The sequence below is a fragment of the Winogradskya consettensis genome (genome assembly GCF_018332715.1).
GTDB classification, from domain to species: domain Bacteria; phylum Actinomycetota; class Actinomycetes; order Mycobacteriales; family Micromonosporaceae; genus Actinoplanes; species Actinoplanes consettensis.
This window is the reverse complement of the sequence record NZ_BOQP01000004.1, coordinates 1-57,671: the sequence shown is the minus strand read 5'-3', so window position 1 is coordinate 57,671 and position 57,671 is coordinate 1. Positions and strand designations below refer to the sequence as shown.

Annotated in this window: 40 protein-coding genes (1 of these 40 running past the window's edge); 19 read left to right on the top strand and 21 right to left on the bottom strand. The window is 70.9% G+C overall.

Going from position 1 to position 57,671, the window contains the following annotated elements:
• The 8 genes from Aco04nite_RS04000 to Aco04nite_RS03965 form a co-directional block, all read left to right on the top strand.
• On the top strand, positions 1-609 hold the 3' portion of the coding sequence (locus Aco04nite_RS04000) for a BtrH N-terminal domain-containing protein (protein ID WP_212995797.1). It extends 402 nt beyond the left edge of the window; 609 of the gene's 1,011 nt are visible here — the last part of the coding sequence; its start codon lies off the left edge, out of view; the stop codon is at positions 607-609.
• A gap of 96 nt (positions 610-705) precedes the next feature.
• Positions 706-876 carry a lysine biosynthesis protein LysW gene (gene lysW / locus Aco04nite_RS03995; RefSeq protein WP_203841984.1) on the top strand — a complete coding sequence of 57 codons (171 nt, stop codon included), beginning with the start codon at positions 706-708 and terminating at the stop codon, positions 874-876.
• Between the two features lie 30 nt (positions 877-906).
• Positions 907-1,932: an N-acetyl-gamma-glutamyl-phosphate reductase gene (argC, locus tag Aco04nite_RS03990; RefSeq protein ID WP_212995796.1), complete on the top strand. Its 1,026-nt coding sequence runs from the start codon at positions 907-909 to the stop codon at positions 1,930-1,932.
• 15 nt (positions 1,933-1,947) lie between these two features.
• Positions 1,948-2,790 carry a [LysW]-aminoadipate kinase gene (locus Aco04nite_RS03985; RefSeq protein WP_212995795.1) on the top strand — a complete coding sequence of 281 codons (843 nt, stop codon included), beginning with the start codon at positions 1,948-1,950 and terminating at the stop codon, positions 2,788-2,790.
• Entirely contained in the window at positions 2,787-6,062 is a 3,276-nt protein-coding gene (locus Aco04nite_RS03980; RefSeq protein ID WP_212995794.1) for a non-ribosomal peptide synthetase, read from the top strand. The genes Aco04nite_RS03985 and Aco04nite_RS03980 overlap by 4 nt, the downstream gene beginning before the upstream one ends.
• On the top strand, positions 6,059-7,192 hold the full coding sequence (locus Aco04nite_RS03975) for an acyl-CoA dehydrogenase family protein (RefSeq protein ID WP_212995793.1): 1,134 nt from the start codon (positions 6,059-6,061) through the stop codon (positions 7,190-7,192). The genes Aco04nite_RS03980 and Aco04nite_RS03975 overlap by 4 nt, the downstream gene beginning before the upstream one ends.
• Positions 7,189-8,298: an acyl-CoA dehydrogenase family protein gene (locus Aco04nite_RS03970; protein WP_212995792.1), complete on the top strand. Its 1,110-nt coding sequence runs from the start codon at positions 7,189-7,191 to the stop codon at positions 8,296-8,298. Before Aco04nite_RS03975 ends, Aco04nite_RS03970 begins: the two co-directional genes overlap by 4 nt.
• A gap of 22 nt (positions 8,299-8,320) precedes the next feature.
• Entirely contained in the window at positions 8,321-9,697 is a 1,377-nt protein-coding gene (locus Aco04nite_RS03965; protein WP_212995791.1) for a M20/M25/M40 family metallo-hydrolase, read from the top strand.
• A 122-nt stretch (positions 9,698-9,819) separates the two neighbouring features.
• On the opposite strand, the gene Aco04nite_RS03960 is transcribed toward Aco04nite_RS03965, so the two are convergent.
• From Aco04nite_RS03960 to Aco04nite_RS03935, 6 genes are all read right to left on the bottom strand, one after another.
• A complete protein-coding gene (locus tag Aco04nite_RS03960) occupies positions 9,820-13,023 on the bottom strand; it encodes a non-ribosomal peptide synthetase (protein ID WP_212995790.1) in 3,204 nt (1,067 codons plus the stop codon).
• A 20-nt stretch (positions 13,024-13,043) separates the two neighbouring features.
• Positions 13,044-18,188 carry a non-ribosomal peptide synthetase gene (locus Aco04nite_RS03955; protein ID WP_212995789.1) on the bottom strand — a complete coding sequence of 1,715 codons (5,145 nt, stop codon included), beginning with the start codon at positions 18,186-18,188 and terminating at the stop codon, positions 13,044-13,046.
• A complete protein-coding gene (locus Aco04nite_RS03950) occupies positions 18,188-19,858 on the bottom strand; it encodes a condensation domain-containing protein (RefSeq protein WP_212995788.1) in 1,671 nt (556 codons plus the stop codon). The genes Aco04nite_RS03955 and Aco04nite_RS03950 overlap by 1 nt, the downstream gene beginning before the upstream one ends.
• Positions 19,855-23,166 carry a non-ribosomal peptide synthetase gene (locus Aco04nite_RS03945; protein WP_212995787.1) on the bottom strand — a complete coding sequence of 1,104 codons (3,312 nt, stop codon included), beginning with the start codon at positions 23,164-23,166 and terminating at the stop codon, positions 19,855-19,857. Before Aco04nite_RS03945 ends, Aco04nite_RS03950 begins: the two co-directional genes overlap by 4 nt.
• Before the next feature lie 39 nt (positions 23,167-23,205).
• The gene (locus Aco04nite_RS03940; protein WP_212995786.1) at positions 23,206-24,528 is read right to left on the bottom strand and encodes an aspartate/glutamate racemase family protein; all 1,323 of its coding nucleotides are present in this window, start codon (positions 24,526-24,528) and stop codon (positions 23,206-23,208) included.
• Between the two features lie 87 nt (positions 24,529-24,615).
• Positions 24,616-25,890: an MFS transporter gene (locus Aco04nite_RS03935; RefSeq protein ID WP_212995785.1), complete on the bottom strand. Its 1,275-nt coding sequence runs from the start codon at positions 25,888-25,890 to the stop codon at positions 24,616-24,618.
• 153 nt (positions 25,891-26,043) lie between these two features.
• Between Aco04nite_RS03935 and Aco04nite_RS03930 the strand changes: the two genes are divergently transcribed.
• Positions 26,044-27,756, top strand: coding sequence for a condensation domain-containing protein (locus Aco04nite_RS03930; protein ID WP_212995784.1), 1,713 nt, complete (start codon positions 26,044-26,046; stop codon positions 27,754-27,756).
• Positions 27,757-27,824: 68 nt separating this feature from the next.
• Here Aco04nite_RS03930 and Aco04nite_RS03925 read toward each other — a convergent pair whose 3' ends face one another.
• Positions 27,825-28,541 carry a sulfotransferase-like domain-containing protein gene (locus tag Aco04nite_RS03925; RefSeq protein ID WP_212995783.1) on the bottom strand — a complete coding sequence of 239 codons (717 nt, stop codon included), beginning with the start codon at positions 28,539-28,541 and terminating at the stop codon, positions 27,825-27,827.
• 122 nt (positions 28,542-28,663) lie between these two features.
• Between Aco04nite_RS03925 and Aco04nite_RS03920 the strand changes: the two genes are divergently transcribed.
• Positions 28,664-31,264, top strand: a complete 2,601-nt coding sequence (locus Aco04nite_RS03920) for a penicillin acylase family protein (RefSeq protein ID WP_212995782.1) — start codon at positions 28,664-28,666, stop codon at positions 31,262-31,264.
• A 55-nt stretch (positions 31,265-31,319) separates the two neighbouring features.
• Here the strand turns inward: Aco04nite_RS03920 and Aco04nite_RS03915 are convergent, their stop codons facing one another.
• The 4 genes from Aco04nite_RS03915 to Aco04nite_RS03900 all read right to left on the bottom strand — a co-directional run bounded on the left by Aco04nite_RS03915 (position 31,320) and on the right by Aco04nite_RS03900 (position 34,749).
• Positions 31,320-31,997 (bottom strand): response regulator transcription factor, encoded by a 678-nt coding sequence (locus Aco04nite_RS03915; RefSeq protein ID WP_212995781.1) that lies wholly within the window; start codon positions 31,995-31,997, stop codon positions 31,320-31,322.
• A gap of 109 nt (positions 31,998-32,106) precedes the next feature.
• Positions 32,107-33,168, bottom strand: a complete 1,062-nt coding sequence (locus Aco04nite_RS03910; protein ID WP_212995780.1) for a hypothetical protein — start codon at positions 33,166-33,168, stop codon at positions 32,107-32,109.
• Complete coding sequence (locus tag Aco04nite_RS03905) at positions 33,161-33,715, bottom strand: SigE family RNA polymerase sigma factor (protein WP_244875729.1); 555 nt, start codon at positions 33,713-33,715, stop codon at positions 33,161-33,163. The genes Aco04nite_RS03910 and Aco04nite_RS03905 overlap by 8 nt, the downstream gene beginning before the upstream one ends.
• On the bottom strand, positions 33,712-34,749 hold the full coding sequence (locus Aco04nite_RS03900; protein ID WP_438874892.1) for an endo alpha-1,4 polygalactosaminidase: 1,038 nt from the start codon (positions 34,747-34,749) through the stop codon (positions 33,712-33,714). The genes Aco04nite_RS03905 and Aco04nite_RS03900 overlap by 4 nt, the downstream gene beginning before the upstream one ends.
• Positions 34,750-34,941: 192 nt before the next feature.
• Here Aco04nite_RS03900 and Aco04nite_RS03895 point away from each other — a divergent pair, with 192 nt between their 5' ends.
• The gene (locus Aco04nite_RS03895; protein WP_212995779.1) at positions 34,942-35,172 is read left to right on the top strand and encodes a hypothetical protein; all 231 of its coding nucleotides are present in this window, start codon (positions 34,942-34,944) and stop codon (positions 35,170-35,172) included.
• Positions 35,173-35,226: 54 nt separating this feature from the next.
• Here Aco04nite_RS03895 and Aco04nite_RS03890 read toward each other — a convergent pair whose 3' ends face one another.
• Entirely contained in the window at positions 35,227-35,985 is a 759-nt protein-coding gene (locus Aco04nite_RS03890) for a dihydrofolate reductase family protein (RefSeq protein WP_212995778.1), read from the bottom strand.
• Positions 35,986-36,379: 394 nt separating this feature from the next.
• On the opposite strand from Aco04nite_RS03890, the gene Aco04nite_RS03885 reads away from it, so the two are divergent.
• From Aco04nite_RS03885 to Aco04nite_RS03875, 3 genes are all read left to right on the top strand, one after another.
• On the top strand, positions 36,380-37,738 hold the full coding sequence (locus Aco04nite_RS03885) for a cation:proton antiporter (RefSeq protein WP_212995777.1): 1,359 nt from the start codon (positions 36,380-36,382) through the stop codon (positions 37,736-37,738).
• On the top strand, positions 37,735-38,796 hold the full coding sequence (locus Aco04nite_RS03880) for a glucose-1-phosphate thymidylyltransferase (RefSeq protein ID WP_212995776.1): 1,062 nt from the start codon (positions 37,735-37,737) through the stop codon (positions 38,794-38,796). The genes Aco04nite_RS03885 and Aco04nite_RS03880 overlap by 4 nt, the downstream gene beginning before the upstream one ends.
• 291 nt (positions 38,797-39,087) lie before the next feature.
• On the top strand, positions 39,088-40,389 hold the full coding sequence (locus Aco04nite_RS03875) for an NAD(P)/FAD-dependent oxidoreductase (RefSeq protein ID WP_212996013.1): 1,302 nt from the start codon (positions 39,088-39,090) through the stop codon (positions 40,387-40,389).
• Between the two features lie 153 nt (positions 40,390-40,542).
• Here Aco04nite_RS03875 and Aco04nite_RS03870 read toward each other — a convergent pair whose 3' ends face one another.
• Complete coding sequence (locus Aco04nite_RS03870; protein WP_212995775.1) at positions 40,543-41,766, bottom strand: cytochrome P450 family protein; 1,224 nt, start codon at positions 41,764-41,766, stop codon at positions 40,543-40,545.
• 218 nt (positions 41,767-41,984) lie between these two features.
• Between Aco04nite_RS03870 and Aco04nite_RS03865 the strand changes: the two genes are divergently transcribed.
• Both Aco04nite_RS03865 and Aco04nite_RS03860 read left to right on the top strand, forming a co-directional pair.
• Complete coding sequence (locus Aco04nite_RS03865) at positions 41,985-42,650, top strand: O-methyltransferase (RefSeq protein WP_212995774.1); 666 nt, start codon at positions 41,985-41,987, stop codon at positions 42,648-42,650.
• 43 nt (positions 42,651-42,693) lie between these two features.
• Positions 42,694-44,214: a 4-hydroxyphenylacetate 3-hydroxylase family protein gene (locus Aco04nite_RS03860; protein WP_244875727.1), complete on the top strand. Its 1,521-nt coding sequence runs from the start codon at positions 42,694-42,696 to the stop codon at positions 44,212-44,214.
• 50 nt (positions 44,215-44,264) lie between these two features.
• Here the strand turns inward: Aco04nite_RS03860 and Aco04nite_RS03855 are convergent, their stop codons facing one another.
• The 6 genes from Aco04nite_RS03855 to hppD form a co-directional block, all read right to left on the bottom strand.
• Positions 44,265-44,957, bottom strand: a complete 693-nt coding sequence (locus tag Aco04nite_RS03855; protein WP_212995773.1) for an aspartate/glutamate racemase family protein — start codon at positions 44,955-44,957, stop codon at positions 44,265-44,267.
• The gene (locus Aco04nite_RS03850) at positions 44,954-46,333 is read right to left on the bottom strand and encodes an FAD-binding oxidoreductase (RefSeq protein WP_212996011.1); all 1,380 of its coding nucleotides are present in this window, start codon (positions 46,331-46,333) and stop codon (positions 44,954-44,956) included. Before Aco04nite_RS03850 ends, Aco04nite_RS03855 begins: the two co-directional genes overlap by 4 nt.
• Before the next feature lie 86 nt (positions 46,334-46,419).
• A complete protein-coding gene (locus Aco04nite_RS03845) occupies positions 46,420-47,265 on the bottom strand; it encodes a class I SAM-dependent methyltransferase (protein WP_212995772.1) in 846 nt (281 codons plus the stop codon).
• A 259-nt stretch (positions 47,266-47,524) separates the two neighbouring features.
• The gene (locus Aco04nite_RS03840) at positions 47,525-48,307 is read right to left on the bottom strand and encodes an SDR family NAD(P)-dependent oxidoreductase (RefSeq protein WP_212995771.1); all 783 of its coding nucleotides are present in this window, start codon (positions 48,305-48,307) and stop codon (positions 47,525-47,527) included.
• 180 nt (positions 48,308-48,487) lie between these two features.
• Positions 48,488-49,618 (bottom strand): glycoside hydrolase family 113 protein, encoded by a 1,131-nt coding sequence (locus Aco04nite_RS03835; RefSeq protein ID WP_244875726.1) that lies wholly within the window; start codon positions 49,616-49,618, stop codon positions 48,488-48,490.
• A gap of 47 nt (positions 49,619-49,665) precedes the next feature.
• Positions 49,666-50,742 carry a 4-hydroxyphenylpyruvate dioxygenase gene (gene hppD, locus Aco04nite_RS03830; protein ID WP_212995770.1) on the bottom strand — a complete coding sequence of 359 codons (1,077 nt, stop codon included), beginning with the start codon at positions 50,740-50,742 and terminating at the stop codon, positions 49,666-49,668.
• Positions 50,743-50,898: 156 nt separating this feature from the next.
• On the opposite strand from hppD, the gene Aco04nite_RS03825 reads away from it, so the two are divergent.
• Both Aco04nite_RS03825 and Aco04nite_RS03820 read left to right on the top strand, forming a co-directional pair.
• Entirely contained in the window at positions 50,899-51,651 is a 753-nt protein-coding gene (locus Aco04nite_RS03825; protein ID WP_212995769.1) for an SDR family NAD(P)-dependent oxidoreductase, read from the top strand.
• A 6-nt stretch (positions 51,652-51,657) separates the two neighbouring features.
• A complete protein-coding gene (locus Aco04nite_RS03820; RefSeq protein WP_244875725.1) occupies positions 51,658-52,884 on the top strand; it encodes a class I SAM-dependent methyltransferase in 1,227 nt (408 codons plus the stop codon).
• A gap of 69 nt (positions 52,885-52,953) precedes the next feature.
• Here the strand turns inward: Aco04nite_RS03820 and Aco04nite_RS03815 are convergent, their stop codons facing one another.
• On the bottom strand, positions 52,954-54,018 hold the full coding sequence (locus Aco04nite_RS03815) for an RNA polymerase subunit sigma-70 (RefSeq protein WP_280519303.1): 1,065 nt from the start codon (positions 54,016-54,018) through the stop codon (positions 52,954-52,956).
• Between the two features lie 218 nt (positions 54,019-54,236).
• Positions 54,237-55,814 carry an MFS transporter gene (locus tag Aco04nite_RS03810; protein WP_212995768.1) on the bottom strand — a complete coding sequence of 526 codons (1,578 nt, stop codon included), beginning with the start codon at positions 55,812-55,814 and terminating at the stop codon, positions 54,237-54,239.
• Positions 55,815-56,046: 232 nt separating this feature from the next.
• Between Aco04nite_RS03810 and Aco04nite_RS03805 the strand changes: the two genes are divergently transcribed.
• Positions 56,047-57,561 carry a nucleotide disphospho-sugar-binding domain-containing protein gene (locus Aco04nite_RS03805; protein ID WP_212995767.1) on the top strand — a complete coding sequence of 505 codons (1,515 nt, stop codon included), beginning with the start codon at positions 56,047-56,049 and terminating at the stop codon, positions 57,559-57,561.
• The last annotated feature ends 110 nt before the right edge of the window (positions 57,562-57,671 follow it).

Sequence of the window (57,671 nt, the reverse complement as noted above, 5' to 3'; positions counted from 1 at the left end):
ACGGGCGAGGTGTTCGTCAACGACCCGGTGCCGCCGTCGTTCCGGGGCACGATTCCCCTGACCGCGCTGATGGCGGCCCGGGACTCCGGCAACCCGATCGCCCACGACCGCGACTTGTTCTTCACCGCCAACCCGATCGGCAACCGCTGGCTCGAGGTGACCATCGGCGCGGACGTGCCCGAGGTCGACGAGGCGTTCGTCGCGCGGGTCGTCGGGAGCAACGCAGCCGGCTGGCTGGACGGCACCACGGGCCCGGTGCTGACCGGGCTCGCGGGGCTGCGGCACTTCCTGGACGCGGCGGTCGAGGGGTTCGCCGAGCACCCGGAGAGCGTCGACGAGGTGTTCGTCGTCGGCGGCCCGATGCTCGCCGTCGCCGGGCTGCACGCCGACTTCCTCGACCGGGCCGGTGTCCGCTTCGGCGACGTCCGGCTGCGCGAGCTCGGCCGGGCCGTGGACCGCGTCGCCCACCACTGGTCGGCACTGCGGATCGCCGCCGCGACCGCCCGCGAGGACCGGGTGGCGGCCGTGCCGGGGCTGCGGCAGCGCACTGCCGCCCTGCTGGGCGACCAGGAGGCCGTCCTGGAGCGGATGAGCCTGGTCGCCGCGTAGGGGTTATCACCGACTCCGCACCACAGGCCTTACCGAACATCATCGTTAGCGACCGGGCCGCACGGCCCGGGGCACAACCCACGAAGGAGCATCGGCATGAGCGTTCAGGCGTGCCCGGAATGCGCGGCGGACGTGACGTTCGCGGCGGAGCCGGAGATGAACTCGATCCTCGAGTGCGGCGAATGCATGGGAGAGCTGGAGGTCGTCTCCGTCGAGCCGCTGATCATCGCAGTGGCCCCCGAGGTCGAGGAGGACTGGGGCGAATAGGCGGAACCGGCGGACCGCGGAGAGGTTGACATGATCAGCATCGCGATTATCGGCGGGGCGGGCTACATCGGTGGCGAGCTCCTGCGGCTCCTGCTCGGGCACCCCGAGGCCGAGGTGGTCGCCGTCAGCTCGACCCGGCTCGCCGGGCGGCGGGTCGACGGCGACCACCCCAACCTGCGGGGCCGTACGCCCCTGACCTACGTCGAGCCGGGCGCCGTGCCCGAGGTCGACGTCATGTTCTTCACCGGCTCGGGGCTCGACGACGTCGACGGCCGCGCCGAGCTGCGACAGCGGGCGAAGATCGTCTTCGACCTGAGCTCGGACCTGCGGCTCGGTGACCCGGAGCTGTTCCGGTTCCACTACGGCCGGGAACACCCGACGCCGGAGCTGCTCGGCACCGCGACGCCCGGCCTGCCGGAGCTGCACCGCGAGCAGCTGCGCGTCGCCGAGCTGGTCAGCGTGCCCGGCTGCATGGCCACGGCGGCGACGCTGGCGCTGATGCCGCTGGCTCGTGCCGGCCTGATCGAGCCCGCGGTCACCGTGGACGGCCGGGTCGGCTCCAGCGGCTCCGGCGCCTCGGCGGGCGAGATGAACCTGCACGCCGAGCGCAGCGGCGTCCTGCGGCTGTTCGCACCCCTGAACCACCGGCACCAGGCGGAGATCTCCGCCTTCACCGGGCTCGAGGTCAAGATGACCGCCACCGGGGTGGACGCCGTCCGCGGCGTGCAGGCCGTGGCGCGGACGACGGCGAAGCCCGGCACCACCGAGGCGGCGATCCGGGCGGCGTACCGCAAGGCGTACGCCGATGAGCCGTTCGTCCGGGTGGTGGCACAGAAACGCGGCAACTACCGGCTGCCCGAGCCGAAGATCCTGCTCGGCTCGAACTACTGCGAGGTCGGCTTCGCGTTCGACCCGGACAGCGGCCAGCTGCTCGCGGTCGGTGCCCTCGACAACCTCGTCAAGGGCGGCGCGGGCAACGCCGTGCAGAGCCTGAACATCCGCATGGGCTGGGCCGAGGACACCGGACTCACGTTCACCGGCCTGCACCCGATGTAGAAGGAGCGACACCCCATGACTTCCGAGATCACCGTCGTGAAGTGCGGCGGCAGCCCCCTGATCGACCGCGCGGCGCTCTGTGCCGACATCGCCGGCCTGACCCGCGCGGGCGGCCGGGTGGTGCTGGTGCACGGCGGTGCCGCCGAAGTCGACGGGCTCGCCGCGCAGCTCGGCGTGCCCCAGCGCCGGCTGACCACCCCCGGCGGGACGTCCAGCCGCTACACCGATCCGGCCACGCTCGACGTGCTGATGATGGCGCTGGCCGGCCGGATCAAACCGGAGCTCGTCGGCGCGCTCGCCGCCGGCGGGGTCCGGGCGGTCGGCCTGACCGGGCTCGACGGCTCGCTGATCACGGCCCGGCGCCCCGCCGCGCACCGGGCCGTGGTCGACGGGCGCAAGGTCGTGGTCCGTGACGACCGCAGCGGCCGGATCGAGCACGTCGACGCCGGTCTGCTGCGGATCCTGCTTGCTCACGACATGGTGCCGGTGGTGTCCCCGCCGGCGCTGGGCCTCGACGGCCTGGCGGTCAACGTCGACGCCGACCGGGCCGCCGCGGCGATCGCGGTCGCGCTCGGTGCCACCCGGCTCGTGCTGCTCACCGGCGCGCCCGGCGTGCTGACCGACCCCGCCGACGAGACCTCACTGCTGAGCGAGCTGGCCCTGGCGGCGGACGGCACCAGCGGGGTGCCCGGCGTCGGTGGCGGCATGACGGTGAAGCTCGCCGCCGCGCACGCCGCTCTGACCGGTGGCGTCCGCGAGGTGCGCATCGCCGACGGCCGGTCCGCTGCCCCGCTCACCGGGGCCCTGGCCGGTAAGGGAACTGCCGTTGTTGAGAACCAGTTGGTGGAGATCCGATGACCCAGCCCCCGAACACCCAGCCCCGTAGTCTTGCTGACACCCGTAAGGCGCTGCTGGCCCTGCGGGAGAGGCAGCGCACGGCCACGCGCGGCACCGGCGACACGATCGTGCCGGCCGACCGCGACCGGCCGCTGCCGCTGTCGTTCACCCAGCAGCGGCTCTGGTTCCTCGCCGAGTGGATGCGTGACCAGCCCGTCTACAACGCGCCGATCGTGCTGCGGCTCGACGGCGAGCTCGACCGGGCGGTGCTGCGCCACGCGGTGACCGATGTCGTCGCACGGCACGAGATCCTGCGCACCACGTTCCCGTCCGCCAACGGCGTCGCCCACCAGCTCGTCGCCCCCGCCGGCGATGTGGACCTGCCCGTCATCGACGTGTCCGGCGAGGCTGACCCCGAGAGCGCGGCCGGTGAGGCGGTCGCCGCCGCGGTCCGCCGGCCCTTCGACCTCGCCGCCGAACCGGGTCTGCGGCCGACCCTGGTGGCCCTCGGCCCGGCCGAGCACCTGCTCGTGCTCGCCATGCACCACATCGTCACCGACGGGTGGTCCGGCGCCATCCTGCTGCGCGAGCTGGTCGGCTCCTATCAGGCCCGATCCGCGGGTACGCCCGCCGCCCTGCCCGCCCTGCCGGTTCAGTACGCCGACTACGCCGTCTGGCAGCGAGGCCATCTCACCGGCGAGGTCCTCGACACCCAGCTCGCCTACTGGCGCGAGCGGCTGGCCGAGCTGCCCACGCTGGACCTGCCCGCCGACCGCTCCCGGCCCGCCGACCCGACCCGCGCCGGGGCCACCATCGAGCGCTCGCTCTCCCCGGAGCTGCAGCGTGCCGTGCACACGCTGGCGCGTGCCGAGCGGGTCACGCCGCTGGCGGTCGCGCTCGCCGCGTTCACCGTGCTCGTCTCGCGCTACACCGGGCAGGACGACATCGTGCTCGGCTCGGTGCTGTCCGGGCGGACCCGGCCCGAGACCGAGCCGCTGATCGGCTTCTTCGCCAACACCGTCGTGCTGCGGACCTCCACGGACGGCGACCCTGCGTTCCGGGAACTGCTGAATCGCGCGAAGGACACGGTGGTCGGCGCGCACTTCCACCAGGACCTGCCGTTCGGGCATCTCGTGGACGAGCTCAGCCCGGAGCGGGATCCCAGCCGCAACCCGCTGTTCCAGGTCTGCTTCACCTACCAGAACGGCGGTGCGACCTCGGGCACGGCCGGCGGCCTGAGCATCACGCCGTACTCCGTCGACGCCGGGACGGCCCGCTTCGACCTCGCCGTCGAGATCGTCGACGTGCCCGGTGAGGGGCTGCGGCTGTGGACCGAATACTCGACCGAGCTGTTCGACGCGGCCCGCATCGAGCGCCTGCTCGACCACTACCAGCGCCTGCTCGCTGCGGCCCTCGCGGACCCCGGGCTGCGGCTGAGTGAGCTGCCGCTGATCAGTGATGCCGAGCGTGAGCAGCTGCTGTACACCTGGAACGACACGACCCGTGACTTCGGCACCGCCGAGCTGACGCTGCACCAGCTCGTCGAGGCCGCCGCGGACCGCGACCCGGACGCCCCGGCGTTGCGGTTCGCCGGAAGCACGGTCACCTATGGCGAACTCGACACCCGCGCCAACCGCCTGGCCCACCGGCTGCGCGCGGCCGGCGTCGGCCCGGACAGCATCGTCGGCGTGCTCTTCGAGCGGGGACCCGCGCTGCCCGAGGCGTTCCTCGGCGTGCTCAAGGCCGGCGGCGCCTACCTCGCGCTCGACCCCGAGCACCCGCCGGCGCGTCGCGAGCTGGTGCTCGGCGAGGCCGCGGCCGACGTGGTCGTCACCACCGCCGAACTCGCCGCCGGTCTGCCCGTTCACCTCACTGTGATCCTGCTCGACGACGCCCCCGGTGACACGCCGTCGCACCGCCCCGAGCCGGTCTCCGGGCCGGGCGACCTGGCGTACATCGTCTTCACCTCCGGCACCACCGGGAAGCCCAAGGGCGTACCCGTCGAGCACCGCAGCATCGTGAACTTCGTCAGCGGCATCGTCGACGTCTTCGGGCTCGGCCCCGGCGACCGGGTGCTGCAGTACGCCAACCCGTGCTTCGACGTCAGCCTGTTCGACTTCTTCGCGAGCCTGGGCAGCGGTGCGACGCTCGTGCAGGCGCCGCGGCGGGTGCTGCTGGACCCCGACGAGCTGAAGGGCCTGCTGCGCGACGAGCGGGTCACCGTCACCGACCTGCCGCCGGCCGTCCTCGGCCTGCTCGACCCGCAGGAGCTGCCCGACCTGCGCGCGTTGTTCGTGGGGCTCGAGGCGTTCCCGGGGGAACTGGTCAACCGCTGGATGGCCGGGGGCCGCGAGTTCCACAACGGGTACGGCCCCACCGAGGCCACCGTCGCGTGCGTCGACCACCGCTGCGCCCCGGTGCACCACGACAGCATGCCGCCGATCGGGAAACCGCTCCCGAACTACCGGGCCCACGTGGTCGACCGGTTCGGCAACCTCGCCCCGGTCGGCGTACCCGGTGAGCTGCTCATCGGCGGGAACCTGGCCCGCGGCTACCTCAACGACCCGGACACCACCTCACGCAAGTTCATCCCCGACCACCTCGGCGACGACGGGCGGCTCTACCGCACCGGTGACCTCGTGCGCCGGCGCGAGAACGGCGACCTCGACTTCCTCGGCCGGGTCGACAACCAGCTCACGCTGCGCGGGCTGCGGATCGAACCGGGCGAGATCGAGCAGGCCCTGACGTCGTACGCCGGCATCACCGAAGCCGTCGTCGTGGCGCACGGACACGGCGTGCACGCCCGGCTGATCGGCTACGTGGTGGCCGCCGGTGAGGTCGACGTGGTCCGGCTGCGGTCGCATCTGGGGGAGCGGCTGCCCGCGTACCTCGTGCCCGCCGTCATCTCCGTCCTGCCCGAGCTGCCCCGCGCGGCGAGCGGCAAGCTCGACCGCAAGCGTCTCCCCGCGCCGGACAGCACCCCGGTCCTGGCCGCGCACGAGCCGCCGGCGACCGACACGCAGCGCCGGCTCGCCGCCATCTGGACCGAGTTGCTCGGCGTCGCGGACCCCGGGGTGCACGACAGCTTCTTCGCCGCGGGCGGTAACTCCCTCAAGATCACGCAGCTCGGCTCGCGGATCCGGGAGGGCTTCGGCGTGGAGCTGGAGCTGCGCGAGCTGTTCGTCAACACGACGATCGCGCAGCTCGCCGATGTGATCGAGACCCGCGAGCTGGCCGCCATCGACGATGACGAGCTGGCCGCCCTGCTCGCCGAGGAGGAGGACGCGCGATGACGACCGCCTTCCGCGACGACGTACGTACGCTGCTGGAAGAGGATTCCGTCCGCAGCACCGTCGCCGACATCGCGGCCTACCCACCGGGCACCGAGGTCGCCCTGCTCGACGTCTACCGCCGGCTCGGCGAACGCGGCTGGCTGGCCCCCGGCTGGCCCGTCGAGTACGGCGGCCTGGGCCTCGGCGCCGTCGAGAACGCCATCGTCACCGAGGAACTGACCCGCGCGGGGATCCCCGACGACGTCCACGTGCTCTGCGTCGACCTCGTCGGCATGTTCCTGCTGCACGCCGGCACCGCCGAGCAGAAGGCCCGGCACCTGCCCGCACTGGCCCGCGGCGAGCGGCTGGCCACCGTACTGTTCAGTGAGCCCGAAGCCGGCTCCGACCTGGCCGCGCTGCGCACCACCGCACGCCGGGACGGCACCGGCTGGCGGCTGCGCGGAAGCAAGATCTACAACCTGAAATCGCAGTACGGCGACTTCGCCCTCTGCGCCGCCCGCACGACCGACAGCCCGGTCGCCATGCACGGGATCACCCTGTTCCTGCTGCCGTTGCGTGCCCCGGGTGTCCACATCGAACCGGTGCCCGGCATGGCCAACGACCGGTTCAACCTCGTGGTCATCGACGACGTCCGGCTCGACGACGCCGACGTGGTGGGCGAACCGGACAACGGCTGGCAGCTGCTCAACGACATGCTGCAGCTCGAACGGACCGGCATCGACTTCCACGCCAAGGCGCGCCGGCTGCTCGACCAGACCATCGACCGCGCCGCCGAGCAGGGCCTGCTGGACGATCCCGAATGGGCCGGCCGCCTCGCGGAGCTCGACGCGACGCTGCGTGCCGGGCACGCCCTCGCCTGGGAGCAGGTCAACGCGCTGGCCGGCGGCCACCCGGACCCGGTCACCTCCGCGATGGCCAAGTGGTACACGTCCGAGCAGATCCGCCCGATCCTCAACGCCGGCACGGAGCTGGCCGGTCTCGGCGCGGCTCTGAGCGCGTGGGACGGCACCACGGACGACGACGGCACTTGGGAGGCCGCGCTGCGGATGGGTCCGTCGCACCGGCTCGCCTCGGGCACCTCCGAAGTCATGCTCTTCCTCATCGCGACCAACGGTTTGGGGCTGCTGTGACCACCACCTTCCCGGCCACGGGAACAGGCCTGCGCGACCGCTGCGCCGAGCTCTTCTGCGCCGATCTCGCGCCGATGCTGCGCCGTCTCGGTGCCCGCGACAAGGGCGCCGGCGCCAGGGCGGTGCTGCACCCCGACGACGCGGCTACCCGCGAGGGGGTGTGGGCCGCGCTCGCCGACCTGGGCGCGTTCGGCGACCAGCGCCAGCGGGACCTCGTCGACCTGGCCGAGCTCGCCGGGTGGGCGCTGTACCAGAGCCCGCTCACCGACTCGTGGTTCGCCGCCGAGTTGCTCACGGCGACCGGTGATCCCGCGTACGCCCCGATCCTGCGCGACCTCGCCGGAGGCGCCACCGCCCTGGCGGTCGCCATGCGCGAGCGGCCCGGGGACGAACCCACCGAACCGGGCCCGCTACACCGCCACGAGCACGGCACCGTCGACGCCATCCGCAGCGTCGTCGCGTTCGCCCCGGACGCCGGCCACCTGCTGCTCGTCGGCACGGACGGGGGCCGGACGCTACTGGCCGTAGTTCCCGCCACCGGCCCCGGCGTCACGCTGCGACGCCACGATGACATCGCGCGCGGTGACCTCTACACGGTCACCGTCACGCACGGCGAGGTCGTCGGCGCCGTCCACGACATCACCGATCAGTACGCTGCCGCGCTCGCCAGGGCCCGGCTCCGGCACGCCGCCTACCTCGCCGGCTCCGCCCGCGGCGCGATCGAGGTCGCCGCCCAGCGACTGCGGGAGCGCACCGCGTTCGGGCAGCCACTCGCCCGGATGCAGGCGCTCGCCTACCGGTTCGCCGCGCTGGCCGCCCGCACGGCGGCGGTGCTGAGCTCGGTCCGCGCCGGCGCGCTCGCCGCGGACGAGGGTGCCGACGTCCGGCTCACGGGCGCCCAGGTCCTGCTGCTCGCGGGGGTGCTGGCCCAGGAGGCCGCGGCCGAGTGCGTCCACGTGCACGGCGCCCACGGCATGACCGAGGCCGGCGACGCGCAGCTGTTCTATCGCCGAGCCGTGGTCGACGCCGCCTGGCTCGGCCGCACCCCGTCGCTGCGCCGCGAGGCCGGCCGCCTGCTCGCCCACTCCCGCATTCCCCCACGATGATCCCCAGAGAGGACGGCCCTGCATGGACCCGGTGGCCCTGGCCCAGGACCTGATCAGGTTCGACACCACCAACCCGCCCGGCAACGAGAAGGCCTGCGTCGAGTACGTGCGTGACCTGCTCGCCGCCGCGGGGGTGGAGAGCCGGCTGTTGGGCTCCGACCCGAACCGCCCCAACCTGGTAGCGCGTTTCCCCGGCCGGGGCGAGGCACCGCCGTTGCTGCTGCACGCGCACAGCGACGTCGTACCCGTCACGGGTCAGCAATGGACGCATCCGCCGTTCGAGGGCCGGATCGTCGACGGTCACCTCTGGGGCCGCGGTGCCATCGACATGAAGGGCGGCCTGGCGATGATGCTGGCCGCCCTGCTCGGTCTGCACGCGGCCGGGGAGCGGCCGGCCGGTGACGTGATCCTCGCCGTCGTCGCCGACGAGGAGGACGGCAGCAAGGCGGGCGCCGGATACCTGGTCCGTGAGCACCCCGAGCTGTTCGAGGGGGTCCGTTACGCGATCGGTGAGGAGGGCGGGGCCGGGATGGAGCTCGGCGGCGTCCGCATGCACCCGATCGTCGTGGGGGAGAAGCGGGCCGGCTGGCTGCGCGTGACCCTGCGCGGGCCCGGTGGCCACGGCTCGCGGCTCAGCCCGCCCGGCACCCCGATCGCCCAGCTCGCCCGGCTGCTCACCGCGCTCACCGAGGTACGCCTGCCCCGGCACCTGACGCCGGCCGTGGACCGGATGCTCACCGCGCTGGCGGCTGCCCTGCCCGAACCGCTGGCGCAGGACCTGTCCCGGATGCGGGTCGGCCGCGCGTACGACGTCATCCCCACCGCGCTGCCGCTCGAGGAGGGTCTCTACCTGGACTCGCTGCTGCGGCACACGGTGAACCCGACGATCGTGCGGACCACCGAGAAGATCAACGTGATCCCCGCCGAGGTCACCGTCGACCTCGACGGCCGGATCCTGCCGGGCGGCTTCACGGTCGACGACTTCGTCGCCGAGATCCGCGAGCTGATCGGCCCGGAGCCCGTCATCGAGCTGCTGCTCGAGGGCGCCCGCGTCGACCCCGCCACGATCGCCGAGCCCGAGTTCGGCGCGTTCTACGACACGATGGCGGCCATCCTGCTCAAGGCCGACCCCGACGCCGTCCCGGTGCCGATGGTCAGCCCCGCCTCGACGGACGCCCGGCTGTTCGCCCAGCTCGGCATCCGCTGCTACGGCTGGCTGCCGATGAAGGTGCCGGCGGGCAGCGGGTACCGCCGGCTGCTGCACTGCGCCGACGAGCGGATCCCCGTCGAGTCGCTGCACTTCGGCACCGAGTGCCTGACGGAGCTGCTGCGCACCTTCCCGGCGGGGACCGGGCCGCGGGCCGCGAAGGCCCCGGGCACCGGGTTCACCGGCTGCTGACGTTCCACCCTTCCCCCACAGCGATGGGCCGCTCGATATCGAGCGGCCCATCGTCGTATGTCCGGTACACACACAGCGATGCCGGGACCTCCCGCAGGAGATCCCGGCATTCCCGGTCGTGGTCAGCCGGCGAGCTGGGCGACCACCTCGTCGTCGGTGAGCTCGTCCAGCTCGGCCAGCAGCGTCAGCACCTCGTGGAGGTCGACGCCCTGCGCGCGACCCTGTTCGCGCAGCACCTGCGTCTGCGCGGCCACCGTCGGAGCGTCGAACACCGCGCGCAGCGGGATGTCCACCCCGAACACCTCACCGACCAGCGCGGCGATCCGGGTCGCGGCCAGCGAGTAGCCGCCGAGCTCGAAGAAGTCGTCGTGCACGCCGACCCGGTCCACCTTGAGCACCTCGGACCAGAGATCGGCCAGCGCGGATTCGACCGGGTCACGCGGCGCCACGAACTCGGCCGCCGCGGCCTCCCGGTTCTTCGCGCCCGGCGCCGGCAGCGCCCTGCGGTCCACCTTGCCCGCCGCTGACAGCGGCAGCGCGGGCAGCAGGGTGAAGCTGGCGGGGATCATGTATTCCGGGAGCGTCCGCTTGAGCTGCGTCCGCAGTTCGGTCACGGTCGGTGCGTCCCCGGCGGCCACGACGTACGCCGCCAGATGCTGATCGGTCCCGTCGCGGTGGACGGTCACCACGCCCTCGGCCACGCCCGGGCAGGCGCGCAGGGCGGTCTCGACCTCGCCGAGCTCGATCCGGAACCCGCGGACCTTGACCTGGTTGTCGGCCCGGCCGAGGATCTCGATCAGCCCGTCCGGCCCGCAGCGGCCGAGGTCGCCCGTGCGGTAGAGCCGGTCGCCGGGCGGGACACCGGGGGTGATCCCCGCGAACGGGTGCGGCACGAAGCTCGCCGCGGTCAGGCCGGGCCGGCGGTGATAGCCCCACGCGAGGCCGATGCCACCGAAGTGGATCTCACCGACCACGCCGGGTGGCACGACCCGGCCCAGCGGGTCCAGGATCAGGACCGTTTGGTTGTCCATCGGGCGCCCGTACGGGATGCTCGCCCACCCGGGGTCCACGTCACCCACCTCGTAGCTGACCGACTGGATGGACACCTCGGTCACCCCGCTGTTGACGAGGAACCGCAGGCCGGGCGTGTGCACGCGGGCCCGCTCGGGCAGCGTCACGGACACCCAGTCACCGCCCACCATCGCCACCCGCAGCCCGGCGAGCGCGCCCGGCGGGGCGTGCTCGACGAGCGCCTCGAGCAGCGAGGGCGCCGAGTTCCAGACGGTGACCCGGTGCGCCCGGATCAGCTCGGCCCAGTGCCGCGGGTCCTTGGCCCGAGCGGCGTCGGGCACCACCACGGCGCCACCGGCGACCAGCGGGCCGAGCATCTCGTAGACCGACATGTCGAACGTCACCGCCGACGCGGACAGCACCCGGTCGCCCGGCTCGAAACCCGCCCGCCGGTTGGTGTCGAGCACGTTGTTCACCGCGCCCCGGTGCGTGATCGAGATGCCCTTGGGGCGCCCGGTCGACCCGGAGGTGAACATCAGATAGGCCAGGTCCGTCGAGGTGAGTTCCCGGGACCTGCCGGGGTCGGCGACGTCGGGCCCGGCCGGCGGCAGCACTGTCACACCGCCGGGCAGCTCGGTGCCCGGCTGCGCGACGACCAGGACCGGTGCGGCGTCGTCGAGCATGAACGCCAGCCGGTCGGCGGGGAAGTCCGGGTCCAGCGGCAGGTACGCCGCCCCGGCGTCCATGACGGCGAGGAACGACACCAGCCGCTCCGCCGACGGGGCCAGGCAGCTGCCGACGACCGTTCCCGGCCCGGCGCCGCCCGCGCGCAGCCGCCGCGACAGCGCGTCCACCGCGTCCGCCAGCTCCGCGTAGGTGAGCTCGCCACCCGGGTGCACCACGGCGACCGCGCCCGGGGTGGCCCGCGTCTGCCGGCGGAAGAGCACGGGGAACGTCTCCTCGACAACCGGTGCCCCGGTCCGGTTCCACACCTCGACCGCCGTACGGAGCTGGTCGTCGCTGAGCACCGGCAGTTCGGAGAGCCGGGTGCCGGGGTCGCCCGTGGCCGCGGCCAGCAGGGTCCCGAACCCGTCGATCAGGCGCTCGATCGTGGCGGCGTCGAACAGGTCGGTGCTGTACTCGATGTGGCCCTCGAAGCGGTCCGGGGCCTCCCACAGCTGCATGCTGACGTCGACCTGGGCCGCGCCCCGGTCGACCGGCACCGTGGAGACCTCGAGCCCGTCGAGCGCGGGGACCGGCATCGGCGCGTTCTGCACCAGGAACATGACCTGGGTCAGCGGGTTGTGGCTGAGGTCGCGCTGCGGGGCCAGCTCCTCGACCAGCCGCTCGAACGGCAGGTCCTGGTGCTCGAAGACGTCCAGCACGGTGTGGCGTACCCGGCCCACCAGCTCGGCGAAGGTGGGGTCGCCGGCCAGCGAGGTGCGCAGCAGCACCAGGCTCGCGAAGTAGCCGATCAGGTTCTCCACCTGCGGCGTACGCGAGGCCGGCCCGCTGGAGACCACGATGTCGTCGCCGCCGCTCCACCGGCCGAGCACCGCTTGGAACGCGGCCAGCAGGGTCATGAACGGGGTGGCCCCGAGCAGCCGGCTGAGCTCGGTGACCCGCCGTGACACCTCCGGCGTCAGAACGATCGGCACGGTCGAGCCGCGGAACGTCTGCGTCGCCGGGCGGGGCCGGTCGGCCGGCAACTCCAGCAGCGGGGGAGCGCCCGTCATCCGCTCCCGCCAGTACGCCGTCTCCCGGTCGAGGACCTCCGGGGTCAGCCGGTCACGCTGCCACACGGTGTAGTCGACGTACTGCAGGGGCAGCTCGGGCAGGCGGGGCCGCTCGCCGGACGTCAGCGCCCGGTAGGCCTCGGCGAGCTCGCCCACGAAGATCCCGCACGACCACATGTCGGCCACCAGGTGGTGGATGGTCACGGCCAGCACGTACTCGTCGTCGCCGGTGCGCAGCAGGCTCGCCCGCAGCAGCCCGGCTCCGAGGTCGAACGGTTCGCGGGCGCCGTCGCGCAGCACCGCGGCCTCCTCCAGGCCACGGATGTCGCGCACCGGCACGTCGATCCGGTGGTCGTCCAGGACGGACTGCAGGACCTCACCGCGGACGGTACGGATCACCGTGCGCAGCGACTCGTGCCGCCGGACGACTTCGTGCACCGCCGCGATCAGGGCGCCGGTGTCGAGCCGGCCACGCAGGCGCAGGGCGAACGGCAGGTGGTACGCGGCGCTGCCCGGGAACAACCGCTCGATGACCACCAGCCGTTCCTGCGAGCTGGTGACCGGGAACAATTCCTCCATCACTTCTCCTCCGTGCGCGGTCATCGGCGCGCGTACTGACTGCGGTCGATCCGGGTGATGAGGGGAGCCGGGGCCGCCGCCGGGGTGGTGGAGCCGTCGATCAGGGTGGCCAGCGCGGCCACCGTCGGTCCCTCGAAGACGGCGCCGAGCGCGATCCGCGTCCCGAACGTCTCGCTGACCCGGGCCTGGAAGCGGGACAGCATCAGCGAATGCGCGCCCAGGTCGAACAGGTTGTCGTCGCGGCCCAGCTCGGGCAGGCCGAGGAGATCACTGAGGATCGCGGCGACCTGGTGCTCGGTGGGCGTACGCGGAGCCTCGCCCTGGCCTGTGGCCCCCAGCTCCGGTGCCCGCAGCGCCGCCCGCTCCACCTTGTCGTTCGCGTTCAGCGGGTAGTCGGTCACCCAGACGAACCGGGCCGGCACCATGTACGCGGGGAGGATCTTGCGCAACGAGTCGCGCAGTTCCTGCTCCGCGGCGCCGCGGTCGAAGGCTGCGTTGGCCATCCGGTGCCGGGCCTGCACGTGAGCGACCAGCGCGGGTGCGCCGGCGATCGTGTGCACGGTGGTGACCGCGCGGCTCAGCAGGGGATGCCGGCCGAGCTCCGCGTCGATCTCGCCGAGCTCGATCCGGAAACCGTTGACCTTCACCTGGTCGTCGATCCGGCCGAGCAGCTCGATGTCGCCGTCCGCGCTGCGCTGCCCGAGGTCACCGGAGTGGTAGAGCCGGGCGCCGGGCCGGTCGGAGTACGGGTCGGGCACGAACCGGTCAGCGGTCAGCGCCGGCCGGCCGTGGTAGCCGTCCGCGAGCCCGTCCCCGCCGATGAGCACCTCGCCGACGACCCCGACCGGGACCGGCTCGAGGTTCTCGTCGAGCACGTGCACCGTGGTGTTGGTGAACGGCGGGCCGAGCGGTGTGTAACGCTCGGGCAGCTCGGTGACCCGGGTGCCGGTCGAGTAGATGGTCGTCTCGGTCGGGCCGTAGCAGTTCCACAGTGCCCCGCCGTATTCCAGCAGGCGTCGGGCCATCGCCGGGGGGAGCGCCTCGCCGCCGCTGATCACCGTCGTGCCGGCCGGGTTCGTCCAGCCGTGGTCGAGCAGCAGCTGCCAGGTCGCCGGGGTGGCCTGCATCGTCGCGTACGCGCCGGTGTCCAGCCGTTCCCGCAGCTCCGAGCCGCTCTGCGCGATCGCCCGGGACACGACGTGCATGACGCCGCCGGTGATCAGCGGCATGAAGATCTCCAGGACGGAGATGTCGAACGAGAACGTGCTCACGGCCAGCCAGCGCTCACCGGGAGCGGGGTCCAGCGACGCCCGCATCGAGACCAGGAAGTTCGTGAGGGCGCGGTGCGGGATGCGTACGCCCTTGGGCCGCCCGGTGGAGCCGGAGGTGTAGAGCACGTACACGCTGTGAGCGGGGCTGACGGTCACCTCCGGCGGGCCGGCGGGCCCGCTCTTGCTTTCGTCGAGGCTGACGTCGTCGATGGTGAGCACCAGCGCGGCGTTCGCGTCGGCAACGATGTAGTCGAGCCGGGCCGCGGGCAGATCCGGGTCCAGCGGCAGGAACGCCGCGCCCGCCTTGAGGACGGCGAGCGTCGCGACGACGGCCTCCACGGACCGGGGCAGGCGCAACCCGACGAGATCGCCGGGGCGTACCCCGCGGTTGATCAGGTCGTGGGCCAGCCGGTTCGCGGATCGGTCCAGTTGCGCGTACGTGATGGTCCGCACCGGCCCGCCGTCGTCGAACACGACCGCGGGTGCGTCCGGTGTCGCGGCGGCCTGGTCGGCGACCCGCAGGTGCGCGTGCCGGTCCACGTCGTATTCCGTCGCCGTGTCATTACCCAGCAGCAGCAACTCCGTCCGCTGCTCCGGGGTGAGCAGGGGGAGCCTGCCCACCGGGGTCTCCGGGGCGTCGGCGGCGGCCGTCAGCAGCGTGCGCAGCTGCACCGCGAACCGTTCGGCCGACGCGGCGTCGAACAGGTCGGCGTCGTACTGAAGCATGCCGCCGAGGACACCGTCCACCTCCGCGACGGTGAGCTGGATGTCGGCCTGGGCGCTGACCGGTTCCAGGACCACCGGCGCCAGGGTGAGGCCGCCGAGGTCGAGGCGGGCGTCGCGATGGCCGAGCAGGAAGCCGGCCGTGGCCGCGCCCTGGGTGCCGTGCGGCTGCTGCCACGAGAACAGCGCCTGCACCAGCGGGGGACGGCCCGGTTCACGCCGGACCCGCAGCCGCTCGACCACCTCGGCGAGGGGCAGGGCGGCGTGGTCGAGGGCGCGGGACACCAGCCCGGCGTTGCGCCGGACCATGGCCGCGAAGCTCTCCCGGGCGTCGATCCGGCCGCGCAGCGCGACGGTGTTGACGAACAGGCCCACCGTGCCGGCCGTCTCGGCCCGGCCACGCCCGTGGGTGGGGGAGCCGATCAGCAGGTCACGCTTGCCGGAGTGCCGGGACAGGAAGATCTGGTACGCGCTGAGCAGCACGACGTACGGCGTGGTGCCGTACTCGCGGGCGAGCGTACGCAGCCGCTCCGACGTGCCCGCGTCGAGGTGGAACCGGTGCGCGCCACCCCGGTACTCCCGATACGACCCGGACGGCCGGTCGGTACGCAGTTCCAGGTCGGTCGGTGCCCCGTCCAGTTCGGCGCGCCAGAAGTCCCACAGCCGCTCGGTCCCGGCCGCGCCGAGATCTTCGGTGAGGCGGCGGTCGAGGGTCGCGAAGCCGGGCGGGACCGGCATGGCTGCCGCCGGCCGGCCCGTGAGCTCGTCGCGGTATCCGGTGTCCAGCTCGCTGAGGACGAGCTGCATCGACCACATGTCGCTGACCAGGTGGTGCATGACGAGAACGAGGTGGTGCTCGCCGGGGCCGGTCGCGAACAGCTCGGCGCGGATCAGCGGCCCGGTGGTCAGGTCGAACGGGCGGTGCGCGGCCTCGTTCATCCGCGCGGTGAGCTCGGCCCCGGTCCATCCGGTGGCGTCGTGCGTCGCGAACTGCGGTGGCAGGGTGGGGTGGATCCGCTGCACGGGCTCGCCGGCGACGGCCGGGAAGGTGGTGCGCAGCGCGGCGTGCCGTTCCACGACCCGGCCCAGGGCCCGGTGCAGTGCGCCCGCGTCCAGCTCGCCGGTTACGGCCGCGGCGACGCTGATGTGGTACGCGGTGCTGTGCGGGGCGAGCTCGGCCATGAACCACATCGCCCGTTGCCCGGCCGACGGCGGCTGGTCCCCGGTGGCCTCGTCATCCGGCTGCCCGGCCGTCGAGCGGGGGCGCTTGCCGATCGACTCGGTCAGCGCGGTGATGGTGAGGTCGGCGTCGTCCTCGTCGAGGTCGACGTGCAGCTCGGTCTGGACGCTGTGGCGCAGGCGCAGCAGGTCCAGCGAGTCGAGCCCGAGGTCACCGAGGGGCCGGTCGAGCGGGACGTCGGCGGGCTCGTCGCCGAGCAGCTTGGCGACGGCGGTCCGCAGCAATCCTGCGACGTCGTTCCCGTCCGCTGCGACTGTCTTCGCCGCGGCGCGCCCGCCGACCACCGTGAGGGTGCCGTCGAGGTAGTCGCGGCGGCAGGCGTGCCGGGCGACCTTGCCGCTCGAGGTGCGCGGCAGCGTCGAGGCGCGGATCAGCACGACCGCGGCGGGCCGGACCTCGTGACGCTGCGCGACGGTCTGCCGGATCTGCTCGGCGAGCGCGACCAGGTCCTCGTCCTCGTGGCCGCGGACGAGTTCGTGCACGATCACGAGGCGTTCCTCGTCGTCCTGCTCCACGGAGAACGCGGCACCGCCGTTGCCCTTGAGCATCGGCGACACGGTCTCGACGGTCTGCTCGATGTCCTGCGGGTAGTGGTTGCGGCCGCGGACGACGATCAGGTCCTTGCGTCGCCCGGTGACGAACAACTGCCCTTCACGGACGAAACCGAGGTCGCCCGTACGCAGGAAGCGCGTGCTGTCGTCACCGGCGAGCGTGGCGCCGAACGTGTCGGAGACCGCGTCGGCCCGTTTCCAGTAGCCGCGCGCGACGCTGGGCCCGTTGACCCAGATCTCGCCGACCTCTCCCGGCTCGGACAGCTCCGCGGTCTCCGGGTCGACGATCCGCAGCGTCTGCTCGTCGGGCAGCTCGCCGGAGCCGACCAGTTCGCCGGTGGCGCCGCTGCCGGCCGGGGCGGGCGTGGTCACGATGCCCGCGCCGGTCGGTCCGGCGGTGACCATCAGGGACGCCTCGGCGAGGCCGTAGCAGGGCAGGAACGCGCTGGGCCGGAAACCGGTCGCGGCGAACCGGTCGGCGAACGCGGCCAGGGAGCGGGCCCGCACCGGCTCGGCGCCGTTGTAGGCGACCTCCCAGGAGCTGAGGTCCAGCGTCCGCAGCTGCTCGTCGGTGATCCGCTCGACGGCGAGGTCGTACGCGAAGTTGGGCCCGCCGGTGACCGTGGCCCGTTCGCGGGAGACCACGTCCAGCCAGCGGTACGGGTCCTGGGCGAACGTGGCCGGCGCCATCAGCGACATCGAACCGCCCCGGTGCACGGTCGTGAGCACCGAGCCGATCAGCCCCATGTCGTGATAGACGGGCAGCCAGGACACGCCGCGCATGTCGGGGCGCAGGTTGAACACCCGCTGGATCATCGCGGTGTTCGCGAGCAGGTTGTCGTGGCTGAGCACGACGCCGCGCGGGGTGGCGGTGGAGCCCGAGGTGTACTGCAGGAAGGCGATGTCGTCGCCGCGCAGTGCCGGCTCCCGGAAGTCGTCGGCGGAGGAGTCCGGCACGTTGTCGGTGGAGCACACCCGCAGGGCGTCCGCGGCCGGTACGCCGGCGAGCCGCCCGGTCATCCGGTCCTTGAGCGCCGCCGTGGTCAGGGCCACCTCCGCGCCGCAGTCCTGCAGGATCGCGAACAGCCGTTCGACGCTGCGCGGGTGGCGGGTGGGCGGATACGCGGGGACGGCGATCACCCCGGCGTAGAGGCAGCCGAAGAACGTGGCGACGTAGTCCAGCCCGGCCGGGAACAGCAGCAGGGCGGTGCGCCCGCGGAGCCCCTGCCGGAGCAGCTCGGTGCCGATCGCCCGGGCCCGGCGGTCGAGCGCCGCGTAGTCCAGCGTCACCGCCTCACCCGGGCGCTCGGTGTGGAAGCTGAACGCCCGCTTGCCGGGTTGCTGCTGCGCAGCGGTGGAGAGCACCTCACGCCAGTTCATCACGACACCTCGCCTCGATTTGATTCCGCCGCCGACAGAGCCTTCGCAGGCAGGGCAGCCGCCAGCTGCCGGACGGTGTGCTCGCCGAGCATCACGTCCAGCGGCAGCTCGAGCCCGTGCCGGCGGCCCTGCATCACCACCCGGACAGCGCTGAGCGACGTGCCGCCCAGCGCGTAGAACTCCTCGTCGACGCCCACCGACGGGCGGCCCAGCACCTCGCACCACAGGGTGCGCAGCAGCATCTCGGTGGCGCCTTCGGCCACGGTGCCGGTGGACAGCGGCGTCACCGCGGCGACCGGCTCCAGGTCGTACGGGTCCTCGTCGAACGGCGACGCGGGCCGTTCGTCGGCGACCAGCACGCTCAGGCCGGCGATCGTGACGTCCGGGTCGGCCGCGGCCGCGGAGACCACCTCGTCCAGCGAGCGGGACACCAGTTCGACGGTCTCCGCGGTGAACAGGTCGGAGCGGCCGAACAGGTTGCCACGGACCACGTCGCCGTCCTCGAGCAGATCCGCGACCAGGTCGAACGGTGCCTTGGCGTGGGCCAGCAGCACCGGCTCCAGGGCGACTCCGGGAATCTCGCCGAGGGTCAGGCGCACCTCGGCGGGCACGACCGCCATCCAGGCCTGCACGAGCGGCGTGCGGCCGACCCGCCGCGTCGGGCGCAGCCGCTCCACCAGCAGCTCGAACGGCACGTCCGGGTTCGAGTACGCCGCGATGCACCGGTCGCGTACGTGGCCGAGGAGTTCCTTGAAGGTCATCTCCGGGCGTACCTCGAGGCGGATCGGCAGGGAGTTGACGAAGAAGCCGATCAGCTCCTCCAGATCCTCCTCGGAGCGCCCGGCCATGGGGATCGCCACCACCAGGTCCTGCTGCCGGCTCCACCGGGACAGCACCGCCGAGTACGCGGCCAGCGCCACCATGAACGGGGTGCCCCCGCCACCGGGCGTCGCGTCGAGCAACGCGGCCAGCAGCGGCGCCTTCAACTCGACCGGCGCGATCACTGCGTCGAAGGTCGGACGGTCCGGGGCGGCATGGTCGCGTGGCAACCGCAGCGGCGGCAGCCCGGCGAGCCGCTCGGTCCAGAAACCGATCTGGGGTTCGAGGGCGCCGGAGGAGAGCTGTTCCTGCTGCCACAGGGCGTAGTCGGCGTACTGGAGCGGAAGCTCGGGCAGGACCCCGTCGCCACCCTCGACCAGCTGGGCATAGCTGGTGGTGATGTCCTTGAGCATCACGGTCAGCGACAGCCCGTCGCTGATGCTGTGGTGCATCGAGGTGAGCAGGATGTGATCGTCCGGGCCCAGCCGCAGCAGGAAGCATCGCAGCAGCGGGCCCTGGGCCAGGTCGAACGGCGCGGCGCGCAGCTCGTCGGCGCGGGCCCGGGCACCGGTCAGGCCACCGTCCACGTCGATCACCGGCAGCGGCATCGGCTCCGGCGCGCGGACCACCTGAACGACCTCCGCGCCGTGCAGCCGGATCACGGTGCGCAGCACCTCGTGGCGCTCGACGACCCGGGTCAGTGCCTCGGCGAGCAGCTCCGGGCGGATCGGGCCGCGCATCCGCAGCGCGACGTTCATGCTGTAGATCGTGCTGTCCGTGTCCGTCTGCTCGAGCAGCCACAGCCGTTGCTGGCCGTAGGACGCCGGCAGCTGGTACAACTCCTCGCTCATTTCTGGTCCACTCCTGCCTGGTCGGTCGGGGTGATGCGGTAGCGGCTGCGGTCGGTGCGGCGCAGTGCGGGGGCCGGGGCCCGGCGCGCGGCCTTCGTGATCGCCGTGGCGACCCCGCGCGGGGTCGGCGCGGCGAAGAGCTCGCTGAGGGAGAGCTCGACGCCGTGCTCCGCGCGCAGCCGCGTCAGGATCCGGATGGCGAGCAGCGAGTGACCGCCGAGCTCGAAGAAGTTGTCGGTGGCGCCGATGTTCTCGCGCTCGAGCACCTGGCCCCAGACCCGGGCGACCGCGATCTCCAGGTCGGTGGCGGGCGCCTCGTGCGCGGCGCCGGAGGTGCCCGGCTCGGGCAGGCGTTTGCGGTCCAGCTTGCCGTTGGGGCTCAGCGGCCACTCGGTCACCGCGACGAAGACCCCGGGAACCATCGGCGCCGGCAGCCGCTCGCGCAGGTGCTCGCGCAGCACCGGGGACAGCTCGTTCGCCTGCCCGGCGTCCGACGTGGGGAGCACCCACGCGGTGAGCGACGAGCCGGCGGGGCCGGTCCGGACGCCCACCACGGCCGAGTCCACCGCGGGATGCCCGGCGAGCACCGCCTCGATCTCGCCCAGCTCCATCCGGACGCCGTTCAGCTTGACCTGGTTGTCGATGCGGCCCAGGTATTCCAGGCAGCCGTCGTCACGCCAGCGGGCCAGGTCACCGGTGCGGTAGAGCCGCTCGCCGGACCCGAACGGGTCGGGCACGAACCGGTCGGCGGTCAGCCCGGGCCGGTTCCAGTAGCCGCGCGCCACGGGGACACCGCCGATGAGCAGTTCGCCCGGGAGCCCGTACGGCGCCAGCGTTCCGGTGCGGTCGACGACGTAGAGCCGCGCACCGGCGATCGGGCGGCCGATCGGCACCCGGGCTCCGACACCCTCGGTGCTCGGGAACCACGACACGTCCACGGCTGCCTCGGTGGGGCCGTACAGGTTGTGCACCGGCACGCCCGGGAGCAGCCGCTCTGTCTCGCGGACCAGCGCGGCGGGCAACTCCTCGCCACTGCACACGATGCGGGTCAGGGAGGTGCACTTCGCGACGTCGCGGGAGGCCAGGAACAGAGCCAGCATCGACGGTACGAAGTGCAGGATCGTGGCACCGGAGTCGACGATCGCCTCGACGAGCCGGTCCGGGTCCCGGTGCACGCCGGGGTTGACCAGCGTGACCGTGCCACCGACCATGAGCGGCCAGAACAGCTCCCACACCGACACGTCGAAGCCGATCGGGGTCTTCTGCAGGACCCGTTCGCCGACCTCGAGGCCGAGGGTCTCGTGGTGCCAGAGCAGCCGGTTGACGACGGCCCGGTGCTCGTTCATCGCGCCCTTGGGCCGCCCGGTCGACCCGGACGTGAAGATCATGTACGCGAGGTCCCGCCCGGTCAGCTCGACACCCGGCGCGGTTGCCGGCGAGGCTGCGATGACGAAGGCGTCCCGGTGCGGGCAGATGATCGCCGGGCCCGCCGCGCGCATGGTCTGCAGCAGTTCGGCGGAGACCGACGTGGTATCGGTGACGACCACGTCCGCGCCCGAGTCCTCCAGCATCATCGCGATCCGTGCCGACGGGTACTCGGTCTCCAGCGGCAGGTAGGCCGCACCGGACTTGAGCACGGCCACCAGCGTGACCATCAGCTCCACGCTGCGCGGCAACGCGACGCCGACGACCCGGCCCGGTCCCGCACCACGCTTGCGCAGCACGTTCGCCAGCCGGTTGGCGCGCACGTCGAGCTCGGCGTAGGTCAGCTCGGCCGCGCCGAACTTCACGGCCACCGCGCCGGGGGTCCGGGCCACCTGCTCCTCGATGTGGCCGTGCACGGTGGCCGGTCCGCGGTTCAGTGCCGGTGTCGCGGCACCGCTGAACTGCTCGACCAGGCGGGTACGGTCATCCGCGCCGAGCACGGTCAGCTCCGAGAGCGGCGTACCCGACTCGACCTGGTCCAGCACCTCGACCAGCGCCGCGGCGAGCCGCCGGACCGAGGCAGCGTCGTAGACGTCGGTGTTGTACTCCACGCACCCGTCGATGCCGCCGTCCACGCGGGGCACGAGATCCACGGTCAGGTCGAACTTCGCGGTGGTGCGCCCGAGCCGGACCGGGGTCAGCTCGACGTCGCCCATCGCCACGCTCGGCCGGGGGTTCTCGTAGAACTGGAAGAGGTGGCGCAGCAGCGGGGAGCGTCCGGTCGCGTCACGGTCCGGCTTGAGCACCTCGACGAGCCGGTCGAAGGGCAGATCGGCGTGGCTCTGCGCGTCCAGGACGGTGCCCCGGGTGCGGCGTACGAGGGTGGCCAGATCGGGGTCGCCCGTCAGGTCGAGGCGCAGCGGGAGGGTGTTGACGAAGAAGCCGGCGAGCGCCGCGATCTCGGCCCGGCCGCGACCGGCCACGGGGGTGCCGACGACCAGGTCGTCCTGGCCGCTCCACCGGTGCAGGACGGCGCCGAACGCGGCGAGGCCGACGGCGAACGGGGTGGTGTGCTCACGTTCGGCGAGCCGGGTGATCCGGGCGGCGGTGCCGGCCGGGACGGCGAAGTCGAGGGTCGCCCCGGCGAATCCGGCCTGGGCGGGGTGCGGCCGGTCGGTGGGCAGGTCGAGCAGGGGTGCACCGGTCAGCTGCGTACGCCAGAAGTCCTCCTGGGCCTTGGCGGCCGGGGACTCGAGCCATTCGCGCTGCCAGACTGCGTAGTCGCCGTACTGGACGTCCAGCGGGGGCAGGTCGGCGCCCGCGTAGAGCTGGATGCCCTCGCCCAGGATCAGCTCCACCGACCATCCGTCGGCGACGGCGTGGTGCACGGCGAGCACGAGCAGGTGGGTCTCCGGGGCGGCGCGCAGGCAGGCGACGCGCAGCATCGGCCCGTTGGCCACGTCGATGGGCTCGGCGGCGATCTGCTCGGCGCGGGCCAGCGCGGCCTGCTCGCCGTCCACGTCGATGACGGGCATCGGCACCGGCGCCCACGGCTGGACGATGCCGATGCCGTCGCCGTCCCCGTCGGAGCGCAGCACCGTACGCAGCGCCTCGTGCCGTTCGACCACCCGGCCCAGCGCGTCCGCTAGCCGCTCGTGGTCCAGCGGGCCGCGCAGCCACGCACCGGCCGCGATGATGTAGACGGGGTCGCCCGGCTTGAACTGGTCGAGGAACCAGAGCCGTCGCTGGCCCGGCGACAGCGGCACCGGACCGTCGCCGGTACGCCGGGTGATCTCACCGGCCCGCGGCGAGCCGGTGTCGTTCTCGGCGCGCAGCCGGCGCATCAGCGCCCTGCGTTCCGGGGTCAGTGTTGCTCTTCCCACGTGGATCAACCTCCTGGTGCTCGGATCGGGGTCTGGCTCTCAGTTCACGCCGTGGGCGCTGCGGTCGTCCTCATAGATGGCCGCGAGCCGGCGGGCCACCAGGTCGAGCGTGTCGATGAACCGTTTCGACGACTTCTGCCGTTGCTTCTGCGCGGCGAACAGGATGGACAGCTCGGTCAGCGCCAGGACCACCGTGTCGGTCCGCGCCGCCTGATTGACCAGGTCGCGCATCCTGTTGAGGGTGGGGCCGGCGACGCCCTCGATCTTCACCGAGAAGGCCAGCTGCTGGATGGCGTCCAGGTGCCGCGGTGACGGCACGTTCACCTCGAACTCCGCGGCGAGGTCGCGGAACGTCGTGAAGTCGGCCACGGAGGCGGTCGCGAAGAGGTCGAAACTCCGGACGTCCTCCTGCCGCAGGTAGCGGGCGGTCTCCTCCGCCGTGGAGACGTACGTGACCCCGTGCTGCGCGCAGATCTTCCTGATCTCCGCCTCGAAGTACTGGGTCGTGTTGCACGCGACGCTGACCACGGTGGCGCCGTTCGCACACAACCGCTCGATGGCGCTGGTCACCGTGGCGCGGACCTCGTCGACCCGGTCGAGCAGCTCCATCGACAGCCCCATGTCGGGCACGGACTCGACCAGCACCCGGGGGAAGCTGACGTCGCCGCGGAACTTGATCTGCCGGCTCTCCCGGATCCCGCGATTGAGCTTCTCCCAGAGCAGCATCCCCGCCTCGGGTGAGTTGCCGGTCAGGATGCCGATCGCCTGACCGCGAGCCGGGGTGACCCGCGTGCCGGCGGCTACGTCCTCGACCCGCGTGTTCGCCTGCACCGCGAGGAACTGCTCGGGGACGAACTCGACGGCCCACTCGAGGTGCCCGAGATTCGTCATCATCGTGTACGGCGGGAAGCTGCGCTCGATCACACCGGCGTCGAAGAACTGGGTGACCTCGGGGTGCCGGGCGAGCGCGAAGGGTGTCACCGTGCCGTAGCCCATCCCGAAGCGCTGCCGGACCTCCTGCTCGTCGATCCGCAGGAACGGTGCCCGCAGGATCGCGGCGACCTTGTCCTCGTCCAGCTTCTGATGCCCGCGGATGTGGAACGCGACGTAGCGGGCCGGACCGGGGGCGTCGACGCGACCGAGCGCGGATTTGAGCTCGTCCCGCAGCGGGATGCCCACACCGCCCAGGCGCTTGCGGCGGCTCGCGGCGTCCGCGCAGCTGCGCACCGGGGGATTGCGGGAGACCAGGTGCCACACGTTGCCGGCGGTGAGGACGTCCAGATTGGCGGCGACCTCGGGAGGAATCGCGTTCTCCGCGAACGTGACGTCCGCTGGGCGATCCGCGCGCGTTTGCACGCTCATCTGACAGCTCCTTTCGTGCCGAGGCTCCGGCACCATCGGCATCGATCGTCCGGGAATGCGCGTGGGGGATGGAGTCGGTGAAACCCCTTACTGCGAAAGGCGATCAAGGCGGCGCACCGTACGCGTGAGCACCGGCACCGCCGACCCCACCAGGACCAGCGGCGCGCACCAGAGCACCGCCCGGGCACCGAACCGGTCGACGAGCAGACCCGCGGCCGTCGACCCCACGGACAGCGACCCGAAGGCGATCAGCCGGTAGCTGGCGGTCATCCGCGCGAGCAGCCGGTCGGGGGTGAGCCGCTGGCGCAGGGTCATGGCGATGACGCTCCCGCCGGCCGCTCCCGCGGAGCCCAGGAAGAACGCCACCGCGCACCGCACCAGCCCCGCGGTGCCGCCGCCGGCACCCGGGAGCAGCAGGTAGGACAGCGTCGAGAACGGCAGCACCAGCGTGAATGTCCTGCCGAAACCGAAGCGGCGCAGCACCGCCGGCGTGAGCAACGCACCGGTCGCCGCACCCAGCCCGCCGACCACCATCACCAGGCCGTACCGGGTGCTGCCCTGGCCCAGCTCGCGGACGAAGTGGATCAGGAACGCCACACCGAGCAGCGCGTACCCCGCGTTGTAGATGCCCGCATGGATCACCACCCGGCGGATCACCGGCTGGCCCAGCACCGCGCCCAGCCCGTCGGTGATCTGCCGCCGTACCGACGCGCGCGGCTCGGGCGCCGGTGGCTCCTCGCGCCGCCGGACCAGCAGCAGTGCGCTCGCCGAGACCAGATAGGACAGTGCGTCGAACACCAGTGCGCCTGCCGGCCCGAACGCTCCCGCCGCCCAGCCGGCCACCCCCGGGCCCGCCGTGTTACCGACCGCCTGGTTGGTGGCGAGCATGCTGTTCGCCGCGGGCAGCTGGTCCGCGGCGACGACCCGCGGCAGGTACGCCGACGCGGCGATGTCGTGCAGCACCGTCGCCGCCCCGCCGAGCGCCGCGACCAGGAAGACGTGCCACAGGTCGAGCGCCCCGGTCAGGGCCAGCAGCGGCACGGCCAGCACCAGCACCAGCCGGATCAGGTCGGTCGACACCAGCACGGGCAGCCGGGCCCGCCGCTCCAGCCACACCCCGGCGAGCAGCGGCAGCAGCACGAACGGCGCGGTGTAGCAGGCCTGCAGCAATCCGATGTCGGTGCCGCTGCCGTTCATCGTGGTGAGCACGAGCAGCGGCAGGACCACGCCGGTGATCTGCGACCCGACCTGCGAGACGGCATCGCCGGTCCACAACGCCCGGAAGTCATGGTTGCCGCGCCACGGCGATCGCGGTGGTGGCGGGTCGTGCGGCGGTGCCGTCCTGGTGATGGTGCTGGTCATCGTGCCTCCCGCGGGTCGGCCGAACGGTCCGGGTACGGGCACCGTCCCATCGGAACCGGCCGCGCAGGAGTCCGGGATTCTCCCGATCACACCCGGAGCCACCGGGGCCGCACGATGGGTACTCGACGGACTCCGATGGGGATGAGGCGCGTGATGAGATGGCGTGAGGTGCTCGCCGGGGCCGCGGTGAGGCACTCGGACAAGCCCCCTGAGCACCGGATCGGCGCCGGCCGCGACCGGACCGACAGCATCGCGGAGTTCCTGAGCGTCTGCGTCGCCGAACGCACCGGTGGCGACCCCGGGTCCGTCCCGCTCGACCGGCCGTTCAGCGAGCTCGGCCTCGACTCACTCGACCTGCTGCGCCTGCGGCACCACGTCCAGAGCCGGTTGCACGTCGACCTCGGGGAGGGCCGGAACTCCGGACGGGGGATCGCGGCGCTCGCCGCGGAGATCGCCGGGCGGCCCCGGACCGTGCCGATGACCGATTCCGGTGAGAGCGTCGGCGACTTCCCACCGACCGCGGGGCAGCGCGCCACGTGGCTCCTCGCTCAGCTGGCCCCGGACAGCTCCGCCTTTCACCTCAGCACCGCCGCCGAGGTCACCGGTGACCTGAACGCCGAGGCCCTGCATCGCGCGCTGACCCGGGTCGCGCACCGCCATGCCGCTCTGCGCACCACGTTCCCCGCCATCGACGGCGAACCGGTGCAGCGGGTCCACGCCGTTCTCGCCCCCGCCTACGCCGGGCACGACGCGACGACGTGGACCGATGAGGAGCTGGCGGCCCGGTTGCGTGCCACAGCGCACCGGCCCTTCGAGCTCGCCCCGGGGCCTTTGGTACGCCTGGAGCTGTTCCACCGAGGGCCCGCCGACTACCGCCTCGTCCTCGCCGTCCACCACCTCGTCGCCGACCTGTGGTCCCTGGAGATCCTGCTCCGCGAGCTCGACGCCGCCTACCGCCACGAGATCGGCGCCGGACCCACCTGCCACCCCGTCGCGGTCCCGGGCTTCGCCGTTGTGCAGCCTTGGATCGACAACCAGCTGGACGCAGCCACCGTCGCCGGTGCCGAGGACTTCTGGCGTACCGAGCTCGAGGGCGCGCCCACCGTGCTCGAACTGCGCACCGACCGGCCACGCGGTCCCGGGCAGCGCTTCACCGGCGGGGTGAGCCGTTTCCACCTCGACGCCACGACCTCGGCGCGTCTCGGCGCGCTCGCCCACGCCCTGGGCACGACGCTCTACGTGGTCCTGCTCTGCGCGTTCCAGGTGCTGCTCTCGCGCACCACCGGTCAGCGGGACCTGCTGGTCGGGTCGCCGGTGCACGGCCGCACCCACGCCGAGACCGCCGGCACGATCGGGCCGTTCACGACCACCGCCGTGCTGCGTGCGCGGATCGACCCGGGGGAGAGCTTCGCCGACCTCGTCCGGCGCGCCGCGGTACGCGTACCGCGTGCCCTCGACCAGGCTCTGCTCCCGCTGCCCCGGCTGGTGGACGAGCTGCGCGTACCCCGTGACCCGGGCCGCCCCCCGCTGGTCCAGGCACTGTTCACGCTGCAGCGCCCCACCGGGCCGCCGGGCGACGCCCTCGCCGGCTTCCTCCTCGGGCACCGGGAGTCGCGGCTGGACATCGGCGGGCTCGACCTGCTGCCGGTCCCGTTGCCGGACGGCGCGACCCGGTTCGACCTGCAGCTCACCGTCGCCGAGGTCGGCGGCGTGCTGGGCGGGCTGCTCCAGTACGACGCCGAGCTGTTCGACGCGGCCACCGCCGAACGCCTCTCCGGGCAGTTTCGCACCCTGCTCATCGCGGTCTGCGAGGACGCGGACCGCCAGATCGGGCGGCTGCCGCCCGGGCCGCACCCACCGTCCTGACCCTCGATGACGTCGCTGTGGAACGACGAGGGCCGCTCCCCACCGGGGAACGGCCCTTCCGGCATCGCTCAGGCGGTGACGAGGCGCTGGGCCCGCAGCAGCTGGTAGAACGGCTCGTGGTGAGCGCTGAACGCGGCGAGCCGCGGGTCGTTCTCCACCGTGCTGGCGTACTGCGAGGTCCGGGCGCTGAACCCGGTGCTGGCGGCCACGTCCTGGTGCCACCGGTCGCTGCGCTCCCACTCGGGGCGGGCACCGGCCTGCCAGCTCAGCGCCTCCGGGCGGAACGGGAGCCCGACCTCGGCGCAGTAGTTCGCCATCGTGGCCTCCGGTGCGGTGACCAGGTCGGCCGAGTCGATCACGACCGCCGGAGCACCCCCGGCCACGCGGACCGCCTCGAGAATCTCGTGCTGGTTCTCGATGCCGATGTCGGAGACCCGCATGTCGGGCTTCAACGCGTAGAACGACGAGGCCACCTCCGCGGGCGTGCGGATCAGGAACGTGTGCTGGGCTTCGCGCAGGAACGCCGTGTCCGCGAGGATCTCCGGGTAACGCTGGTCGGTGGTGTCCTTGAAGAACACCGTACGGGTCCGCGCGATCCCCGTGAGAACCTCGATCAGCTCGGCCGGGGTCCGCACGACGCGGTCCAGCACCGTCGTCTCCCCGAAGTCGACCAGGTTGCACAGCGGCTCGTGCAGCGCGACCACGTCACCGTGCTCCACCATCGAGCGGAAGAACGCGGTGGATCGGGACCGCGGCGCCGCCCACAGCGCGATGATTCCAGTCATGTCGTAGCTCCCTAGAAAGACGGTTCAGCCATCCTCGCCACCGTCCCCCGGGAAGCCCCCGCGGCACATGTCAGGGATGTTCCCGGCTGTCCGTGCCGCTCGCGCGCGAGAACGGTGGGGGTATGACCGACGTGATCGCCAAGCCCGTCCAGGGCACATCACCCGACGCCCCGGCCGTGGTGCCGTCCCGGCGTCACCGCATCCTGCGCCGCTGGCGCCTCGCCGCCTGGTTCACCGTCGCGACCCTCGTCGTCGTGGTGGCCGGGGCCGGCCTGACCGCCACCTGGCTGGTGCGCCGCTCGTTGCCGCAGTACACGGGCACCCTGGCCGTGCCCGGACTGAGCGGGCCGGTCCGGGTGGTCCGGGACGGGCTCGGCGTCCCGCAGATCTACGCGGGAACCCCGCACGACCTGTTCCTCGCCCAGGGCTACGTGGCCGCCCAGGACCGGTTCTGGGAGATGGACATCCGCCGGCACATCACCGCCGGGCGGCTGGCCGAGCTGTTCGGCGAGGGCCAGGTCGAGACGGACGCGATGATCCGGACCATGGGCTGGCGACGGGTGGCCGAGCAAGAGGTCACGATGCTGTCGCCGCAGTCGAGGGCACACCTCGACGCGTACGCCGCCGGCGTCAACGCCTACCTGAAGGACCACAGCGGATGGAGCCTCAGCGCCGAGTACGGCCTGCTGGGCCTGACCACCGAGGTCCCCGCCCCGGAGCCCTGGACGCCGGCCGACTCGCTCTCGTGGCTCAAGGCGATGGCGTGGGACCTCAACGGCAGCATGTCCGACCAGATCCGCCGCTCGCTGATGTCCGCGACGCTGACCCAGGAGCAGGTCGACGAGCTGTTCCCGGACTACGACTACCAGCGCTGGCCGACCACGATCGCGGCGGGCGCGTCGACCGGGGGCGCCGGCGGGGGCAGCGGGCAGGCCTTCACCGACGAGCAGCTGGGCGCCGTGGGCAGCTCCGCGCAGGGTGCCACGGCGATCGACGGGGTGCTGGGGGAGCGGGGCCGCAGTATCGGCTCCAACGCGTGGGCCGTCGCCGGGTCGCGGACGACGACCGGTAAGCCGCTGCTGGCCAACGATCCGCACCTCGCGGCGTCGCAGCCCGGCGTCTGGTACCAGTCGGGGCTGCACTGCGAGAAGGTGACGGCCGGGTGCCCGTACGACGTCGCCGGTTTCGGGTTCGCCGGTCTGCCGGGCATCGTCATCGGCCACAACGCGAACGTCACGTGGGGCTTCACCAACCTGGGGCCCGCCGACACCGACCTGTTCCTCGAGAAGATCACCGGCGGCACGTACGAGTACCGCGGCGCGCAGGTTCCGCTGACCACCCGTACCGAGGTCATCAAGATCGCCGGCGGTGAGCCGCGGACCATCACCGTCCGCGCCACCCGGCACGGCCCGATCATCTCCGACGTCTACGACCGGGTGAAACAGGCCGGTGACGCCGGCCGTGAACCCGGTATCGCCCCGGCCCCCGGCGGCTACGCGGTGGCGTTGCAGTGGACGGCGCTGGACCCGCACCCCACCCTCGACGCCGTCTTCGCCCTCGACACCGCCACCGACTGGACGTCGTTCAGGGCCGCCGCGGCGAAGTTCTCCGTGCCGTCGCAGAACCTGGTCTACGCCGACACCGCGGGCCACATCGGATACCAGGCGCCGGGCCTGATCCCGGTCCGCGCGAAGGGCGACGGCACCGCCCCGGTGCCGGGCTGGACCGGTGAGTACGACTGGACCGGTTACCTGCCCTTCGACGACATGCCCACCCAGCTCGACCCGCCGTCGGGCTACATCGTCAGCGCCAACAACGCCGTCGTCGGGCCGGAATACCCGCACCACATCACGTCGGTGTGGGGGGACGGCTACCGCGCCGCCCGGATCACGAAACTGATCGAGGACGCCGGGAAGCTCGACGCCGCGGCGATGCGGCGCATCCAGCTGGACACCCACAACGGCAACGCCGAGGACCTCGTGCCGCGGCTGCTCGCCGTGACCCCGGGCGAGGGGGCCCGCAAGGCACAGGCACTGCTGCGCGACTGGAACTTCGACCAGCCGGTGGACTCGGCGGCGGCCGCGTACTTCAACGCGGTCTGGGACCGGATGCTCGAGCTCACGTTCGAGGCCCGCTTCGCCGGTACGCCCTACGGCAAGGGCCCCGACGGCGGCGGCCTCTGGTACGAGATCGTGCGCAAGATGCTGGCGCAGCCCGATTCGATGTGGTGGCAGAACACGACCGATCCACGCGGGTTGCGTACCCGTGACGATGTCTTGATCGCTGCCATGAACGACGCGGCCGCGACGCTGTCCGGAAAGCTCGGCACCGACCCGGCGCAGTGGCGCTGGGGTGACCTGCACCAGCTGACCCTGCGCAACCAGACGCTCGGCACCGGCGGGCCGGCACCCGTGCAGTGGCTGCTCAACAGCGGGCCGTTCGAGGTCCCCGGCGGCACCGCGGCGGTCGACGCAACCGGCTGGGACGCCCGGGAGGGGTACGAGGTCAACTGGGTCCCCTCGATGCGCATGGTCGTCGACCTGAGCAACCTGGACGCCTCCACGTGGGTGAACCTCACCGGTGTCTCGGGGCACGCCGCCGACGAGCACTACGACGACCAGACGGCATTGTGGCGCACGGGCCGTACCGCGCCGTGGGCCTTCACCCGCTCCGCGGTGGACGCCGCCACCGAGGACGAGCTGACCCTCACGCCCGGAAGCTGAGCACACGGAACAGCCCGAGCCGCTGGGCTCGGGCTGTTTCGCGGGGGCATGCTGCTCAGGCGGCCTGCGACTCGGCCGGGCCCAGCCGGAAACCGACGCCGTGCACCGACTGGATGAGCCCGGGCCGGCCCAGCCGTCGCCGCAGCCGGGCCACCACGGCGTCGACCACATTGGAACGCGGGTCGGCCATCTCGTCCCAGCAGCACTCGATCAGCTCGCTACGGGTGATGACCTGATCGGCACGGGTGGCGAGCAGCTCCAGCACCGCGAACTCCTTCGCCGACAACGAAACCGGCGCCCCGCAGAGGGTGACGGCCCGGCGTGACAGGTCCAGGCTCAGGTCACCGGACCGGACGAAAGCGGGCCGCGTCTCACCGGTACGCCGGCACAGCGCCCGGACCCGGACCGCCAGTTCGGCCAGAGCGAACGGCGCGCTCACACAGTCGTCCGCGCCGGCCGCGAAACCCTCGATCCGCTCGGCCGGGTCGTCACGATGGCTCAGCAGCAGGATCGGGGTCCGCACGCCGTCACCGCGCAGCGCGCGCGTCATCGCAGCGCCGTCACCGTCCGGCAGCCGGCGATCGACGATCAGGGTGTCGTACCGCGTGCAGGTCTGCTTGAATTCACCGTCCGCGGCGTCGTGCGACCGGTCGACCGCGAGGCCGGCAGCGCGCAGGGCGGCCACGAGACGAGCGGCCAGGATGTCGTTGGCTTCGATGAGCAGAACCCTCATACCGTCCCCTTCGCACGCCGAACGGCCGACTTCTCCGGCCGTACCCATCACACTCCGGCGTGCCCCCGCTGACAGGTCGGGCAAATCCCCGACGTGGTGACCAGACCGCTCATTCGGGGTCGGAACGGTTCAGGATGTGTACGCCCGATGCGAACCGGGTCAGTTCCGTGTCGGACACGGTGAGCCCCGCGCTGACGGTGATCTCCAGCGTGGCGTCCCAGTCGGTGACGTCGACGGCCAGCTTCGCGCCGTCCGCGTCCCGGGTGAGCTGGGCCTTGTACTTGCCGGCCTTGCCCGTGGTGTCGGTCAGCTGCTGCCGTTTGCGCAGCACCACAGCGATCGTGCCGGAGCTGTTCCGGAAGGTCATCCTCGACGCGGTGACCGTGTCCGCCGCCAGCCCCGACGGGGTGAGGTCGAGCGTGAACGGCGGCAGCACGGCGATCGAGGCGGACGTCAGTGAATCGGCGAGGGCGACGACCTGTTTCGGCGTGTACGTGTCATCGGTGGCCAGCTGGATCCACCGGCCCGCGGATTCCTGCCAGAAGAGGGTGAGCTGCTTCGCGGGCTGCACGTCGACCGTCCGCAGGGTTCCGGAGTGGCCGCGTACCTGCTTGGCCGACTCCGTGGCGGACGTGGTGAACGACGGTTTCCGGCTCGACACCGTGATCGTGATGTCGGCGTGGTCCTGCAGATCGGTGGCCTCGAAGAACGCGATCGGAGTGCCGTCGCGCATCGACGCGACGGGAGCGCTCATGCCGTCGGTGGCCGGGAGTGTGTAGGGGAACGTCGGTGCGGTCCAGCCGTCGACCAGGCGGAGCGTGTTCGTGGTGGGTGCCGACGATGAGGGTGTGCGGGCCGGGGACCTGCTCGTCGCCGGCGAGCGCGAGGAAGAGGGGGACGCCGCGGCCGAGGGCGAGGTGGCCGGGGCGGGGGCTGCCGGCGCAGGGCCCTGGGTGGGTGCGACCACCGGCTGATCGCGGGTGGCGAGGACCACGCCGAAGGGTACGCCGAGCGCCAGCACGGCGGCCGCGGTGGACAGCCCGGTGGCGACCCGGCGGCGGTGGTGGCGGCGGGACCTGCGGTGCACCGAGCTGAGCAGCCCGCCGTCCGAGGGAGCGTGGTCGGCGGCGCTCCGCATCGAATCCGCGAGCAACCGGTCCAGGTCATCCATCGCCGTACACCCCCTCCTCGCTCAGCAGTTTCCGCATCCGGGCCAGTGCCCGGGCAGCCTGCGACCGTACCGTCGACTCGCCGCAGCCCAGCAGGGCCGCGATCTCGTTGTCCGGCAGGTCGCAGTAGAAGCGCAGCACGAGCACGGCCCGTTGCGCGCGGGGCAGCCCGGTCATCAGCTGCCACATCTGGTCGCGGGCCAGGACCCGTTGCTGCGGGTCGTCGGGGCCGGCCCGCTCGGGGACCTCGGCGAGAATCGCCTCGCCCGCCGAGCGGCGCCGCCGCCAGGACAGGTACTGCCGCACGATCGCCGTCCGGACGTAGGCCTCGGCGTGGTGCATCGCGGTGATCTTGTCCCAGCGGCGGTGCATCCGGGCGAGGACCTCCTGGACGAGGTCCTCGGCCAGGTGCGCGTCCCCGGACAGGACGTACGCGAAGCGCAGCAGCGCGCGTCCCCGGCCGTGCACGAAGTCGTCGAAGCCCTCCGTGACGCCGGCGGACATGCTGCCGGTGTCACGGAGGAAGCCCGTCTCGGTGGGACGGCTCAACAGCTCTTGAACACGTACGAACCCGATCCCGGGGTCGTCACATCGACGTCGCGCAGCACGATCGAAAGCTTACTGCCGAACGCCGAGCAGGCCTTGGTGAACTCACTCTGCGTGTACTCGATCACGATCACATTGTTACCGTACGTAGCCGTGTAGTTCTCGCACTCGTCGAAGTCGGCGCATTCCTCGGCGACCGCGAAGTCGAACCCGGCCTGCTTGGCGTTCGCCGTGCTCAGGTCGGCGGTGTTCTTCTGCCCGACGGCGAGGCCCTTGCCGTGGGCGTAGGCGGTCAGCGACGCGGCGTACGCGATGGCCTGAGACTCGGTCAGCAGCCCCTTGGAGCGCGTGTACGAGTCCAGGTTGTCCGGCTCCACGGCCTGGAAGCCCTTGGTGGCGCAGCCGTCGATCCACTCGCCGACGACCGTGGTCAGCGCCGCCCGCTTCGCCGCGGTCGAGAAGTCCAGCAGGATCTCGTTCCAGTCCTTGTCGATGACCAGGTTCCCGCTCGCGTCCTTCAGCAGCAGCTCGGGGTGGTTCGTCTTCCACCAGGAGTTGTCGTCGGGCTGCGCCTGGAACGCGTTGACGTAGCAGATGTTGTAGAGCCCGGCGGCCACGTTCGAGGTGCGGTCACGGCTCACGACGCTGACACCCGCGGGCGGCGTGTACGCCCCGCCGATCTGGTAGTCGAACGTTCCGTTGGCCGGCGGCGGGGTCCACGTACCCGTGCTCGCGGGCTTTGTCGGTGTCGCCGAAGGCGTGGCCGTGGGCGTCTGCGTGGGTGTCTTCGTCGGGGCGGATGTGGCTTTTGTCGGCGTCGGCGTCGGCGCGGCGGTCGTCGGTGACGGCTTCACCGTGGGTGAGGGCGCCGCCGAGGTCGTGCTTGCCGTGGGCTTGGGCGTGTGCCGTCCGCCGCCCTGCCACGGCTTGTGCGTACCCGCGTCGGCGGTGCCGATACCGATACCGGCGGCGACCACTGCGACGGCCGCGACGGCCATCCCTACCTTGAGCCGGCTGCGCCTGCGGTGCATTGCCATCGGGGGAAACTCCTTGCGTATCGGGGTGCAACTCCACCCCTTGAACGCGGTGGGCCCCGCCGGCTGCTGCCGCCGGGACGGAATTTCTTTGCGTTACCGGCCGGTCACGGCTCCGCACGATGGAGGTGGTGCCCGCGTGGGACGGTGCCCATGCTGAGGTGGTGAAGCGCCGGCTTCGGGACGGGGACGGTCGTGAACGAGGACGTGCGCCGCGAAACCGACGGGATCGTCCGGGCGCTGTTCGCGGTGCGGATGATGACGGGCATCCCCACCACGCCCGACCCGCTGATGGACGCCCTGGTGGCATTGGAGGCGGCCCGTACGGCCCGTGATCACGCGGACAGGCTGGTGAATCTCGTCGCCCGGGCGGCCGTGGACCGCGGAGCCTCGCTGGAGGCGCTCGGTCCGGTGCTCGAGCTGTGACGACGACGCGCGGACAGGCCGGCCGCCCCCGGTGACCCAGGGGCGGCCGTGAGGTCACTGAGGGGTACGGATCCGGTCGTACGCCACCCGGAGCGCTCCGCTCTCGGTGGTCTTGACGTCCGAAGACAGGCGCCAGTGGGAAGCCGGGAGCCCCTCCTCGAGCAGGGCCGCTCCGCCGCCGACGATTTCGGGGCACAGCAGGATGTTGAGGCGGTCCAGCTCGTCGGCCTCGAGCAGGGCCCGGATCACGCTGCTGCTCGCCAGCACCACGATGTCACCGCCGTCCTGCCGGCGGAGCTCCTTGACGACCTCGGGCGGGTCGACGTTGACGATGCGGGCGTTGGTCCAGTCGGTCTCCTTGACGGAGCTGGAGAAGACGACCTTCTCGACGGCGTTGAGCCATCTGCTGAAGTCCCGGTCGCGGGGGTCTGCGTTCTCGTCGTCGGCGACTCCCGGCCAGTACGAGCCGAAACCCTGGAAGTTCTTGCGACCCAGCAACACCGTGGTGGCCGGTCCGGTGAGCGCCGCGAGATGCTCGTGGGCGCCGTCGGTGACGGCGTGCGGGACGATCCAGCCCATGTCGTAGTCGCCGCCGCGGCCATTGGACCGCCCGTCCATCGACAGGGTGATGTTGCCGACGACGGTCCGGCGGGGTTTCGCCGCGGCCTTGGTTGCCTTGGTTGCCTTGGTTGCCTTAGTTGCCTTGGTTGCTTTAGTTGCTTTGGTTGCCTTGGTTGCCTTGGTTGCCTTGGCCGCTTTGGCGGGCGGGGGTGCGGACTTGGCGGCTCGGCTCGCGCGTGGTGTGGCGACCATGAGATTTTCCTCCACGGATGACGAAATCGGACGTGATCACGTGCCGCCATCCAGGCGATGCGGCTACGCCGGGCGGCGTGCACTGAAGCTCAGTTCGGCGGAAACGGGCATGACGACGCCCGCATGAGGTCGATCTTATGATGCGCACAGCGATCAGTCGACAGCAGACGGTGCTTAATCCGCAGTCGTCGCATCCCCATGCCGCACAGCGGAAGACGACGGCGGTCAGGACCGGCGGCAGGCTGGGTCTCACACCATCACGATCACGGAGTCATCCGCCGCACCGCGTTGGCGTATGCCCCAGCCGGCACGAGGAGTCGGATATGGAAAGCGCATTCTTTTCTCCTGTCGGACCAGGGATCAGGCCTGTCCGCGTACCTTCCGGTCGTGCGGTATGACCCCGGTGGCACCGATCCCCGCCGGCGCGCTGACGGATCTGCTCGTCGGGCTCAGCGTCCTGCTGCTGCTCGCCCTCGTGCTGGGCCGGCTCGCGCAGCGTCTCGGCCTGCCGGCCGTCGTCGGCGAGCTGCTCACCGGTGTGGTGCTCGGCCCGTCGCTGCTCGGGCTGGTCCTGCCCGATGTCGCGGGCGTGCTGCTGCCCACCGATCCCGAGGCCATGCATCTCATCGATGCCGTCGGTCAGGTCGGCGTCCTGCTCCTGGTCGGGATCACGGGTACCCACCTCGACATGGCCGTGCTGCGCCGCCGCCGCCGGGCCGCCGTGACGGTGAGCCTGTTCGGCCTTCTGGTCCCCTTGGCCCTCGGGGTGGCGCTCGGCTTCGTCGTGGCGTCGCGGGGCTGGCAGCCAGGCGGAAGCCCCACCTGGGTCTTCGCGTTGTTCCTGGGCGTGGCCATGGCTGTCACCGCGCTGCCCGTGATCGCCAAGACGCTCGCCGACATGCGTCTGCTGCACCGCAACATCGGCCAGCTCACCCTGGCAGCCGGCACCGTCGACGATGCCGTCGGCTGGTTCCTGCTCTCCATCGTCGCGGCGGCCGCAACCACCGGGGTGAGTGCCGGCGGGGTCTCCTTCGCCGTCGTGGCCCTCGTCGGCTTCGTGGTGATAGCCGCTGTGCTGGGCCGTCCCGTCGTGCGCGGCGTGATGCGCCGGGCGGCTGCCCTGCCCGGAGCGGGGCCCAGCGTGGCGACGGCGGTGGTCATCATCCTGCTGGGCGCGGTGACCACCCACGCCCTCGGCATGGAGCCGGTGTTCGGTGCGTTCGTCGCCGGCCTGCTGGTCGGCGTGCCGGGCGGAGCGGACCAGGTGAAGCTGGCTCCGCTGCGGACCGTGGTACTGGCCGTCCTGGCGCCGATCTTCCTGGCCACGGCCGGCCTGCGGGTAGATCTCGGGGCGCTGGCCCAGCCGCGGGTCGCGGTCATGGCGGCCGTCGTGCTGGCCGTCGCGATCGGGGGGAAGTTCATCGGTGCCTACCTGGGAGCGCGTCTCAGCCGGCTGACCCGGTGGGAGGGGCTCGCGCTCGGGGCGGGGATGAACGCCCGGGGTGTCGTCGAGGTGATCGTCGCCATGACGGGCCTGCGGCTCGGCGTGCTCGACGTGGCCACCTACACCACCGTCGTCCTCGTCGCGATCGTCACCTCCGTGATGGCCCCGCCGATCCTGCGGGCCGCGATGCGCCGGGTGGCGCACACCGACGAGGAAGAACTACGTGAGCTGGAGCATCGGGCCTGGGGTGCGGTGACCCCTGCCACGTCCGCCGAGGGCCGGGCTGGCGCCGGGGAGGACAACCGATGAAGGCTCTGGTGCTGTCCGGTGGAACCGGCTCCCGGATGCGGCCGCTCAGCCACTCCATGCCCAAGCAGCTGATCCCGGTCGCCGGGCGGCCCGTGCTGGAACACGTCCTGGCCCGGGTCCGTGAGCTCGGGGTCCACGAGGTCGGCATCGTCGTGGGTGAGCACGCCGGGCAGATCCGCGAGGCGATCGGGGACGGGACCCGGCTGGGTCTGAGCATCACCTACATAGCCCAGGACCAGCCGCGTGGGCTGGGGCACACCGTGCAGGTGGCGCGGCAGTTCCTCGGATCGGACGACTTCGTCATGTATCTCGGTGACAACATCCTCGGCAACGACGTCACCGGCGTCGCGGACGAGTTCCGGCGTACCCGGGTGGCCGCACAGCTGCTGGTCCGCAAGGTCGGCGACCCGCGTTCCTTCGGGGTGGCCGACGTCGGCCCGGGCGGCCGGGTGCGCGGGCTCGCCGAGAAGCCGGACCTGCCGGTGAGCGATCTCGCCGTGGTGGGGGTCTACTTCCTCACCGCGGCCATCCACGCGGCCATCGACGCGGTCCCGGTGAGCCGCCGTGGCGAGCTGGAGCTCACGGACGCGCTGCAGTGGCTGGTGGACTCCGGTGTGCCGGTGCACGCGAGTGAGTACGAGGGCTATTGGAAGGACGTGGGCAGGATCGGCGATCTGCTGGACTGCAACAGCCACATGCTCGGCGTCATGCGGGGATCGGTGGCGGGCTATGTGGATCCGGCGAGCAGCGTCGGCCCGCACGTGACCATCGAGCCGGGCGCGAAGGTTCTCCGCTCGCACGTGCGCGGGCCCTCGTTCATCGGGGCGAACACCGTCGTCGAGGACAGCGTCATCGGGCCGCACACCTCGGTGGGCGCCGACTGTCTCCTGCGCTCCGCGCACATCACGGATTCCATCGTCATGCAGGGCGCGCAGATCGTCGACACGGCCGGACTCACCCGGTCACTTGTCGGCCGGCGCGCGGTGATCGGGCGCAACGAGTCGGGGCCCGGGCAGCAGCTGATCGTCGGCGACGACGCCAGAATCAGTTTTCTCTGACCATGCCCGGCACCGTGTAATCGCTTTCCGGTGCGGGCACGCGTAATCGGCAACGACGAAGTTGCCGTCTTTTCGTAACGGATGGAATCCTGCATTTGCGGGACACATTTTGATGAATTCCGGGGATGCCCGGAATGGGCCTCAGGAGAGGATATCGATGCCTCGCATCCATTGCCGGGCCATAGGTCGCGGGTCCGGGAAAATTGTTCTCGTCCAGAATTCAGGGAGCTGAAAACCGTGGGTGTCAAAGTAGGAAAACGCGCGGTGGTGCTCGGTGGGAGCGTCACGGGGATGTTCGCGGTCAGTCCGCTTGCCGAAGCGTACGACGAGGTCGTGATCGTGGACCGCGACGAGCTGATCGGCGTCCGTGAGGCCCGGCGTGGCTCGCCCCAGGCACGGCACATCAACGGTCTGCTGGCGGCCGGCGCCCGGGCCATGGAGGACCTGTTCCCGGAGATCACGTCCGAGATGGTCGCCGCGGGCTGTCCGCTGACCGACCTGGCGGGGACCGTACGCTGGTACTTCAACGGGGTGCAGCTGCGCCAGACCAGGGCGGGACTCACCAACGTGGCGGCGCGGCGCCCGGTGATGGAGGTCCACCTGCGCGAGCGGCTGCAGGCGATGGACAACGTCCGGTTCATGGAGCGTTACGACATCACGGGTCTGCTCACCACCCCGGACAACACCCAGGTCGTCGGGGTCAAGGTGCAGGCTCACGAGAAGGGCAGCGCCGAGGAGGAGCTCGAGGCGGATCTGGTGGTCGACGCCTCGGGGCGTGGCTCGCGGACGCCGCTGTGGCTGGAGGCGATGGGCTTCACGCGCGTCGCCGAAGAGGGCACCAAGATGGGTCTGGGCTACGCGTCGCGCCACTACCGGCTGCGCTCGGACCCGTTCGGCAAGGACCACTCGATCATCTGTGTCGCCTCGCCCGAGTCTCCGCGCGGTGCCATCTTCACCAAGACCGACAGTGGCACCGTCGAGCTCACCACCTACGGCATCCTCGGGGATCATCCGCCGACCGATCCGGAGGGTTTCAACAGCTTCGTCAAGTCCCTGGCGGTCCCCGAGATCTACGAGGCCATCGTGGACGCCGAACCCCTCAACGACCCGGTCCTGTTCCGCTTCCCGACCACCATGCGACGCCGCTTCGAACAGCTGCCCCGGTTCCCGGAGGGGCTGATCGTCATGGGCGACGCGGTGTGTACCCCCAACCCGGTCTTCGCCCAGGCCCAGACGCTGTCCGCGCTGCAGGCACTCGCGTTGCGCGCTCAGCTGCGCAGCGGGAAGGCTGTGGACTCCACGGCGTTCATGGCGACTGTCGGGAGCATCATCGACCCGGCGTGGGACATGACCGAGGGGATCAACCTCAGTTACCCCGGCGTCGAGGGGCATCGCACCCGTAAGCTTCTGCTGATGCACGCGTACATGAAGGCCCTGCAGACGGCGGCCTCCCGGGACTCGAGCATCACTGAGGCGTTCATGCGTACCGCCGGGCTGGTCGACCCACCCTCAGCCCTGATGCGCCCCGGACTGCTCTGGAAGGTGCTGCGTGACGCGCGGAGGAACCGCCGGCCCGCGGACGCGCTCGCCTAGGGTGCCCGGCACGCCTCCGGATCCGCGCCCGCGTTCGGCGAGGATCCGGAGGCTTCTCGCTGTCCCGGTTCGCGGGGAGCACGACGGAGAGGTCGCTGCCGCGGTGCGGCAACGACCTCGGGGCCGTTCAGTGCCGGTGCGCCCGGATTCCGGTCAGACCGGTGCCGTGGCGGTGAACGTCACCGGCAGGACCGACAGCCGGTGCACGAGGAAGCTGGGCTTCCAGACCAGGTCCTTGTCGGCGACGGCCAGGGCGAGATCCGGCAGCCGGCGCAGCAGGGTCTCGAAGAAGACCTCGCCCTCGAGCCGCGCCAGGGGCGCTCCGAGGCAGAAGTGCACGCCGTGGCTGAAACTCAGGTGCGGGCCGGACTTCCGGCGGATGTCGAAGAGCTCGGGGTCCGGAAACTGGCCGGCGTCGTAATTCGCCGCCGTCAGGGAGACCGCCACGTGCTCACCCGGCTGGATCTGCACATCGCCGATGGTGAGATGGTCGGTGGCGAAGTGGTACATCACCGTCATGACCGGGGCGTCGATCCGCAGGATCTCCTCGATCGCCCCGCCGAGCAGGGTGGGGTCCGCGCGCAGCAGTTCGATCGACTCGGGATTGCGCAGCAGCGCGAGCGTGCCGTTGGAGATCATGTTGACGGCGGTCTCCACCGACCCGATCAGCATCAGGAAGATGTTGGACCGCAGCTCGAGGTCGCTCAGGTTGTCGTTCTCCCGCTGCGAGAGCAGCATCGCCGAGATCATGTCGTCGCCGGGTTCGGCCCGGCGTTCCGCGAGGATCCTGGTGAGGTACTCGTCGAACCACTGACTCGCGTCGGCCAGGTCGCTGTCGCCCACCGACACCGTCAGGCCGGTGATCACACCGCAGTGCTTGACGAACTCCTTGCGGTCCTCGCGGGGGATGTCGAACCAGTCGCAGATCACGGCGTTGGGCAACGGCAGCGCCAGGGATTCGAGCACATCGGCGTGGCCGAGCCCGGCAATGGCGTCGAACAGCTCGTCGGTGATCTTCTGCACCTGGGGTCGCAGCGTCTCCATCCGGCGTGGGGTGAAGGCCTGGGAGACGACCTGCTTCATCCGGGTGTGGTCCGGGCGATCGTTGAACACCATGGAGTGCGGGAAGAAGCCGTCGTTGTAGATGCCTTCCAGGTACGGGCGCAGCTTGGGCGCGGCCGCGCTGCCCTTACGCACGAGGCGCGGATCGGCGAGCGCTTTACGACCCTCGCTGTAGCCGGTGACGAGCCACGCGGGCATGCCGTCGGGCAGGGTGACCCGGTGGATCGGCCGGGTCGTGCCCAGCTTCGCCAGCAGCACCCGCGGATCGTCGAAATGCGTGGCGTCCAGGTCCACCACGTCGCTGTCCTGACTCATCGCAACTCCCTGTGCAGTTTGCTGACAACGGGCATGAATCGATTCTTGGAGGTGCCGGCCGTACGTGCGTCTTCCTGAGTGCGGGCATGGCCAGGGACCGGGTGATCGCAGCGCACGAGCAGAGGTGCGGCCGCCACCGTGCTCCACGAAGGTGGAGATTGACGGCGGCGTGGTGTGCCGCCCCTGGTGGCGCCCGGTAAGGCACTGATGGAGGCCGTATGAGCACTTTCCGGCGGGACGCGGCGCTGAGCGATTACATCGTGCGGTCGTGCACGCCGCCCGACCCGGTCGTGGCGAGCCTGGTCGAGCACACCGAGAAGGCCGGCGAGCTGTTCGAGATGATGACGCCGGTCGAACAGGCGGGGTTTCTCACGCTGCTCTCGCACTGCATGTCCCCGCGCCTGGTGATCGACGTGGGGACCTTCACCGGCCTGTCGGCGTTGTCGTTCGCCCGGGGCCTCGCACCGGGCGGGCGGGTGATCACCTGTGACGTCACGCAGGAGTGGATCGGCACCGCCGTCGAGCACTGGAAACAGGCGGGGATGGACGACCGGATCGAGTTCCGGCTCGGACCGGCGTGGAAGACGCTGGGCAGTCTCGCCGGCGGGGCGCAGGCGGACATCATCTTCATCGACGCCGACAAGATGAGCTATCCGCGCTACTACCAGGCGGCCGTGCCGTTGCTGCGCTCCGGCGGTGTCCTGATCCTCGACAACGTCCTGCTGAAAGGCACTGTTCTGCGACCGGAGGACGTCGAGGACGAGATGCCCCGGATGGCGGCCGAGACCATGCGCGGGGTCAACGCGATGCTCGCCGCCGACCATCGCCTGCAGACCGTCATGTTGCCGATCGCGGACGGCGTCACCGTCGCCCGTAAGAAATGACGCTCTCTCGCTGTGAGCCGCCGTACCCCTGGGGAGAACCATCGTGACCGATCAGCGCCCACCGACCCGGCCCTACACCGGCGACGAGTACGTGGAGAGCCTGCGCGACGGCCGTGAGATCTACATCTACGGCGAGCGGGTGAAGGACGTCACGGAGCACGCGGCGTTCCGCAACCCCATCCGCATGACCGCCCGCCTCTACGATTCGCTGCACGCCCCCGAGACGCACGACATCCTGACCGCGCCCACCGACACCGGGTCAGCGGGCTACACGCATCGTTTCTTCACCACACCGCACAGCGTGGAGGACTTGGTCGCCGATCAGCGGGCGATCGCCACCTGGGCCCGGATGACGTACGGATTCATGGGCCGCAGCCCCGATTACAAAGCGTCGTTCCTGGGGACCCTCGGTGCCAATGCCGAGTTCTACGCGCCGTTCGCCGACAACGCCCGCCGGTGGTACCGGGAGTCGCAGGAGAAGGTTCTGTACTGGAACCACGCGCTCGTCCACCCTCCCGTCGACCGCAGCCGACCCGCAGACGAGGTCGCGGACGTCTTCGTCCACGTCGAGCGGGAGACCGACGCCGGCGTGATCGTCAGCGGTGCCAAGATGGTCGCCACCGGCTCGGCACTGACGCACTACAACTTCATCGCCCACTACGGGCTGCCCATCAAGGAGCGCAAGTTCGCGCTCGTCGCCACGATTCCCATGGACGCGCCGGGAATGAAGCTCATCTGCCGGCCGTCGTACACCGCGGCGACGGCGTCCGCGAGCCCCTTCGACTACCCCCTGTCCTCCCGGCTGGACGAGAACGACACGATGCTCGTGCTGGACAATGTCCTGATCCCGTGGGAGAACGTATTCATCTATGGCGATGTCGGCAAGGTGCAGGTCTTCACCGGTGAGTCCGGCTTCATCGAACGCTCGACGTTCCACGGCTGCACCCGGCTGGCGGTGAAGCTCGAGTTCATCGCCGGCCTGCTGGCCAAAGCCCTCGACATCACCGGGACGAGCTCGTTCCGGGGGGTGCAGTCGCGGCTCGGAGAGGTCCTGGCGTGGCGCAACCTGTTCTGGGGGCTCTCCGACGCGGCGGCACGCAACCCGGTCGCCTGGCGCAACGACGCCCTGCTGCCCAATCTCGACTACGGGCAGGCCTACCGGTGGTTCATGCAGATCGGCTACCCGCGCATCAAGGAAATCATCATGCAGGACGTCGCCGGAGCGCTGATCTACGTGAACTCCAGCGCCGCGGACTTCGCCAACCCCGCCACCCGCCCCTATCTCGACAAATACGTGCGGGGCTCCGGCGGGATCGACGCGGTCGAGCGGGTCAAGGTGATGAAACTGCTCTGGGACGCGATCGGTACGGAGTTCGGCGGCCGCCACGAGCTGTACGAGCGCAACTACGCCGGGAACCATGAGAACACCCGCACCGAACTGCTGTTCGGGCAGGCGGGCTCGGGGCAGCTCGACGGCTACCGGGCGTTCGTCGACACCTGCCTCAACGAGTACGACCTCGACGGCTGGACCGTACCGGACCTGTCCCGGCTCGACGGTTCCTGAAGGCGCGGCACATCGGGGCGGGTCTCACGGGAGACCCGCCCCGACGCGTATCAGTCGAGGACGCCGGCGAAAACGCCGCTGCGCCCGCAGGTCAGATCGACCAGCCTGCTGCCCACGTCGATGATCGGCACGGTACAGGCCTGCTGAGCCAGCGGTAGGACCGAGGTGAAGTGCGTACACGCGAATACGACGGCGTCGAAGCCTTCGTCCTGCGCCAGCCGCAACATCGCCGGCATCGACGACCGGGTGAACGCTGCCTCTGCGTCCCGGGTCTCGATCAGGCGGACGAGCGCCGGGTCGGACACCCCCAGGACCCGCCGGTCGCCGCCGCCACGCATGACGGCGCGTTCGAAGCCCACCGTGGCCTGTCCGTTGCCCGTGATGACCATGATGTTCGTGAGCTCGGGCGGCAGGGCACGATAGATGTCGAGCGGGGAGATCACGTCCACCGCTGAGGTCCAGCCGGCCGTCTCGATGTCCACCACGGCCGCCAGGGAATTGCAGAACAGCATCACGGTGTTCGTACCCTGCGCCCCGATGGCGTCCAGTTCGGTGCGGAAAGCGCCGTTGAGGGCTCCGGAACCGAGATACTGCAGCGCGTCCTGCTCGTCGGGGGACGACGCCATCGGATACGCCGAGGCGGACACCCCCATCCGGGCGAGCAGGTCACAACCGAGTCGGGCGTCGTACGGCGTACCCGCGATGACGGCCACCCGCGCGGGCGCCGGGATGTCGAGGTTCATGGTCCGGCTCTTCTCTGTCGGGGAGTCATGCCGTTCTCTCCTGGCGGCGGTGCCAGGGCCTTGCCCGGGTTGAGGATCCCGGCCGGATCCAGTGCGTGTTTGACGGCCCATTGCAGGCGTACGCCCACCGGGCCGAGCTCGTGTGCCAGCCACCCGGTCTTGAGCATGCCGATGCCGTGCTCGCCGGTGCAGGTCCCGCCCAGGGCGAGGCTCAGCCGCACGATCTCGTCAAACGCCACGCGGCCCGCGTCCACACTGGCCGGGTCCGCGCGGTTGATCACGATGTTCGGGTGCAGGTTGCCGTCCCCGGCGTGGCCGACCTGGGACACGAGCACCCCCTGGGCGGTGGCGATCGCAGCGATGCCGGTCATCAGCTCGACCAGGCGGCCACGAGGGACAGCCACGTCGTCGACGATGACGCCGCCGTCGCCCCCGGGGAACATGCTGATCGCCCACTGCTGCATCGCCTGGTGGGCCATCCGGCGTGCGCCGAACAGCATCTCGGCCTCGGCGGCATCCGTGGCGGTGTGAACCTCGCCGGCGCCGGCCGCCCGGCACAGCCGGGCGATCGCCGCGGCTGCCGCACGGCCGTCCGGGCCGGTGTCTACCGCGGCGAGCAGCAGCGCTTCCGCGGTGGTGTCGAGCCCCATCGGCCGGTAGTTCTCGACGGCGCGCAGCACGTTGCGGTCGAGGAGTTCGAGCAGACTGGGTGTCATGCCGGCCGCGATGATCGCTGCCACCGCGTTGCCGGCGCCGGCGATCGAGGCGAACGAGGCGACGACCGTACGGGACTCACCGGGCGGCGGGCGCAGCCGTACGGTGATCTCGGTGATGATGCCGAGAGTGCCCTCGGAACCGGTGAACAGGCTGGTGAGGTCGTACCCGGCAACACCTTTGGCCGTGCGCCGCCCGCAGCGCAGGATTTCCCCGTCGGCGAGGACGACCTCGAGGCCGAGAACGTACTCACCGGTCACCCCGTACTTGACGCAGCACATGCCGCCCGCGTTGGTGGCCACGTTGCCACCGATCGTGGAGATCTGCCACGACCCGGGATCCGGGGGATAGACGAGGCCGTGCTGGGCGGCTGTCTCCCGCAGCGTCGCGGTGATCACGCCGGGCTGGACGACCGCTGTGCGCTCCGCCGCGTCGACGGCGATGATCCGGTCCATCGCCGTCAGGGAGATGACGATCGCCCCGTCGACAGCATTGGCCGCCCCGGTCAGCCCCGACCGGGCGCCCTGCGGGACCACCGGCAGGCCGTGCGCGGCGGCGACCCGGACCGCGGCCGCCACCTCCCGGGTCGTGTGGGCCCGCACCACGGCCAGCGGGGTGCCGTGCCCGCACAGAAAGGCCTCGTCGCGCAGGTAGGGCGCCATCAGATCGGTGGTGCGAAGGACCCGCCCCGCAACCGGTATCGCCGCCTGTAGCTCGGCGAGGGCATCGACTGCCGTATCCACCCGGATCAGGCTGCGGAGGCGGGTACGACCGGTTTGCGGGCGGTCACGACGGCGTATCCCATCGCCTTCGGGTCACCGCCGAACATCGCCTTGTACCCCTGTTTGAGGCTCGCCACGGCGTCGGGGCCGAACTCCTGCGTCAGGGTGTCGTGCAGTTCGTTGGCCCGGTCGAGGTAGCGCAGCCCGAGCCCGTACACCCGCGGCCCGCACTGGGTGTACTCCTCCACGGCGAAGCCCGCGTCCTCCAGGGCCCGTACCCATTCGTGGGTGGTGAGCAGCTGGTTCGGCCGGAACACGTCGGGCATGGACGCGACCGGCTCCCCCGTGGGGCCGACGGCCCGGGTGCACTCCGAGAGGGCGACCCGCCCGCCGGGCCGCAGCACCCGGTGGAATTCGCGCAGGGCGGCCGGCAGGTCGGTGGCGTGCGTCAGGGACTCGATCGCCATGACGGCGTCGAACGTCCCGTCGGCGAAGGGCATCTTCTCGTAGTTGCCGTGCTGGAACCTGACCTGTCCGACGAGATCGTTGTCGTGCACCCGTTTCTCGGCGACGGCGGCCTCGACCCGGCTGACGGTGATCCCGGTGACCTGGACGCCGGTCTCCCTGGCCACCATCACCCCGGGCGCGCCTACGCCGCAGCCGGCGTCCAAGAGGTGCTCGCCGCGGCGCAGCCCGAGGGCATCGGTCACCTTGCGGGTCAGCCGGAGGCCCGCCGTCACGGCGTCGGCGTCGTCGTCCGGTCCGTACCAGTAGGCCAGGTGCTCCTGACCCTCGTTGAACACCTCCGACATGCGGGTCATGCTGTCGTACAGTTCGCCGATCTGCTCCGGCGCCGTTGTTGTGTTTTCCATGGCGTCCTCACCTCATGACATCCGCGGCCGGCCGAATACATTCGCGTTCATCTTTCATGAGGGCTTTGCCGAGGGCACCTTGAGAAATGCGGCCGGAACCGTCGCGGCGTGCAGCACAACGGAAGATGCCGGCACCGGAGCCGGGGAGCAGAATGGTGTCAGGCGATAACGACGGACGCGATGTCCCCGGATGTGCCGCCGGGGCCACGAGACATGCCTCTCGTGGCCCTGGCATGGCATTCAGCGGTGGAGCGCTGACTCAGCTGGTGAACATCTGGGTGGCGTTGACGAAGCAGCCGGTCACCGAGCGTGACTTGTCCGAGGCGAGGAACACCGCGAGATTCGCGATGTCGGTCAGCGACGGGGACTTCTTGGTGAGCCGGAGGCTGTCGAGGTGGCCCAGGATGCCCTGGAGCGCGTTCTCGTCGAGCTGCATCTCGCTGTTGACGGCGTTGATGGCCTCGAGCGTCATCGTCTCCGGGATGCCCGCCGCCCAGATGCCGACGACGCGTACGCCGCTGCCGCCGACCTCCATGGCCAGGTTGCGGACGTAGGTGTCGATCGCCGCGTCGGCCGGCCCGGTGCTGCCCATCATCGGGCTGCCGTGCGCGGAGCCGCTGTTGAACGCGAGGATGACGCCGGAGCCCTGCTCGCTCATGTGCCGGGCGGCCGCCTTGCAGGTGATGAACGTCGTGGTGACGCCCGTGGTGATCGCGCGGGTGAAGTCGGCGGTCGCCATGTTCGCCAGCGGTACACCCTGCATGTCGCCACGCTTGACCAGGTTCAGGGAGATGTGCAGGCCACCGTCGTCGGCGACCGACTGCGCGTGTTCGTCGACGGCGTCCTCGTCGAGGGCGTCGACGACCGCGGTCTCCGCGCGGCCGCCCAGTTCGGCGATCTCCTTGGCCAGTTTGTCGAGCTTCTCCTGGGTACGTCCGGTGAGGAAGACCCGGGCACCTTCCTGAGCGAACGCCTTGGCGACGCCGGTACCGACCGCTCCACCGGCCCCGTAGATGATGGCGTTCTTGTTCTCGAGCAGCATGGGTGTTTCCTCCGCGATTGCACGTCCCGGGCGCCGGGTGGCGCCCAGGTCGAGTGTTGAGACGACGGCCGCCGGCAAAACTCATCGGTCGATCACCCGTTGGTGTCGGGATACTGCCCGGATCACGATTGCGGCCCCGCCACGGGGGACGTGGCGGGGCCTGGCAATGCTGGGGTACGCCTAGCGGGTTGCCTGCAACGACCGCTTCTGGGCGTCGGCGTAGTACTCCGCGATGGCGTGGAACGCCTTCTTCGGCTCCCAGCGGTAGGGCGAGGCCCAGTCGGTGAACGTGTCCCGCATCGTCCTCGTCAGCGCCCAGCTCGCGATGTCCAGGTCGTACCGGGGATCGGGGGAGTGCGGGTGCGTGGGGTGGATGAACTCCGCCACTGCGACACTGTGGATGCCCAACTCCTCGAACATCCGCAGCATCCGCCGGTGGAAGTCCGCCTGCGCCTCCTCGTCCCGGACGTAGCCGTCGAAGATCACGGCGGGTTGCCGGGTGCGGTCCGCCACGTCGAACGCGAGCAGGCCGCGCTGCGCGGCGCCGGCGTATGCAGGGCTGCCGTATTCCGAGATGACGACCGGCTTGCCCCACTTTTGGTACGCGTTCAGTTCCTGCGCGTAACCGTCGCGGGTTTCGTGCACAGAGTAGTAATAGGTGAGCCCGATGTAGTCGAGAAGATTCCAGTCGACGTCCTCGAACGGACCGGCCGAATAGATGAGGCCACCACCGAAATTCTGCCGCGCGACCGCGGCGGCCTTGCGCAGGAAATCGTCGAGATTGTTGCGGGCATCCGCCGGGCTGAATTTGCCGGTGGGCTTGAAGAAATGGTGGCCGCTCTGGTCGGCGTACAGATTCCCCATGCGTTCGTGGTACTGCTCGCCGGGCACGATTCCCGGGGTCTGCACCGTGTGCACGCATCCGATGCTGTAGTGGATGTCGGCACCCTGACGCCGGAACGACTCGGCGAGACGGGCGCCTTCGGCCAGGTGCTCGAGAACCTCCGACTGTGGTCTGTCCACGAGCCGCGGCTGCAGCCAGACATGCAGGCCGAGGTCGACGGCCTCGGCGACCGTCTCGTTCATCCGGTCGAAGTCCGTGCCGAAGATGGTGATCGAGTTACAGTTCAGCCCGTTCCTGATGGCATCGGTCTCCTCCTTCATCCGATGCGTGCTCCAGACCGCCCGCGAGATGGGTCCCTGACCGGTGGCGAAGTTGCAGCCCGTGTCGTAGGACACGCCCCGGTAGACAAAACCACTGTGCGGGGTACGCGCCCCGCCGGTGCCTTCCTCGCCCATGATGTCTGACACGTTGCCTGCCTTCCTGATAGCTGGTCGCCCGGACTCGTTGCCCTTACTCACCGGCCGGCATGGTCGCTGTCCCGCTGCCGGTCGACCGCCTTGTAGAGCGCCGCGATATTGCCGCCGCCGAAGGTCTGCGCGCCGAGCCGCTCGATGATCTCCAGGAAGAGGGTTCCCCGGGGGTGTGTGGACCTGGCGAAGATCTGGAAGAGCTGCCCGTCGTGATCCTGGTCGGCCAGGATGTTCAACTCCTGCAGCCGGTGCGTGGAGTAGCGGCCCAGGGTGAGCCGGTCCGCGAGCATCGAGTAGTAGGCGGCCGGGGTGGGCAGGAACTCCATGCCCGCCGCGTCCATCGACGTGATCGAGTCGACGATGTTGTCGGTCGACAGCGCGATGTGCTGCACGCCCGGCCCGCCGTGGGCCTTGAGGAACTCGTCGATCTGCCCCGCGTCCTTCGACGCGTCGGGCTGGATCAGCGTCAGGGTCACCGAGGCCGAGGCGCTCTGCACGGCCACGGTCTCAATGGCCTGGTTGCCCACCACGATGCGTTCGCTGAACACGTTGTTGAAGGCCAGGACGTCCTCGTAGAAGCGCACCGTCGCGTCCAGCTGTCCCGGCTCCACACACACTGCGAAGTGGTCGACGGCGATCAGGCGCGAGCCGGCGGGGTCGCTGGTTGCGACGTCCGCGCCGCTGTCCGGGTCCCGTTGCACGAACGTGTGGGTGACGTCGCCGAAGCCCTTGATGGTCGCGGTGCAGATGCCCGAGTTCCAGGCCGGCTGGCTGACCGGTGCGGCTCCACGCCGCAGCGCCTCCTCGAACGCGGTGGTCGCGTCGTTGACCCGCAGCGCGATGTCGGCCACGCCGTCGCCGTGCTGGGCCAGGTAGGCGGTTCCCGGGTGGTCGTCGGTCAGCGGTTGCGCCAGGACCAGGCGGATCCGGGCGTGTCCCAGTGCCGCGCTGCGTACCTCGGGGTCCGTCGCGGGGTCCACGTGTGCGTCAGGGTAGACACGCAGGCCCACGCGGCTGGTGTACCACGCGATGCTCTCCGCGAGGTCGTCGACGTACAACTTGATGTGATCGACACTCAGGTCCGCGAAAGCCTGATCTGCTGGTGCTGAGGCATTGGCCATGACTGTTCTCCGGCTGTGAGCTGATGGGGCGGAGCGCCGATTCAGCATCGTGGCCGCCGTCGCGGGGCCGCATCCTCTGGAATGCGACGCGGGCGGCCCCCGGGTGCCGCATTCCCGGAGGTGCGCACCGGCGGCTGCGGTTGCCACGCTGCCCTCATGACGCGACTCGACAGCAAAACCTTCCTGGTCACCGGTGGCGGAAGCGGCATGGGCCTCGCCACCGCCCGGCGACTGCTGGACTCTGGGGCCAACGTGGTGCTCGCCGGACGCAGCGAGTCCCGGCTCGAGACGGCGGCCAAGGATCTCAACGGTGGTGACCGGGTGCTGACGGTGGCCACCGACGTGGCGTCGCTCGGCGCGCTCGACGCGTTGATCGGGGCGACCCGTGAGCGCTTCAACCACCTCGACGGCGTTTTCGCGAACGCCGGCACCGCAGCCTTCTCCCGCAGCGCGGACGTCAGCGAGGCTGACTTCGACACCGTCGTCGGCGTCAACTTCAAGGGGGTGTACTTCACGGTGGCGAAGGCGTTGCCGATCCTGGTCGACGGCGGGTCCGTGGTGCTCAACGGGTCCTGGCTCACCCACCGGGGCATGGGCTTCACGTCGCTGTACGCCGCCACGAAGGCCGCCGTGGTGAATCTGGCGCGAACGCTTGCCGCCGACCTCGCCGACCGCAGGATCCGGGTGAACGTGGTCAGCCCCGGCTACGTGGTCACCGACATGTTCAACGCCATCTCGGACACCGAGGAGGCCCGCGAGTTCTGCCGTCAGCAGGTGGTGCTGGGTCGCCTCGGCCAGCCCGCGGACATCGCCGACGCGGTGGCGTTCCTGCTGTCGGATCAGGCTTCGTACATCACCGGACAGGAGATCGTGGTCGACGGTGGCCTGACGACCTCCATCCCGATGTGATCCCCGATGACAACGCCCACCGCGTGCCGTATGTGCCGGGGAACGGTCATCGAGGTCCTTGATCTCGGCCCGCAGCCGTCCGCCAACGCGTTCCTGGCGCCCGGCTCCGCGGACCTCGAAATGGTGTACCGGCTGGCCGCAGGCATCTGCGAGTCGTGCACCCTGCTGCAGCTGATCGACGACACCCCTCCCGACCTGCGATACTCCGACACCTACCGGTACGAGGCCTCGGGCTCGGCCGGGGCGCGACGCCACTTCGCCCAGGTGGCCGAGCGGCTCCTGGCCACCGAGCTGACCGGCGCCGACCCGTTCATCGTCGAGATCGGGTGCAACGACGGCGTACTGCTGGACCACTTCGCGCGGGCCGGCGTACGCCATCTCGGTGTGGAGCCGTCCAAGGGCGTTGCGGAGCTCGCCATGGCGAAGGGCGTCAACGTCACGACCGAGTTCTTCGGCACGAGCACCGCCGTGGACATCAGGGAGCGGTTCGGGCGCGCCGACGTCGTCTTCGGTGCCAACACGATCTGCAGCATCACGGACATCGCCGACCTGATGCGAGGGGTGGACACCCTGCTCAGCGACGACGGTGTCTTCGTGTTCGAGGAGCCCTACGCCGACACCATCGTCCGCAAACGTGCGTTCGACCAGATCTACGACGAGCATGTCTTCTACTTCTCCGTACGTTCCGTCCAGGAGATGGCCCACCGGTTCGGGTTCGAGCTGGTCGACGCGGAGCAGATCCAGCAGCACGGCGGGGAGATCCGCTACACCCTCGCCCGCCCCGGCACCCGCACTTTGTCACCGATGGTGGGTATGCTGCTGTTCCGGGAGGCCGAGGCCGGACTCGCCGATCCGGTCGCGCTGCGGGCGTGGGCCGCCGACGTGCAGAACACACGTACGCGGCTGGTCGCACTGCTGGAGAACATTCGCGCCGAGGGCCACCGCGTCGTGGGCTACGGCGCGCCGGCCAAGGCCACGACGATGACGAATTTCTGCGGCATCGGACCCGACCTGCTGCCCTTCATCTGTGACTCGACGCCGGGCAAACAGGGACGCCTCACGCCCGGCTCCCACATCCCGGTACGGCCGAGGGACGCGTTCGCCGGCGACTACCCGCAGTACGCATTGCTGTTCGCGTGGAACCACGCCGCCGAGATCATGGCCAAGGAGCAGGAATTCTCCGAGCAGGGCGGCAAGTGGATCGTCTATGTCCCCGGAGTGCGTGTCATCTGAGCGTTACCGCGAGGGTCTTACCGGGCCGTCCATTGTCGCCGCCGCGCGACGATGGACGGCCATGAGCGTTCACCCGTCGGTGCGGCCGGCCACGATCGGCTCGCTGGAGTACGCCGGTGCGGTGTTCTGCTCGTCCAGCACCGCAGGCAGCCCGAGTGCCGGGAAGATGCCGTCGCCGAATGCGGTGATCTCCGCGATCATTCCGGCCTGGAGGCGCAGCACATTGACCACCTGGGCGCGGAACGCGTCATCCCCGGGCGCTCGCAGATATTGCGCTACGGCGAGCTGGGTGTTCGCCCGGGTCGGCACGCAGCGCCATTCGCCGACGTAGCCGGGGGACTCCGGGTCCAGCGACACACGCATCCCGCCGATGAAGGACTCCCTGCCGACGAACCAGATGGGGTGCGGCGGCATGGTGACGCGCACGTCCTCGGCTACCAGCTCGGTCATGGCCTCGGCGATGGCGTCGGCGTCAGACCACTCCATGACCTGCATGTACCGCTGGAGGAGCCGGCGTTCGGCGACCGTCGGATCCTCGGTGGGACGCCACTCCTCCCGCCTCGGCGGGAGATGTTTCTTCAAGGTCAGTCGGGCGCGCTGCAACGCGCTGTTGACCGCCGGCACGCTGACATCGAGCACGTCGGCGATGTCACCGGCGGGATAGCCCAGGACGTCGCGCAGGATCAGCACCGCGCGTTGTCGTGGCGGCAGGTGCTGGATGGCGACCAGGAACGCCAGCTCGATGGTCTCCTTGGCGACGGCCGCGGCATCCGGCTCGGCGTTGCTCGGCGCGGCGAGGCTCAGCAGGCGGTCGGGGTACGGCTGCAGCCAGCTGAGGTGTGGCGGAGCCTGCCCGGCACCCGCGGCCCGTCCCTCGATCGAATGGGACTGCGGTTTGCGCGAGTGGTGAGCGAGGAAGTCGAGGCACGCATTCGTGGCTATCCGGTACAACCAGGCGCGTGCGCTCGAACGTCCCTCGAATGTGTCCCGTTTGTTCCAGGCCCGCAGAAAGGTCTCCTGGACGAGGTCTTCCGAATCGTCGAACGATCCCAGCATGCGGTAACAATGAACCTGAAGTTCGTAACGGTGGTTCTCCGTCAATTGCGCGAACACCGGCTCGTCAAAGTCCTGCACAGCACCGTCTCGTTCTCGGTAACGATGATCAATTCACGAACTCCACCGCTCTGGCGATGTCATGCTGATCGTGCCTGGGTGTGGCCACGGTAGCACGATGCGATGACCTGGCATTTGTCGTGGAATGCCGTCGAGGCGTCCCACCGCGGGTGCGGCAGAACGCCTCGATCGTGGACTGACCGGTGTCGGCCCCGATGCGCACAACGGCGCTGGATTCCTCAGGCGGGAGTGTCCACGGCGGCCGCGGCCTCCGCGGGCTCGGTCATCGGCGGCTTTGCCGAACCGGTCGGTTCGACGTGGCGAAGGCCGAAGTACGACACCGCGGCCATTCCCGCGTAGAGCACGATCGCGCAGATGGCGACGACGTGCAGCCCGCTCGTGAAAGCGTCGCGTGCGGACTCGAGCAGGGTGGTGCCGGCCGCGCCGGGGATGTCACCCGCGGTGAAGACGGCGCCCGCGATGCCGCTGCGGGCGGCCTCCGCCTGCGCCGGGTCCACCCCGGCCGGGATCGTGAGGTCCGAGCGGTAGGCGGCGGTCGCCACGACACCGAGCACGGCCACGCCGAGCGCCGCGCCGAGCTCTCCGGCGGTCGACGACACGGCCCCCGCGGAACCGGCCTTCTCCGGTGGGGTCGACGACATGACCAGGAAACTGTTCATCATGCCGACCGGACTGCCACCGACATAGACGAGTACCAGGCCGGTCATCAGCGCCCACATGCCACCGTGGGTGTCCACCGTGCTCAGCACGATGAGGCCGACGATGGCGATCGCCGAGCCGGTCACGAGGATGTAGGCGGGGCGGATCTTCTGGGCCAGTGCCAGGGCGACGTTACCCAGGATGATCATCGCGAACGACGGTCCGATGAGCCACAGGGCGACATGGAACGGCGAGATGTCCCGGACCAGCTGCATGAACAGCGAGGCGGTGAGTCCGACGCCACCCATGACGATGGCGATGAGCAGGCCCAGCGCCACGCCGGAGCTCAGCGACCGGATGCGGAACAGGCTCAGGTCCAGCAGCGGGCTCGCCGCGGTGCGCTGGCGCATGACGAAGCCGGCGGCGATGATGAGGCCGGCCAGGATGGTCAGGATGGAGACAACCCCCCAGCCGTCGCGCCCCGCGTCCTTGATGCCATAGATGACCAGGGTGATGGCCGCCAGCGAGAGCGCGACGCTGAACAGGTCGAGCCGACCGGCATGCGGGTTGCGGAATTCCGGCAGCAGGATCGGGCCGAGGATCAGCAGCAGTGCCATGATCGGGATGGCGATCAGGAAGATGGAGCCCCACCAGAACGAGCCGAGCAGCAGGCCGCCGACGATGGGGCCACCGATCAGGCCGAGCATGACCGAGGAGCCCCATGCGCCCATGGCACCGGCCATCTCCTTGGGGTCGGGGAACATCGCCGCGATCAGCGCCAGGACCGACGGCATGATGGTGGCGCCGGCGATGCCGATCAAGGCGCGGGCGAAGATGAGGGTGCCCGTGGACGTCGCGAACGCGGCCAGCAGCGACGCGACGATGAAGAGGGCGGCGCCGGCGAGCAGGACCTTGCGCCGTCCCAGGCGGTCGCCCAGGGTCCCCATCGTGATCAGGAATCCGGCGATGAAGAACCCGTAGATGTCGGCGATCCACAGCTGCTGGATGCTGCTGGAGCCGAGATCCTCGGCGATCCGCGGGAGCGCCAGAATCGTGATGTTGATGTCCACCGTTGCCAGCATCGTGGGCAGGCAGAGCACAAGCAGCCCCACCCATTGCCGCCATGTGGCCTTGGCGGGTGTTTCCACTGTGGTCATATTCGTCCCTCGTCTCCGCGTCTTGTACCACCGCGCCGTCGCACGCGGCTTGGTATAGAGACGACGGCGGCGCCGGAAACTCATCTCTTCCTGGCGGCTGGATTCTGTGAACCCCCTGACCGTTCCGCGGCAGAGCATCCAGTGAGGTGCCCGCCGGATTCCCGGCGGGCGACGATGCACAGGATCGCCGGGACGACACCTGCCAGAAGCCCCGGCCGCGAAGGGAGATTCGATGCGTGTCCTGTTCACGATCTACCCCAACTCGCTCGCCCACCTGTACGGCGCGGTGCCGCTCGCGTGGGCGATGCAGAGCGCCGGCCACGAGGTCCGGGTAGCGGCGCATCACAGCTCGGCCGAGCAGATCATGACCACCGGCCTGACGCCGGTGGCCCTGGGGGACCCCGACGGGCCGCCCATCCGGCTCACCGACGACGGCGACCCGCCGCGCGACTCGTTCGAGGTCGAGCGGTACGCGCGGGCAATGGGCCTGACGGGCAAGGAACGCGAACGGTGGATCACGTTCTACCAGTACCTGACCGTGCCGCTGTCGGACTACGTAAGGGTGGATCGGCAGGAGGCCGCGGATCTGGTCGACTTCGCGCGCTCCTGGAAACCCGACCTGGTCCTGTGGGACGTCACCACGCCCTACGCGGCCGTGGCCGCCCGCGCGTGCGGTGCCGCCCAGGCACGGCTCGCGAACGGGGAGGACGTGCTGGCCTTCTCCCTGCAGAAGCTGGCGGAGAACGCCGAAGCCGTCAAGGCCGCCGGACTGGACGGGAATCCGCTGGCCACCCTGCTCCGGCCGCTGGCCGAACGCTACGGGATGGAGGTCGACGACGAGATGCTCGTCGGTCAGTGGACCGTCAACGCGATGCCGGAGGGACTGAGCCTGCCGAGCCCGCAGACCCGCGTCCACATGCGGCACATCCCGTACGCCGGCGCCGAGGTCTTCCCGAAGTGGCTGCACACGAAGCCGGAGCGGCCGCGGGTGGCGATGTCGCTGGGCGAGTCGACTCGCCGGTTCATCGTCGGCGACTGGGACCGCACCCCGAAGATCATGAAGGCGCTCGACGGTCTGGACCTCGATGTCGTCGCCACGCTCAACGCGGTCCAGCTCGACGGCGTCGAGAAGGTGCCGGACAACGTCCGCACGGTCGACTGGGTGAACCTGACCCACCTGATGCCGACCAGTTCGGCACTGATCCACCACGGCGGCATCGGCACGTTCTCCGCTGCCGCTGCCGCCAAGGTGCCGCAGCTGGTCTGCGACATCGAGGAGGAGTCGCTGCTGCTCAAACTCGTCGAGCAGGAACCGGGGACCATCACGCCGGGCAGCTATCACCAGGGCATCGAGCTCGGCATCCGGGAGGAGACCGTCTCGACGGCGGCACCGGTGCAGTGGGAGCTGCCGGCGAAGAAGCTCGAAGCCGGACCGGTCTCCGACTACATCATCGCCAAGGGCGCCGGCGCCCGGCTCGACCACCGGGCCCTGTCCATCGACGAGATGCGCGATCTGATCATGCGCGTGGCGACCGAGGACTTCTACCGTCAGGGTGCGGCCGCGGTGTACGAGCAGTGGCGGGCCACGCCCAGCCCCAGCGACATCGTGCCCGTGCTGGAACGCATGACCGCCGACTACCGGCAGGGCGGCAATCTGGCGCTGCGCGGAGCACGCTCGCTGGCGACCTCCCTCGACCGGCACCGCAAGGAGATCGACAGCGTGCTGGCCACGCTCTACACCAGGTAGCGAGGCCCGCCCGGTCAGCCGGGCGGACACGGTAGGGCGCGTCCCGCGCGGGACGCGCCCTACCGGTGCGTCCGGTCCCACCCTGAGCCGATGAGGTCCTTGACGCGGCC

What these genes read in the sequence shown, in the direction of transcription:
- lysW (WP_203841984.1), top strand. Translation starts at nt 706, where the DNA reads ATGAGCGTTCAGGCGTGCCCGGAATGCGCGGCGGACGTGACGTTCGCG.
- argC (WP_212995796.1), top strand. Translation starts at nt 907, where the DNA reads ATGATCAGCATCGCGATTATCGGCGGGGCGGGCTACATCGGTGGCGAG.
- Aco04nite_RS03985 (WP_212995795.1), top strand. Translation starts at nt 1,948, where the DNA reads ATGACTTCCGAGATCACCGTCGTGAAGTGCGGCGGCAGCCCCCTGATC.
- Aco04nite_RS03980 (WP_212995794.1), top strand. Translation starts at nt 2,787, where the DNA reads ATGACCCAGCCCCCGAACACCCAGCCCCGTAGTCTTGCTGACACCCGT.
- Aco04nite_RS03975 (WP_212995793.1), top strand. Translation starts at nt 6,059, where the DNA reads ATGACGACCGCCTTCCGCGACGACGTACGTACGCTGCTGGAAGAGGAT.
- Aco04nite_RS03965 (WP_212995791.1), top strand. Translation starts at nt 8,321, where the DNA reads ATGGACCCGGTGGCCCTGGCCCAGGACCTGATCAGGTTCGACACCACC.
- Aco04nite_RS03960 (WP_212995790.1), bottom strand. Translation starts at nt 13,023, where the DNA reads ATGGAGGAATTGTTCCCGGTCACCAGCTCGCAGGAACGGCTGGTGGTC.
- Aco04nite_RS03955 (WP_212995789.1), bottom strand. Translation starts at nt 18,188, where the DNA reads ATGAACTGGCGTGAGGTGCTCTCCACCGCTGCGCAGCAGCAACCCGGC.
- Aco04nite_RS03950 (WP_212995788.1), bottom strand. Translation starts at nt 19,858, where the DNA reads ATGAGCGAGGAGTTGTACCAGCTGCCGGCGTCCTACGGCCAGCAACGG.
- Aco04nite_RS03940 (WP_212995786.1), bottom strand. Translation starts at nt 24,528, where the DNA reads ATGAGCGTGCAAACGCGCGCGGATCGCCCAGCGGACGTCACGTTCGCG.
- Aco04nite_RS03935 (WP_212995785.1), bottom strand. Translation starts at nt 25,890, where the DNA reads ATGACCAGCACCATCACCAGGACGGCACCGCCGCACGACCCGCCACCA.
- Aco04nite_RS03930 (WP_212995784.1), top strand. Translation starts at nt 26,044, where the DNA reads ATGAGATGGCGTGAGGTGCTCGCCGGGGCCGCGGTGAGGCACTCGGAC.
- Aco04nite_RS03925 (WP_212995783.1), bottom strand. Translation starts at nt 28,541, where the DNA reads ATGACTGGAATCATCGCGCTGTGGGCGGCGCCGCGGTCCCGATCCACC.
- Aco04nite_RS03920 (WP_212995782.1), top strand. Translation starts at nt 28,664, where the DNA reads ATGACCGACGTGATCGCCAAGCCCGTCCAGGGCACATCACCCGACGCC.
- Aco04nite_RS03915 (WP_212995781.1), bottom strand. Translation starts at nt 31,997, where the DNA reads ATGAGGGTTCTGCTCATCGAAGCCAACGACATCCTGGCCGCTCGTCTC.
- Aco04nite_RS03910 (WP_212995780.1), bottom strand. Translation starts at nt 33,168, where the DNA reads ATGGATGACCTGGACCGGTTGCTCGCGGATTCGATGCGGAGCGCCGCC.
- Aco04nite_RS03900 (WP_438874892.1), bottom strand. Translation starts at nt 34,749, where the DNA reads ATGGCAATGCACCGCAGGCGCAGCCGGCTCAAGGTAGGGATGGCCGTC.
- Aco04nite_RS03890 (WP_212995778.1), bottom strand. Translation starts at nt 35,985, where the DNA reads ATGGTCGCCACACCACGCGCGAGCCGAGCCGCCAAGTCCGCACCCCCG.
- Aco04nite_RS03885 (WP_212995777.1), top strand. Translation starts at nt 36,380, where the DNA reads ATGACCCCGGTGGCACCGATCCCCGCCGGCGCGCTGACGGATCTGCTC.
- Aco04nite_RS03880 (WP_212995776.1), top strand. Translation starts at nt 37,735, where the DNA reads ATGAAGGCTCTGGTGCTGTCCGGTGGAACCGGCTCCCGGATGCGGCCG.
- Aco04nite_RS03875 (WP_212996013.1), top strand. Translation starts at nt 39,088, where the DNA reads ATGTTCGCGGTCAGTCCGCTTGCCGAAGCGTACGACGAGGTCGTGATC.
- Aco04nite_RS03870 (WP_212995775.1), bottom strand. Translation starts at nt 41,766, where the DNA reads ATGAGTCAGGACAGCGACGTGGTGGACCTGGACGCCACGCATTTCGAC.
- Aco04nite_RS03865 (WP_212995774.1), top strand. Translation starts at nt 41,985, where the DNA reads ATGAGCACTTTCCGGCGGGACGCGGCGCTGAGCGATTACATCGTGCGG.
- Aco04nite_RS03855 (WP_212995773.1), bottom strand. Translation starts at nt 44,957, where the DNA reads ATGAACCTCGACATCCCGGCGCCCGCGCGGGTGGCCGTCATCGCGGGT.
- Aco04nite_RS03850 (WP_212996011.1), bottom strand. Translation starts at nt 46,333, where the DNA reads ATGGCGCCCTACCTGCGCGACGAGGCCTTTCTGTGCGGGCACGGCACC.
- Aco04nite_RS03845 (WP_212995772.1), bottom strand. Translation starts at nt 47,265, where the DNA reads ATGGAAAACACAACAACGGCGCCGGAGCAGATCGGCGAACTGTACGAC.
- Aco04nite_RS03840 (WP_212995771.1), bottom strand. Translation starts at nt 48,307, where the DNA reads ATGCTGCTCGAGAACAAGAACGCCATCATCTACGGGGCCGGTGGAGCG.
- hppD (WP_212995770.1), bottom strand. Translation starts at nt 50,742, where the DNA reads ATGGCCAATGCCTCAGCACCAGCAGATCAGGCTTTCGCGGACCTGAGT.
- Aco04nite_RS03825 (WP_212995769.1), top strand. Translation starts at nt 50,899, where the DNA reads ATGACGCGACTCGACAGCAAAACCTTCCTGGTCACCGGTGGCGGAAGC.
- Aco04nite_RS03820 (WP_244875725.1), top strand. Translation starts at nt 51,658, where the DNA reads ATGACAACGCCCACCGCGTGCCGTATGTGCCGGGGAACGGTCATCGAG.
- Aco04nite_RS03810 (WP_212995768.1), bottom strand. Translation starts at nt 55,814, where the DNA reads ATGACCACAGTGGAAACACCCGCCAAGGCCACATGGCGGCAATGGGTG.
- Aco04nite_RS03805 (WP_212995767.1), top strand. Translation starts at nt 56,047, where the DNA reads ATGCGTGTCCTGTTCACGATCTACCCCAACTCGCTCGCCCACCTGTAC.